A 42,530-nucleotide genomic window follows, 5' to 3' on the forward strand; every position below is an offset into this window, starting at 1 on the left:
GAGATGAGGACTTACTTTGAAAGGAAAGTCAGGGAGGGCAAGAGCAAAATGAGCGTCTTAAATGCCGTAAGAAATAAGCTACTGCATCAAGCAGTGGCCGTTGTCAAAAGAGGAACTCCCTATGAGGTGAGATTGAATATTATTTAGAGCGAAACCCTTGCTTTCATCATAGATTTCGTACTTAGCTAAACGACGTGCAAGGCCGTCGGCCGAAGCATGACGTTTAGGTGTTGTTGTGGGGCGTTTTTTTATTTCAGTATTTTCTTTATCTCTTCTGTCAACTCAATCCTGCCGTCTTGCAGAAGTTTCCCTGTTTTGTAAATCACATATTTTTCAGTTGTTCCAGGTATTATGTTGCTTAATGTATCACATTCTGCGGAAGTAATTGTGTCCGATACATAAACAGAAAAATCTTTTCTTATAGTCATGAACTCTTCACAAGTATAACCGCAATCCGACCCACAATAACCTATCGCAATTGTCTTGCTGTCAATCTTCTCACCATTTGGTTTGAAAGTTGTTAGAATTGGAAGGTAACAATCAGCGGCTCCAAGTGATATTATCGCTGTGTAATCACCGTTTGTCGGAATGCTTTTGTAGCTGAGTGAGTATTGGTCTTCGTAGGACTTGAATTCATTCCCGTCAAATTCTTTTAGACCTTTTCTTTCAATGTAACAACCTTTAATTATTATCGGGAGCTGCGTTTTTGGAAAGAGCTTAAGATATGATTCAAACTCCTCACTTGGTTTTGCTACCGTTGGTTGTTCTTGCACCTCATTTACCAATGAAGTAACAGTTTTCTCTTTCGAGCCTTCTGTTTGGCAACTGTACAATAGAACAGTAAAAATCAGGATTAGATACTTTTTCAATTTTATATATTTAAAATGCCCCACAACGGCCTCGTGTAAAAGGTCGGCTGGGAGACTTGTCCGCAGGACATGTCGGACGGCAGACCGGTGGCAGGAAGCAATGGAACGTCGGCCGCAGGGAAACCCAGCTGCCTTTTACACATTGTTACCCGCTGTTGTTCTTTTCTTCTGCTTTTCTTGCTGATGCTAGTTTTCCTGGTTTTTGCCTGATTTCGGAAAAACAGCCTCTAATCGCAAATCATTTTTAAGTCGGTGAATTCTGTCCGATTTTTTCTGCTTTCCGAAATCGGTAATCTCTGTTTTTGGCTTGTTCTCCGGAAATGAGCCCGAAAACGCAAGTCCGTCGATTTGCACGCGCTGCCGATAAATTCTTTCCGCGCATTTTGCGACCGTCGGTGCGCGTCGCCGAGGCTAATCTTTTTCTATTTCTGAAGTCGGCGAGGTTGCTCCTGCGCGATTCCAGAATTTTATTTTTTCAATTGCGGGTAACGGGCTAGGCTAAACGACGGGCGAGGCCGTCGGCCGTAGGCTGACGTTTAGGTGTTGTTGGGTGACGTTGTTTCTTTGTGCTTGCTGATTAATTTTTCTGTTTTTGGCCTGATTTACCGAAACGAGCCCAAAACGGCTGGCCGGGCGGAATAAATAGTTTTGCTGCCAATACGTTTTTGGCTTTATTTCTAAAAACGAGGCCAGAATCGCAAGTTGAAAGTCGGGTTACGCGCATTGCAGATAAATTCTGCTCAAACGCAAGGTCAATTCCTCTTTTACTTATCCTGCTACTTTCGCGCTTCTGCAACTTTTGCTGGTCAAAGTCGGGCGGCGTTACCTGACTTTTGCTAAGGTAATCTAATACTTTAGCCGATAATTATTTTGCAAGGTCTGCAGATATTTTTACGGTTTAGCCGATAATTTTCTGCGTTGCCAGCTGGTAAAAAGTTTCTACAATGACACCCAACTACAGTGTATACGTCAACATACGCTTATTTGCACTATGTGCGGAGGTGAGCACATGTCTTTCGCTCTTCCGGGTAGTACAGGGAAGGTATTCGTTCCACTACCCTGTTAATATATAGATATTTCACAAGTTATCAAGCAGACTGGTGATCTTGCCAAGGTGGGGTGATAACCTGCGTGATTTTTTTGCTGCTATGCGCGAGCGGTGCCCCAGCAAGGCTCGGATGTACCTAAAGGTTGCACACGGTTCCAGCAAAAGCGTGGCGAAAGAATCTCTTAGAGTAATATCGCCTTGGGCTAGAGTCAGGCTTCTCCCAGGCCATCCGGAAAACATTGCGGATACTCCCACTTGGGTACTGTTCGCCATTCTGTTCTGCAAACACAGCAGCTTCGCCTTGGCTACAGAAAGTCTCTCTTTTCAGGCCGTTTTCCTGAAATCAGCCCTAAAACGAAACCCCAACAAACGCGTGAACTAGTGCTTCCTAAAGAATAAAAGACTGTCTTGATTACCTCTCGTATAGTTGTTACCGGTGAAAACCCACTGCAACGGCATAGTATTAACCTACCAGTAATCGTTTAGGTTGTACTAGAGAGCTGCCTTAGAGCTTGTTTAAATTTCATCTTTGCGCTGCAAACCTCAAATTTAGACAAGCTCTTACAACAGGCTTCTAAAAACGCTAACCCAGTTTACTTTTGCCTTTCCCTCCTGCTTTTTTGCCCTGCGCCAGACCTTTACGCGTATGCCTGGCTTTTGGTCTGTTCAGTTAAAAGCACGTTCTTCGTGCAGAGACTTAACCCAGCCAACCACCGCTATGACGTTATCTGCCCATGAAGAAAAGGTGCTACAGGAACTGCGCGACTGGCAGCAGCAGATGCTGAAGGAACCTTCTCTGATGAACCACTTCACCAGGGGCATGCAGCAGAAGTTGAACAGTTACATCCCAGAGAAAGTCCACCAGGCCATTACCGCAGCCATCAAACAGATGATCAGGGCAGTGCTGTTCGGGGCGAAGTTCACCACGGGCAAATCGTTTCCGCAGGCTACGCTGGAGCTAAAAGAGACGATGGCGCGGGAACGGATTGAGTTCTACAAGAAAACGGCCGCCGCCGAAGGGGGCATTACGGGCGCGGGCGGCATATTGCTCGGCCTCGCCGATTTCCCGCTGCTGCTGAGCATTAAACTGAAGATGCTGTTTGACCTGGCGGCGCTGTACGGCCACGCGGCAGAAGATTACCGCGAGCGGATTTACCTGTTGCACATTTTCCAGTTGGCGTTCAGCAGCCCGCAACAGCGCCGCGAGGTTTACCTGCAGATGGTAGACTGGGAAACCCAGAAACTCCATCTGCCCCAGGACATAAACCAGTTTGACTGGCGCACCTTCCAGCAAGAATACCGCGACTACATTGACCTGGCTAAGCTGGCCCAGTTGATTCCCATCATTGGGGCACCGGTGGGTGCCGTGGTTAATTACCGTTTACTCCAAAAGTTGGGCACCACCGCCATGAACGCTTACCGCATGCGCTGGAAAGAGCAAACGTACCTGGACTTGCTTCCTCCGGCAAATGCTCCCGTCCTCTAAAGAGCCCCCTCTGCTCTTCCCTCTCCTTACACGTGAAGCTCCGTCCGTTTTAAGCCCGTTTCTTTAAAACAGCCTGAAAACGCCTTCTCGCCTGCCGTCCAAACCTCTACCAGAAGAGCCTGGGAGAAGTTGAGGTGGGTTGCTGCGCATTTCTTAGGCTTACGTGTCTAGTATGCAAACACTACATACTAGTATAATCCTATAAATAAGCCATTGTAACCTATAATTTCTAAAAACGTTGCAAAGAGCAGTACTTCCGGCACGCCTGTAAGCGCTGCACGCACTAGTACTTGTTCCTAATCCCTACCGCTATGAAAAAACATATTTCCTATAGTCTGGCCGTTGCGGCTCTAGTATTGTTCAACTCCTGCGCCACCAACCCGGTTACCGGTAAACGGGACATTAACTTTGTGTCTGAAGAACAGGAAGTAGCCATGGGCCTGCAGTCAGACCCTCAGATTGTGGCCCAGTACGGGTTGGTAGAAAACCCCACGCTGCAACGGTTCATTCAGGAGAAAGGCTCTCAGATGGCTGCTATTTCGCACCGCCCTAACTTAAAATACGAATTCAAGATTGTGGACTCGCCCATCCTGAATGCCTTTGCCGTACCCGGGGGTTACGTGTACTTTACCCGCGGCATTATGGCGCATTTTAACAGTGAGGCGCAGTTCGCGGGGGTGTTGGGGCACGAGATTGGGCACATTACGGCGCGGCACTCAGCGCAGCAGCAAAGCAAATCTACCTTAACCCAGGTACTTCTCATGGGCGGCATGATTGCCTCTCCTACCTTAGCCCAATACGCGAACGAGCTTTCTCAGGGAGCCGGGCTTTTGTTCCTGAAATTCGGGCGGGACGATGAGCGCCAGTCAGATGAGTTGGGCGTGGAGTACTCCACCAAGATTGGCTATGACGCCAGCCACATGGCCGATTTCTTCCAGACCCTGCAGCGGCAGGGCGAACAGGCCGGCCAGGGCGAGATCCCCGAGTGGCAGTCTACGCACCCTAACCCCGGCAACCGCTACACCACGGTGCACCAATTGGCCCAGCAATGGAAACAGCAAACCAACGCCACCAACCTGAAGGAAGGCCGGGACAGCTATCTTAGAATGATTGAGGGGCTCATCTATGGCGAAGACCCCAGACAAGGTTTTGTAGAGAACAGCACTTTCTACCATCCAGACCTGAAATTCCAATTTCCGGTTCCGGCTAACTGGAATCTCCAAAACTCGCCGCAGCAGGTACAAATGGCCCCCGCAGATGGCAAGGCATTGCTGTTTTTGCGTTTGGCCCAAGGCACTTCCCTGGAAGCCGCCGCCCAGCAGATGCTCCAGGCAAACCAGCTTCAGGCGGTAGAATCTAAGCAGGTAACCGTAAACGGCCTGCCCGCTTTGGCGGTGATCGCCCAACAGGCACCGCAGCAGCAGCAGCAACAGGTTCCGCAACAGCAGCAAGCTGCGCCCATTCAGGCATTGAGTTACTTTATCCAATACGGGGGTATGATCTACAACATTACCGGTATTGCTGTTGCCACAGACTTCAACACGTATTTCCCGGCGTTCAGCGTCACCGCCCAGAACTTCCGCCCACTCACCGACCAGGAGAAGATCAACCGGCAACCCGAGGTCATTCGCATTAAAACCGTAAAAACGCCGGGAACCCTGTCTCAGGTGCTCCAGTCCTATAAGGTACCCAGCAAACGTTTTGAGGAATTGGCTATCCTGAACGGCATGCTCCTTACTGACCGTATCGCCGCCAATACCTTAATCAAGGTACCAGAAAGGAAGTAAAACCAAATTGCCAACAATGGCACGAACGGCGGGGTAAATGGCACGAAAAGCACTCGCTCGCCTCTCGGCCGCGTGTGGGTTACCCGCAGCCACTGGTTCTGGTATAGGAAGCCCTGTTTCTGGCCTGTATTTGGAAAAACAAGCCCGAAACAGGAACTGAAAGTCTTTATGCTATTTGACCGTAATGCCCTCCCTAGCGGCCAGAGGCCGTGGGTTGCTCACACTAGCCGGAGGCGAGCTAGTGAAATCATTACTTTTCAAGTTTTTAAGGACTACCAAACAAAGAAGCCGCTTCTACACGGGAGCGGCTTCTTTCTCAATTCCTGAAGTTCTGGGTGATCATCAGACGTCGGTCGCTGCCTTGCAACACGCCTATGCCTACCCGGCCAAACCGGTCGCGCAGGATGTTGGCGCGGTGCCCCGGCGAATTCATCAATCCATTATGCGCAATGTCTAGGGTGGGGGCTAACGCCAGGTTCTCGCCCGCCAGTCTGAACGGTACTTTCGCTTTCCGGATGCGGTCAAAGGGGCTCCAGCCTTCGGGGGTGTAGTGGGAGAAATAACCGCGGCGGAACATGTCTTCTGCGTGCATGCGGGCCACGCGGCGCAGGGAAGTATCGGCGGCCAGGGGTTTCAGGTTTTCCTTCGCGCGTTCCTGGTTCACCAGTTCCAGCATCTCGGCCTCCAGGTCTGGCCTGGGTTGCATCTTGGTCACCTTGTAGGGTAACTCAATCATCTCCTCAGAGCCAGGCTGCACCGTAAGCTTGCGCATGGTTCGGTTCATGGCTTCGCCGAAGACGGGCGTAAGCGCCATCTCGGCTTTCTCGGTATAGTCAGACATGCGGGTTGCCAGGGCGCTTTCCTGCACTTCCTCCTGCACCCCTTGGGGCAGCGGAAAGGCAGTCAGCAGGAACACCACAATGGCGGCGGTCACCAGTCCGTTCAGCAGGCCGGGCAGCAGGCCCAGTGCCTGGTTGCCTTTGTTCTGGTAGATGGAGCGGGGCAATTTGGTAAGCACCCAGGCCCCTAAAGCCTGAATGCAGATGCTGGCCATCATGGCCACTATAAAGAAAGAGATGGGCAGCAGCCAGAGTTCGTTCCAATCCACCAACTTGCCCAGCCACTCCGCCACGTACGGGTACAGACTCAAACCGATGAGCAGGCTCCCCACCCATCTGATCAAATCTAACACGCCGTACACAAAGCCCCGGTACCAACCCGTCCAAAGGCTGGAGAGAAGAATAAACAGCAGCAGAAGGTCTACGTAATTCATGGTATCTGGGTAGGCAGGGTGAAATTTTCCTCTTAGAGCTTGTTTCTTTTACCGCCCCCTCTCCTATTCTGTTGCTGGAATCATGGAGTTTGTAACGTGAGTAAATACTGAATTTCGCCAACAGGGGCGCTTTGGCCGTATATCCTTCAAAAAACGCACCCCTATGAGCAAGCAAGATGTGATTCATGACGAAGATGACCTTCGGTTCTACATAGACCTAGACGGGGAGGAGGCGGAGCTTACGTATTCCCGCACCCACAAGGACGAACTGGATTTAGACTATACCTACGTGCCGGAAGACCACCGCGGCCAAGGCCTTGCCGATGAGTTGGTGAAATCTGCCATGGAATACGTGAAAGGCAACCAACTCAAATTCATCGCCTCCTGTCCGGTGGTGGAGGCCTACGTGAAGCGGCATCCTGAGTACAAACCCTACATGGCAGAAATATAAGCCCAGTTCAATTTCCCTCCATCAGGTCAGCTTCCGTTTCAAGGCTAATATCAGAAAAACAGCCTAGAAACGGAAGCTGTCTTTTTACGGTGCCAAAGCCTGCGCACAAATGAAAGCCGATCAGAAAAGTTATAGTACCTTCGTTTTTTACTGAGAGTACGCTTAAGCACATGAAAACCATCTCCATTATAGGAACCGGGCTTATTGGCGGTTCAGCAGCATTAGACATCAGAAAAGCAGGGTTCGCGCAGGAGCTGATTGGCGTGGAACAAAACCCCCAGAACGCGGCCCGGGCCTTGGAACTTGGCTTGGTAGACCGAATTCTGCCGCTAGCCGAAGCCGCCGCTGTTTCTGACCTCATGCTGGTCGCCATTCCGGTTTCGGCCATCCAGAAGCTGTTGCCTGCCTTGCTGGAGATGGTTCCGCCCCAGACGGTGGTGATTGACCTGGGCTCCACCAAAAGCCTGCTCTGCGAAGCCGTGCGGGCGCACCGCAACCGTTCCCAGTTTGTGGCCGCCCACCCCATTGCCGGTACCGAGTACTCGGGCCCCACGGCGGCGCTGGAAGGCTTGTACCAGGGCAAGATGAACATTATCTGCGAGAAAGAACTCTCTGCCGGGCACGCCCTTTCCACCGCCCTGGAACTGTTCTCCGTGTTAGGCCTGAAAACCAGTTACATGCCGCCCGAGGAGCACGACAAACACGTGGCCTACGTGTCGCACCTCTCGCACGTGAGTTCCTTTCTGCTGGGCTTAACGGTGCTGGACGTGGAGAAAGACGAACGCAACATCTTCACGCTGGCCGGTTCTGGTTTTGCGTCTACCGTGCGCCTGGCCAAAAGCTCGCCCGACATGTGGGCACCCATCTTTGAGCAGAACGCCCATTTTCTGAGCCATGCCCTGGCCGAGTACATCAAACACCTCCAACATTTCCACCAGTGCCTGCAAAACGGCCAAACCGACCAACTGTACCACATGATGCAACAGGCCAACCAGATCAGGCCGGTGCTGGACGGCATCGCGCAGGGGCCTCCGGCGAAGTAAGGCTGTTTTAGGCCTGTTTCCTGAAAATCGGCCCCAAAACCCACCCTGCACTTTAGCGGTAAACCCAGGAAGCCCGCTTGTCTGCCTGGTTTTGGCCTTACTTTCAAAAATCAGCCCTAAAACAGGATTGTACTTAGGTGCTTTGCTTAACCTGGGCGGCCCTGTTGCGTACGCTCTCTGGTAAACACATTTCACCCAGACTAAACCGAAGAGCGATGGCCGTTACTGATTTTCTGAACAAGATCAAAAAAGAGTGGGAAGTACTGAAGGGCGAGGAGTCCAAAGACAAATTCTTCTACAACGAGAACACGTACCCCGATGAAACCACCGCCCGCCGGGAGTTCACGCGCACCAAGCAGAAACTGTTTGACGTGAACAGCTGGTCTAACTTGACGGGTGTTAATTCTACTTTCCAGCTTTATGACAAACACGGGAACAAATCTGCCGCCTCTAAAATACAGGTGGGTGATTTTATGCAGATCATTTTACCCGCTACCCCTATTGAGAACTGGGTGACGGCCATTGAAGTGGTGGAGGAAGAAGATGCCGCCCAATTTGTAGTGCGCCCCTGCCCCAAACCCCAGGCTCAGAAAGATGCAGCCGATGGCGATGAGGTAAAGCACTTTTTCACAGACGATGCCACCAGTACGTTTAGGGTCTTGCGCGAGGGCACCACAATCATGGGCATGGAGATTGGCCGGGACGAGAAACCAAACAACACCGGAGAACAGGCTGGTGACCGCCCCATCCTGAACACCCTCATCTCTGAAGGTGGTTGGGCCGGGTTCCAGGCCTTGCAATGGAATAAAATCACGCGGTATTACGTGCATCTGGAGGAGGTACCCGAAGACAGGAAAGAAGAATAAGGCGGAAGTTGCCTGGGGTTTACCTCTCCTGAAGGAACCCTTAACTTCCTAGCCCAAACACCAACCCAAGGTGTAGGCCCCAGGAAGTGATTTTTCGGTTCCAGTTTACCAAGCCTCCCATGTTCAGCCCCATGTCTACCCCATTTTTGGCGTCTTTTCTCAACCTGATATCGTAAAGGGGCAAATAGGCCAGGTCTGCCCGGGCAGTAAAGCCCAGCAAAAAATAGGTTTTTTCTTCAAAAGCCAGCGACGAAGTGCCTTTCCAACCGCCCGAATGTGTTTGCCTGATGTTCACCGGCATGTCATACCGCACCAGTGACGGCCCCGCATGCCCCGACACAAAACCTTTTTTGCCCAGATAAACCATTTTCCCCATTGATAGGTTCATCTCCCTTAAATCATGGATGGGGCGGTTGTATTGGGAAAACTTGAGCCCGGCCAAGTTTTTATCTGTGAAGGTTCTGCCATAAAACCCGGCAGCAATATTCAGGTTGTTTTTGGTCTGGGCCATCACCACCACGTTGAAGACATTATCCTGATCTGAGGCCAGCGGCACCGTACTGCCAAGAAATATGTACGCCTTTCTATCGGTTGTAGAAGTAGAATCCTGGGCAGCCGCGAAGCTTCCTGTCAGGAGCAGAAGAGATAAAAGAAAACCAGTTTTCATCTTAACGTACAGTTAGGTAATTTTCTCTCCAGCCATCGCCCGCCATGTTGAACCTAAGGTAGGTATATTTTAACTACAAAATATATACATCTACTTCACTGACCCTCTTACCTACTAAAAGAGAAACGGGGCACGGACATCATCAAGATCTCCGTGCCCCGCCTGCTTAAAAACCAAAAATAATCTACACCGCCAGCGCCTCAGAATATACCTTCCCAAACCTGCCGGTCACTTCAATCTTGATCTGTTTGGCCTCCGCCGACGGCTTTCTTCTAAACATGTATTTATTGAATGATTGAGAGAATGAATGAATGGACAAAAGATGCCCGGTACAAGCACTTTTGCAGCATTCCCGTTTTAGGGGTGTTTTAGGGAATTCAGGCCAGAAACGGGAGTAGCGTTTTGGTTGAACGTTCGTCTAGTTTGCCTACAAGATCCTTCCAGGATGACAAAAAGAGGAAAGATGGTAGATAGAGAAAGGTTGACAAAAAGAGAAAGATGGCTTCTCTTACCAGATAATCTTGGCTAAAGGAAGCGGTTATTCCGTTGCCAGCTTCCTTACTTTTTCCAGCAGCAATTCCGGCTCGTTGGTGGTGATGAAATCGGCCTTGCGTTCCAGAAGCCAGTCCATCATGTCGGGAGAGTTAACCGTCCAGGCGTTGACGGTGAGGCCTAGCCGGTGTGCCTCTTCAATCCAGTGCGGGTTCTTCTGCAAGACACTTTGGTGGTAATCAAAACCGTACATCTTGTCTTTGGCCAACTCAGCGGGGGCTTTCTCGCCGTTGAGGTAGGCTACTTTGGCGTACGGCTCCAGTTCCTGCACTTTCTTCAGGATGTCATAGTCAAAGCTGATGTAGTCCACCCAGCCCTGGGCCTTGTGTTTCTGCACCAGTTCCACCACTTTCCGCGCCAACGCCTGTCCGCGCGCTTTGCTGAGGGACGAGGGTTTGATCTCCAGAATCAGCTTGGTTTTGTTCTGCTGGAGTCCGGCTTGCAGATAGGCCTCTAAGGTGGGCAAATTCTCGCCGTTGGGCAGCTTCAGTTTTATCAACTCTGCGGCGGGGGTTTTCTCAATATGAATACCATCCACGTCGTGGTCATGGTGCACAAACAGCACCGAGTCTGCGGACATGTGCACGTCAAACTCGCTTCCGGCGCAGCCCAACTTTATGGCGTGTTGCAAGGCACCAATGGAATTCTCGGTAGCCCCGGTGTTCTTGAAGGCGCCCCGGTGGGCGATGACCCGGTTGGTGATGAACTCGTCTTTCACTAGCCGGAAGGTGTCCTGTACCGTGCTTGGCCCCTGCCCTACGGCCAGTACCACATCCACCCAAGGTTCAGAAATGGCTTTCTTTGCTTTCAGGGTATGGTCTTTCCCCAGCGTAAACAGATGAGCAGACGCCCCTACCAGTTTCACCTTCGCTTTGCCTTTGGCGGCGGGTGAAACTACTACCTGGCCTGCTTCCGTTGCGCCGGGCTTGACGGTGTACTTGGTAAGGGTGATTTGCTGTTGGGCCATGGCGGGGGCGTGAAAGCCTATGAAGAAGCAGAAAAGCAGGGTAAAAGGGGTTACGATTCTCATGGTTGGCTTGGTTATAAACATGCTCGTAAGTATAAGGAAAAGTAGCTAAACCTACTGCGCTATAGTTGGATGAAGCGCAGTAAGCTAGTTACCGTGAACTCGGGAATTAGCTGGCTCACTATTAATTCCAGTAACTAATTATCCAGTTATGCTAACGGCACCTATTCATGGCAGATCCTCCCTATGAGGCTGATCCTACCCCAGAAGCCCAGCATGCTGAAGAACGGTATCTGATCGTCCCCCTTTGAAGGGGGTAGGGGGATGATTTCTCGTGCTGATCAGGCATTCCCGAGAATTATTCTTCCCTGCATCATGGCTAAGTTTGCTGGCTCTTTAACCCGCCTGTCATCCTAGGCCTTCAAAGGAGGACGGAATGCGTGTTGAAAAAACAGAGGGTGGCAAGTAGTACATGGTTTGTTTAAATTTATTTTTCCCACCAAACCTTGGTATTGATGTCATCGCCGCCCATCATTTCCACGGCTTTCTTGTAGTTCTCCGCGTTGTTGGTTTGCACCGTGGTAGGGTATCTGAAGCGCACCGGCACCACTTTGTTGTTCAGCATGGCATTGGTGGTGGGAAGTACCGGGTAACCCGTACGCCGGTACTCAAACCATTGCTGGTAATCCACGAAGAACAAGGCCAGGTACTTTTGCAGCATGATCTGCTCCAAGGTGCCCTGGTAAGCAGCGGCGGGGTTCGTGAAATAGTCGGCGGGCATGACGGCGCCCCATTGCTCAATGGCGGCCTTTACTCCTTTTTCATACGCGGCTTTGGCATCGCCGGGCGCTATGCCTTTCTGCGCGAGTTCCGCTTTGATAAACTCCACCTCGGCGTAGGGCATGAGCACCGTGACCATAGGAGCCGTCACCAGGGCTATGTTGAAGGTAGAAGGCGCATAGTCGAATTGGGTATCGGTTCCTTCGTACCCGCTGGGGATGCCCTTGTAGCCCACCTGGGTCCTGCCGTCTTTTGAGGTGGCCTGGGTGAAGAACCTGGCCCGGCGGGGGTCATTCAGGGCATTCAGGTGATCAATGAAGAAAGAAGAGGCGGCCCGGCCGGTTCTGAAATCCACTGCCCGCCCCCAGGGAGAAATCAAGGGCGGAATACCGGATATCTGCAAAATGGCCGCATCGGCGTTAGAAGTGAATACCGGGTATAAAGTAGGGTTAGTGATGATCTCCGCCATTTTGGCGGCGGCGTTCATCTCTTCCCTTTTAGATACCCTAAGCAACAACCTCAGGCGTAAAGAGTTGCAGAACTTGCGCCACTTGGCCACGTCTTTGCGGTACAGAATATCATCACCGTACACCATGGCTTTGGCCGGATCAAACTTGCCGTTGGCGGTCTCCAGATCAGCCAGGATTTTGGTGTAGATTGCTTTCTGCGTGTCAAAGGCGGGATACAGGATGCCCTCATCGCCGCGGGCGGCCTCCACCATGGACACGTCGCCAAAGCTGTCGGTGAGCAGCGAATACCCCCAGGCGTTTAACGTCAGCGCGATGGCCTCGTAGTTGGGGTCATTGGCTTTCACCGCCGCCGCGTGCATTTCCTTGATGTTGGTTAGCCAGCGGTAATAGGTAGTCCAGGTGGAGCTGCCGGAATTCTCGGTCACGTCATAGCGGTGTATGCCGCCGGAAGCACTGGGAAACGGCAGGGCTACCTGCATCAAAGCAAAGGTGAAGTCATCGCTGCGGCGAGCGTTGAAGCTGCTCATCTCATAGAGGATGGGGTTCAGCAACGTACCTGGGCTGATCAGCTCAATTCGGTTGGGGTCGGTGTTGACCTCTTCAAAATCATCGGTGCAAGAGGCAGAGAAGGTACCAAGCGCGACAAGTACTACAATGGTTTTCTTTATAGATAACATGATTTTTAGTTCTTTAGGCGGACTGCCAGCCGGCTTGTATGGCCTGAAGGCAGTTCTGACACGTTAATGGGAAAGGACTGATTCTGAGGTTTGCTTAGAATTTAAGGGTCACGTTCATGCCCATGGTTCTGGTTGAAGGCATTTGGCCCATTTCAATGCCCGGCATGATGTTGTTCCCGTTCAGGGCAGCTGTCTCGGGGTCAAACATGGGGAAATCGGTCAGCATGGCCAGGTCACGGCCGTAGAGGGCGATGCTGGCGCCGTTGAAGAACTTGGTTCTGGCCAAGAGCGCTTGGGGAAGGTTATACTCCAGCCGAACTTCCCGCAGTTTCAGGTAAGAGGCGTCAAAGGAGTTGGACTCCACGTTGGCGCGGCGGTAGTACCTGACATAGTAGTCAGCGGGGTTTACTTTCTTGGTATTCTGGGTGTAAGTACCGTCGCCGTTCAACACCACGCCATCGCCAATGATAAAGCCTTCTTCGCGGCCCATGAGGGTGTGCTCCAGTTTGCCCTGCTCAGCCATTTTGTGGTGGGTCTGGGAATAGATGATGCCTCCGTAAGAACCATCCAGCAGGAAGCTGAACCTGAAATTCTTATACGAAAACTCATTCAGGAAACCGCCTTTCCAGTCGGCGTACGCATTGCCAATGTACTGTACTTCCTGGGGGTAGGCAGGCAAACCGCTGTTGTCATACACAATCTCCCCTTCGGGGCTCCGCACAAAACCGAAGCCGTAGATGTCACCGGTGGTACCGCCCACCTTGGCAATGATGGAAGCCTGACCACCTACGCCCAATACCTGCTGATCCTCTATCCCATCGGCCAGTTTCAGCACCTTGTTGCTGTTTTTAGACCAGGTCACCGTTGATCTCCACTTGAAATCAGCTAGGTCAATGGGCTTGGCGTTCAAGACTAGCTCTACCCCTTGGTTTCTTACTTTACCGGCGTTCAACACGGCCCGGGTATAGCCGGTGGTAGGATCTACCGGTATCTCCAGGATCTGGTTTTTGGTGTAGTTTCTATAAACCGTGGCATCTATCCCAATTCTGCCGTTGTAGAGCATATACTCCATACCAGCCTCATAACTGGTGGTGATCTCTGGTTTGAAACCGATGTTGTGGAGCGTGGTGGGCACCGAGCCTGAGCCCGCAAAATCGCTTTGGCCGTAGTATTTTCTGGTTCGGTAAGGATCTGTGTCACTTCCCACCTGCGCGGCCGACAGTCTAAGCTTCGCAAAGGAAATGGCGGTAGGCAGCCTGAACAGATCGGTTAGGATAAAGCTGGTGCTGACAGACGGATAAAAGAAGGAGCTGTTCTGTCTTGGCAGCGTGCTGGACCAGTCATTACGGGCGGTAAGGTCTACAAAGATCTTGTCCTCAAAGGAGAAGGCCGCCAGCGCGTACAGGCTGTTCACTTTCCGGTTCCGGTGGCGCGTGGTCATCATGGCGTTGCCCACCCCGTTAGAAAGTTTGTATACCGCCGGAATCACCAAACCGTCCACCACACCGTCCGTACCGCGGTATCGCTGGTCTCTCAGGTTACCCCCCACGGAAGTCCTTACCTCTACCTTGCTCCCTAGTTGCTCTTTATAAGTCAGCAAAGCGTCTGTGTTGATCTCGTAATCAAAGATATTTTGCTCTTTGTAGTACCCGTACGGGAAGTTGGCGGTATTGAAAGGACGCCGCATGGCCCGGTCTTCGGCGGTTAAATCAATCCCCGATCGTACCAGCACGTCCCACTTGGGCGAGAACTCATAGGTGGCCGCCAGGTTACCCACCAAGGAATAGTTGTTGAGCGAGTTGGTCATCTCATGGGCAATCACATACGGGTTATCTATAAAAGAACTGAACGGATGCACCTGCTGGAGCTGCTCTTGCCCCGCTTTCCACCGGGGCTCGTACCAGGCCAGATCTACGTTGGGATTCTGGAAGATCATGAAATAAGCGATGGACTGGTTACTGTAGCCCGTGCCCGGCAGGTTATCGCTCTTCTTGTTGGTGAAATTGACTTTAGAGCTAAGCTTTAACCTTTTGGAAATGTTCTGGTTCATGCTCAGAGCGGCCGTTAGACGCTCAAAACCGGTGTTGGGCATGATCCACTCGTTTTTAGAGTGCGTGAGGGAGGCCCGCACCGACCCATTCTCGCCGCCGCCTTCCAGGGCGACGTTGTTGGTGAGGGTGTAGCCGGTTCTGAAGAAGCCCTTGATGTTATCTTGGTACGGTCTCCATGGCTGTCTTTCCGCCGACTGCCCTTCCCGCGTGGGGTCATACTGGTAATAATTCTGGCCGTTAAACCTGGGCCCGAAGGCACTGCTGGTTCCCCCGGTGTTGGCCCCGTCTTCAGACGCGCCATACGAATAATACGGCTCGCCTGCGGCGTTGAAGGATTTCCCGGTTCCCTGGCCGTATTCATACTGGTAAGCGGGCCATTTCAGAACATTGTTGAAGCTGAGGTTGGAATTCACGGTTACGCCAATTCCCTTGTCTCGGCGGGCACCCGATTTGGTGGTAATGATCAATGCCCCGTTGGCGGCCCGGCTCCCGTACAGGGCGGCGGCGCTTGGGCCTTTGAGTACGGTGATGCTTTCAATGTCATTCGGGTTGATGTCGGCGATCCCGTTCCCGAAATCCACCGGAATGTCAGCCCCAGAACCGGCCCCGTAGGCGTTGTCTGTCCCAGAACTGGTCATTTCACTGCTCATCGGCACGCCGTCCAGAACAATAAGGGCATTGTTACCGCCCGGGTTCAGGGAGTTATCGCCCCGCAGGCTGATCCTGGTGGAGTTCACCGGCCCCGAGCCCGGCGAAACCAGGTTCAAACCGGCCACTTTCCCAGACAAGGCCTGCGCGAAGTTGTTGGGCATGGCGTCTGTCAGCGCTTCGCTGGTGACAGTTTGGGTGGCATACCCCAGTGCCTTCTGCTCCCGCTTGATACCAAGGGCCGTCACCACCACCTCAGAAAGCTGCTGGCTGTCTTGCACCAAAGTCACGGAAACGTTTGCCTCGTTCTGGGCGAAGGTTCTTCTGAGCGAGGTGTAACCCACGAAGGAGAAGACCACTTCTGCCCCTTTGGGCACCTGTATGGTGAAGGTGCCGTCAGTATTGGTGGCACCCACGGCGGTTCCGTTGGTCGTAATCACCACCCCCGGCATGGTGCCCATCTCCGCGGAAGCCACGGTACCGGTGATTCTCACCCTTTCGGTTTGCTGGGCAAGCTGGGGGGCGGGGGTTCCGGTGGCCGACGGCACCTGGCCCAGATCGTTGAGTTCCTTATTGCTGGCAAGTACCTGCGCCTCGGCCATGGGGCCCAACGCTAAAAAGGAAATACCCAAAAGCATTTTTCTGGGGAACTGGGTTAACCTCTTCTTGGTAGGAGGCAGTAAACGTGTTTTCATGGTTTTGATTTCTGTAAAGGATGAAGTGCCGTAGAAGGGGGCGCGTGATAGGAATCTCCGCCGAGGTTGAAGGCGTGCAAGAGGTGTCTTTTCAGGTTTAATTGACCTTTTCGGCTGGAAGCCGGATACACTTGCGTCAGCATGTCTTGAACAAAGTTTTTGCTGTACAAAAGTACCTTGCCTGTTCCTGAGACGCGGCAAAGGAGGCGTTACCTTATTGTGAACCTTTCGTTACCGCAATGTTTTGGGGAAATGGGAAAGCCTGTTCTTTTGGCCTGTTTTCTGAAAATCAGGCTCTAAACAGAGGGGTTACAAGAAGACGCATGGGTACAGAAATACTCTCCCTTCTTTTGTCCTCCTGAAAGGATCTTGTGGGCGAATTAGAAAAGCGTCTGGGTAAACGTAATTGCCGTTCGCCACCAAGATGCTTTCAGGAGGACAGAGGGGGCTACCGGCAAGTAACCGTCCAACAGTCCGTTTGCAGGCTTGTTTTCTAAAAACAGCCTAAAAACGGGACAGCCGTAAAAAGCGAATGCCCCGCCTCCTTGCGGGGGCGGGGCATTCAACACACATTAAACGAACTATAAACAAACTAAAACTAACGCTCACACAAACAGGTTCAGGAAGTCTTGCCGGCCGTTGAGGTACTCATAGGCAAAACCTTCCTCCCGCATGCGTGCTTTGATGGTCTCCACGTCCTGTGGTTGCTTCACCTCCACGCCAATAAAAACCGGCCCCTTTTCCTTGTTGTTTTTCTTGATGTACTGGAAATGGATGATGTCGTCCTCGGGGTGCAGCACGCGGTTCACGAAGGTTCTTAAGGCCCCCGGCTTCTGGTTGAAGGTCACCATGAAATAGTGCTTCAGGCCCTGGTGCCGAAGGGCACGTTCCTTGATGTCCTCCATGCGGGTAATGTCATTGTTGCTGCCGCTGATGACGCAGACCACGTTCTTGCCTTTGATCTCCTCGGCAAAAGACTTCAAGGCCGAAATGCTCAGCGTGCCCGCGGGTTCCAAGACCACGCCCTCCTCGTTGTACATCCGCAGGATGTCCTCGCAGACCTGGCCTTCGGGCACCAGCACAATGTCATCCAGCAAGTCGCGGCAGATCTCAAAGGTCAACGCCCCCGGACATTTCACCGCCGCCCCGTCCACAAAAGAATCAATGGTTTGGAGGGTCTGCCGCCGGTTTTCCTTGATGGAATTGTACATAGACGGCGCGCCCAGCGGCTGTACACCAATGAGCTTCGTTTGGGGGCTCAATTGCTTAAACACGCTGGAAACGCCCGAGGCCAGCCCGCCGCCGCCAATGGGCATGAACAGGTAATCGATGGCAAAATCGGCCTCCTTGAAAACTTCCAGCCCCACGGTGGCCTGTCCCTCTATCACGGCCAAGTCATCAAACGGAGGAATGAAGGTGCTGCCGCGTTCGTCGCAGAAATCCTTGGCGGCCTTAAACGTATCGTCATACGTGGCACCGGTAAGCACTATCTCCACCCACTCCTTCCCGAACAGGCGCACTTTGCTTACTTTTTGGGCCGGGGTTTGGGCGGGCATGAAGATATACCCTTTGATGCCCAACAACTGACAGGCATAGGCTACACCTTGCGCGTGGTTTCCGGCGCTGGAGCAGACAATTTCCTTCCCGCTTTCCTCAGCGGTAAGCGTAGACAATTTATTATACGCGCCCCTGATCTTGTAAGAACGAACTACCTGCAGGTCTTCGCGCTTCAGGTAAACCTCCGCATCATACGTTTGGGAAAGCCATAGATTCTTCATCAAAGGCGTTTTGTAAATAACGCCTTTAAGGTTGTTGGCGGCTTTCTCCACGTTCCCTAACGAGACCACGGTTTCTAAGGAAGCTGTCTCTTTCTGCATGTTGGTTCGGTGAAAAGCTGTTTTCGGCCTGATTTTTAAAATTCAGGCCGAAAACAGGTATAAATGGATTTCCCAATTGAGGATGATTTGCTGGTTCGTACGGACAGGGCTTGACCTGTCCCCACGCATTGCTGGTCTGCGCTTTCTGCAGGTGCCATTTTTCCCCTCTGTAGGAAGCTTCGGCCACCGTATTGGACAGGTCAAGCCCTGTCCCTACTGTAGACTCCCCTCTTTATCTTTCCTCAAGGGGAGAATCATCTCCTAGAGAAGAATCATTTAAAATCAAACTTCCTGGGTAACTTCCGCTTTGCTGCGGAGCTGACGCACCACGGCACCGGTCTGCCATAATTCAGAATCCCGCACCTCTTTCAGCTCGGCTTCCAGTTCCTGGCGGTAGCCGGGGGTAGAACCGCGTTGGATGGTGCGCTCTGCTTCTTTGCCGGAGGCGACGCTGTCATACAGCTCATTCAATACCGGCAACGTGGCCTCTCTAAATCTGCCTTTCCAGTCCAGGGCACCGCGCTGGGCGGTTACGGAGCAGTTGCTGAACATCCAGTCCATGCCGTTCTCGCCTACCAAGGGCACCAGGCTTTGGGTCAGTTCTTCCACGGTCTCGTTGAAGGCCTCAGACGGGGAGTGCCCGCGCTGGCGCAACACTTGGTATTGGGCTTCAATGATTCCGGCCAGGGCGCCCATCAACACGCCGCGCTCTCCGGTAAGGTCAGAGTATACTTCTTTTTTGAAATCGGTCTCAAACAGGTAACCAGAACCTACCCCAATGCCCATGGCTATCGCTTTTTCGTAGGCTTCGCCCGTGGCATCCTGGAACACGGCGAAGGAAGAGTTCAGTCCGCCCCCGGCCTGGAACAGGCGGCGCAGGCTGGTACCGCTGCCTTTGGGGGCCACCAGAATCACGTCCACATCGGCCGGAGGCACAATGTTGGTTTGCTCTTTGAACGTGATGCCGAAACCGTGCGAGAAGTACAAGGTCTTACCCGGAGTCAGTTTCTCTTTGAGGGTGGGCCAAACGGCAATCTGGCCGGCATCTGATAACAAGTTGCAGAGGATGGTTCCGCGCTCAGCGGCTTCCTCAATGGAGAACAGGCTGATGCCTTCCTCAAAACCATCTCTTTTCGCGCGCTCCCAGGACGGGGAATCCTGGCGCTGGCCCACAATCACGTTGAAGCCATTGTCGCGCATGTTCAATGCCTGGCCCGGGCCTTGCACGCCGTAGCCGATCACGGCAATGGTTTCGTCTTTTAATTTGTCTAAGGCTTTTGCCAACGGATATTCTTCGCGGGTGACAACGGTTTCTTCTACCCCGCCGAAATTGATTTTTGCCATTTTACTGTTTGTTAATATGGGTTGTTAGTTGATTTACTTGGTTCATGGAGGTGAAACCTCACCCCCGGCCCCTCTCCCACAGAGAGGGGAGCTTTGTACTTTTGCGTTTTAGGCCTTATTTTTGAAAAACAGGCCTAAAACAGGTTTTACTTCTAACTCTCCTCGGTCTGTCCCCTGGCAGACCGAGGAAACAGTAAACAGGATTTCCACTTTCCTTCTGGCGCGAGTCTCCAGACCCGTGCCGGTGGATGCGTGGAGTCTCCAGACTCCCGTGTTTTGCCCGTGGTTCCCGGCGAGTCTGGAGACCCGCTTCATCCTTTGTCACGAGACTTTAGCCTCGCGCCAGCTTTCTTTATGCGCCTCCGTTTTTAGCCTGTTCCGTAGAAAACAGCTCCAAAACGCATCCTCCAACACTCCCCTCTCCGTGGGAGAGGGGCCGGGGGTGAGGTTTACATGCTAAACACCTTCTCGCGGCTGTTCAGGAACTCGTTTTCCACTACCTCCTGCCCTGGCTCGGTGCGCTCGAATTCGCGCAGTTTGCGGTTGAAGCCGTCGCTGCTTTTGATGATGGCAATGCGGGCGCTGCGCACGAACTCAATCAACCCGAAGGGCTGCAGAACTTTGATCAGGTTGTCGGTTTCCTCGCGGTGGCCGGTGGTTTCAAAGACGGTGTAGTCTTTCCGGATCACCACCACCCGCGCGCCGTTTTCGCGGAGCAGGCGTTCTACTTTGGCTTTCTCGGCGATCACGTCGGTGGGCACTTTGTAGAGCGCCATTTCCTGCCAGATCACATCTTCGTTGGTGTTGTAATACACCTTCAATACCTCTACCTGCTTCTCAATCTGCCGGGCAATTTTGCTCACCACTTCCTCGGTCTCGTTGATCACGATGTTGAAGCGGTGGATGCCTTCAATCTCAGAGGGCGAGGTGTTGAGGCTGTCAATGTTGATTTTGCGGCGGGTGAAAATCATGGCGATGCGGTTGAGTAACCCTACGTGGTTCTCGGTGTACACCGTGATGTTGTATTCTTCCTTTTCTATGGGCGCTTGTTCAGGCATGGTCTTCTTGGTTAGGCACCGTTATTTTAATCTGATTTCGCTCACGCTGCAGCCTTGCGGCACCATGGGGAACACGTTGTTCTCTTTGGTCACCATCACTTCCAGCAGGAAGGAACCGGGGTGCGCCAGCATTTCTTGCAGGGCACCGGTCAGGTCTTCACGCTGGTTGATGCTCTTGCCGGGGATGCCGTAGCCTTTGGCCACCTGCACGTAATCGGGGCTGGTGATATCCACGAAAGAGTAGCGCCGCTCATGGAAGAGCTCCTGCCACTGCCGCACCATGCCCAGGAATTGGTTGTTCAGGATCAGGATTTTCACGTCAACGCCGCTCTGCATGATGGTGCCCAGTTCCTGGATGGTCATCTGCACGCCGCCGTCGCCAATCACGGCTACCACGGTGCGGTTTGGTGCGCCAAATTTGGCCCCAATGGCGGCCGGAAGCGCGAAGCCCATGGTGCCCAAGCCGCCGCTGGTGATGTTGCTGCGGGTGTGGTTCAGTTTGGCGTAGCGGCAGGCCACCATCTGGTGCTGGCCCACGTCTGTCACAATGATGGCCTCGCCCTTGGTGAGTTCGTTCAATTGCTGAATCACCTCCCCCATGGTCATTTCCTCTGAGGTGGGGAACAGCTCTTCTCTGATCACCGCATCTATTTCCTTCTGCTCAAACTCCCGGAACTTAGCCAGCCACTCAGAATGCTGTTTGGCTTCCACCAGTTGCGTGAGCAGCGGCAGGGTCTCTTTGCAATCGCCCCACACGGGCACGGTGGTTTTCACGTTTTTGTCTATCTCGGCGGGGTCAATGTCCAGGTGGATGATCTGGGCTTGCTTGGCGTATTTGTCCAATCTGCCCGTCACGCGGTCGTCAAAGCGCATGCCTATGGCGATGAGCACATCGCACTCATTGGTCATCACGTTGGGGCCGTAGTTGCCGTGCATGCCCAACATGCCCACGTTCTGCGGATGGTCGCTGGGCAAGGCCCCCGCTCCCATGATAGTCCAGGCGGCCGGAATGCCGGTTTTCTCCAGAAATGCTTTAAACTCCTGCTCTGCCGAACCCAGCATCACGCCCTGCCCCCACAGCACGAACGGCTTTTTAGCGCTGTTGATCAAAGCGGCAGCCTGTTCAATGTATTCTCTGCGCACAATCGGCTTGGGCCGATAGCTGCGGATGTGGTCACATCTTTTATACCCCTGGAAGCTGAATTTCTGCAGCTGCGCGTTTTTGGTGATGTCAATCAACACCGGGCCGGGCCGACCAGTGCGGGCAATATGGAACGCCTTGGCGATCACTTCCGGAATCTCGGTGGCATCGGTGATCTGGTAATTCCATTTGGTCACGGGCGTGGTGATGCCAATCACATCGGCTTCCTGGAAGGCATCGGTACCCAACAAATGCGCGAATACCTGGCCGGTGATGCAGACCAGCGGCGTGCTGTCTATCTGGGCATCGGCGAGGCCGGTTACCAGATTGGTGGCCCCTGGCCCGCTGGTGGCGAACACCACGCCTACTTTGCCGGAGGAACGGGCGTACCCTTGTCCGGCGTGGATACCGCCTTGTTCGTGGCGCACCAGCACGTGTTTGAGATCGCCTTCAAAGTCATACAGCGCGTCATAGATGGGCATGATGGCCCCGCCGGGATACCCGAAGATGGTGTCCACGCCTTCCACCGTGAGGGCGTGCAATAAGGCCTGACCTCCGCTGATCACGGTGGCCGTTTCAGGCAAGGCTGGGGCTGGTTTCTCTTGCGTTAACATAGGCTTCTTCCTGTAAATCGGTGATACAACCGTGGCTCGCATCGCTCACCGTCCTTAGATATTTCAGCAACACTCCCTGCGAAGCATTGGGGGTGGGTCTTCTCCAGTTCTCCCGACGAGCGCTTAACTCTTCCTCGTCTACCTGCACGTCCATGGTGTTATTGGCGGCATCCAGCACAATCCAATCGCCGTCTTCCACCAGCGCGATGGTGCCGCCCTCATAGGCCTCGGGGCACACGTGCCCGATGACAAAGCCGTGGGTACCGCCGGAGAAGCGGCCGTCCGTAATCAACGCCACTTTATCGCCCAGTCCGGCCCCAATGATGGCCGAGGTGGGTTTCAGCATCTCGGGCATGCCCGGCCCACCTTTTGGGCCCACGTACCGGATCACCACCACGTGGCCGGGTTGTATCTTGCCCAAGGTGATGCCTTCGTTCAGTTCCTCCTCTGAGTTGAACACCACGGCCGGGCCCTCGAACCGAACGCCTTCTTTGCCGGTGATCTTCGCCACGGCCCCTTTGGTGGCCAGGTTGCCGTACAGCACCTGAATGTGGCCGTCGGGCTTCATGGGGTTGGAAAGCGGGCGCAGCAAGTCTTGCTCCTCGCCCAGCGGTTTCACGTTCTCCAGGTTCTCGGCGATGGTTTTGCCGGTCACGGTAAGCAAATCACCGTTCAGCAGCCCTTCGTTCAGCAGGGTTTTCATCACGGCCGGTACCCCACCTATGGCGGAAAGGTCTTCCATGAGGTACTTGCCGCTGGGCTTGAGGTCTGCTCTAAAGGAAACCCGGTCACTCACCGCCTGGAAATCTTCCAGGGTCAGTTTCACGCCCGCCGCATGCGCGATGGCGATCAAATGGATGACGGCGTTGGTGGAGCCGCCCAGCACCGTGATGAGCACCATGGCGTTCTCAAAGGCCTGGCGGGTTAAGATGTCACGGGGTTTGAGGTCTTTCTCCAACAGGTTCCTCAGGTACTCGCCGGTATTTAGGCACTCTTCTCTTTTGGCGTCGCTCACGGCCACGGAGGAGGAGGAATACGGCAGGGACATGCCCAGCGCCTCGGCCGCCGAGGCCATGGTGTTGGCGGTGTACATGCCGCCGCAGGCCCCTGGCCCCGGACAGGCGTTGCGGATGATGCCGCGGTAATCCTCGTCTGAGATGTTGCCGTTCAGTTTCTGGCCGTAGGCCTCAAAGCAGGACACGATGTTTAATTTTTGGCCCTTGAAGTTCCCGCCTTTGATGGTGCCGCCGTACACCATCATGCCGGGGCGGTTCAAACGTGCCATCGCCATCAGGGCCCCCGGCATGTTCTTGTCGCAGCCCACCACGCAGGCCAGGGCGTCATAGTAATGGGCACCGGCCATGGCCTCAATGGAATCAGCGATCAGTTCCCGTGACACTAATGAATAGCGCATGCCGGCGTTGCCGTTGGTGATGCCGTCACTCACGCCAATGGTGTTGAACCTAAGTCCTACCAAATCCTGCGCCTGCACGCCTTCCTTCACCACGTCGGCGAGGTCGTTGAGGTGCATGTTGCAGGTGTTGCCGTCAAAGCCGGTGGAGCAGATGCCCACAAACGGTTTCCGAAGATCCGCCTCCGGGATACCGGAGCCGATCAGCATGGCCTGGGAGGCCGGCAGGCTGTCGTCTTTGGTGTAGATGCCGCTGTATTTGTTTAAAGCCATGAGTTTATATGTTACCTCACCCCCGGCCCCTCTCCCACAGAGAGGGGAGTTTTGGATGATGCGTTTTTAGTCTGTTTTCTGAAAAGGAGGGCAGAAACCACTTTCCATTTCTGGGTGAAACCTGTGAGGTTTTTCGTTTTGAGCCTGCTTTCTGAAAAACAGGCCGGAAACAGTATTCCTTTTTCTTTTTTCTACTGGCGCGAGTCTCCAGACTTGTGCCGATGGATGCGTGGCGTCTCCAGACTTCCTCCTTGTTTCTGCCCGTGGTTCCCGGCGAGTCTGGAGTCTCGCGCCAGGTTGGAGGTTCCTAAACCTGTGAGGTTTTCAAAACCTCACAGGTTTAGCGTTTTAAGCCTCATTTCCAGAAAACAGCCTGCATACGCTATATCCCAAACTCCCCTCTCCGTGGGAGAGGGGCCGGGGGTGAGGTCTTAAATAATGGTGCTCAGCCCAATTTCAATGTTCTTCAAATGCCGGAAACTTTCGCCGCCTTCCTGCACGTAGTTGGCAATGAAAGCGCCCACTTGCTCGGTGGTAAAAGGATGATCGGCTCTAAGTTCAGGGGTCAGCACGTTCTTCTCCAGGGTGTAGTCAACCGCTTCTTTCACCAAGTCTGCCTCTTCCTGCATCCCGAAATGCTCCAGCATCATGGCCACCGATAGAATGGTGGCGATGGGGTTGGCAATGCCTTTTCCTTTCGCCTGCGGGAAAGAACCATGGATGGGTTCAAACAAAGCCGCCGTCTCCCCTACCGAAGCCGAGGGCAACAAGCCCAGCGACCCCGCAATCACCGAGGCTTCGTCAGAGATGATGTCCCCGAACATGTTCTCGGTGAGGATCACGTCAAACTGCCGGGGGTTGAGGATCAGCTGCATGGCGGCGTTGTCCACGAACAGGTAATCAACGGCGACCGATGGGTATTCTGGGGCAATCTGCTGTACCACCTCGCGCCACAGCCGGGAGGTTTCCAGCACGTTGGCCTTGTCAACCAGCGTAAGCTTGTCTCGGCGGGTAGTGGCCGACTGGAATGCCAGGTGCGCGATGCGTACGATTTCTTCTTTGGTGTAGGTGCAGTGGTCATAGGCTCCGTCTGCGGTGCGGCCTTTCTCCCCGAAGTAAATGCCGCCCGTCAGTTCGCGGTAGATGAGCATGTCGGCGCCTTTGATACGATCCGCTTTCAGGGGCGAATGCTCCAACAGCACGTCATAAGCCGTCACCGGACGGATATTGGCGAACAAACCCAACGACTTTCTCAGGCGCAGCAAACCTTGCTCGGGGCGCACTTTGGCGGCGGGGTTGTGGTCGTACTTGGGGTCTCCTATGGCACCTAACAAAATAGCATCGGCCTCAAAGCAGGCCTGTAGGGTAGACTCCGGCAGCGGGTCGCCAGTGGCGTCAATGGCGCAGGCCCCCATCAGTTGCACGTCCAGTTCAAACTGGTGCCCGAACCGCTCAGAAACAGCCTCCAATACCTTCAGGGCCTCGGCACACACTTCCGGCCCAATTCCGTCGCCGGGTAATACGGCTATTCTTTTGGTTAATACGCCCATGGTCTGCTTTTTTCGTATTGCTCTATCGCTTCTTTCTGGTTCACTAAAAAATCAATGTCATCATAGCCATTGATCATACACTCTTTTTTGTAGGCGTCAATGGCAAACGGAATGCGCTCTTCCCACACCGGCACTTCTAATTCCTGATTCACCAAGTTCACTACCAACGTAGTCTGCGGGTCTGCCTCTAGCTGGGCGAATAATCTGGCCAGCACTTCATCTGACACCTGCAATGGTAACAAGCCATTGTTCAGCGCATTGCCTTTGAAGATATCGGCGAAGAAGCTGGAGATGACTACTTTGAACCCGGCATCATGGATGGCCCAGGCCGCGTGTTCTCTACTTGACCCGCACCCGAAGTTCTTGCCCGCCACCAGAATCTGCCCGCTGTAACGCCCGTTGTTCAGCACGAAATCGGCTTTAGGCTGACCTGCGTTGTCAAAGCGCCAATCGCGGAAAAGGTTCTCTCCGAAGCCTTCGCGCGAAGTAGCCTTTAAAAAGCGGGCCGGGATGATCTGGTCGGTATCTATGTTCTCAATCGGGAGCGGAACCGCCGTGGATTGAAGTATCTCAAACTTTTCCATTCATTTTAAATGTTTTACTTCTGCGTCCTCCTTTGAAGGGGGTTGGGGGATGTTTTCTCGTGCTGATTAGGCATTCCCGAGAATCATTTTTCATCTGCTTTGCAACTGCTGTTACTTCTTCAAACGTCCTCGTCATCCCCCTACCCCCTTCAAAGGGGGACGGAATGCGTGCTTCTCTATTCTAGTTCAGGTAGTGGGTGATGTCCACAATCTTTCCTTCCACGGCGGTGATGGCGGCCACCAGCGGACTGGCCAACAAGGTGCGGGAACCGGGCCCCTGGCGGCCTTCAAAATTGCGGTTAGAGGTAGAAACGCAGTACGCACCGGCCGGAATCTTGTCTTCGTTCATGGCCAGGCAGGCGCTACAGCCCGGCTCGCGTAGTTCAAAACCTGCGGCAGCCAGCACCTTGTCAATGCCTTCTTCCATGGCTTGCTTTTCCACCAGTTTGGAACCCGGCACAATGATGGCCTCTACGTGCGGGGCTTTCTGTTTGCCCTGCACGTACTTGGCTACTTGCCGCAAATCTTCAATGCGGGAGTTGGTACAAGACCCGATGAACACGTAATCAATCTGCTTGCCCAGCAAAGACTCACCGGGGGCAAAACCCATGTACTTCAAAGATTTGCTGTAGCTGGCCTGCTCACTCACCGGAACATCTGTGGGGATAACCGCGTCAATGGCCATGCCCATGCCGGGGTTCGTCCCGAACGTAATCATCGGCGCAATATCCTGTGCATCAAAAGTGTATTCTTTCTCAAAAGAAGCGCCTTCCTCGGTGAACAGAGTAGACCAATAAGCAACGGCCTGCTCCCAACGCTCGCCTTGCGGCGCGAACGGACGGCCTTTCAGGTAGTCAAAAGTGGTTTGGTCTGGGGCGATCATGCCGCCGCGGGCTCCCATTTCAATGCTCATGTTGCAGACCGTCATGCGCCCTTCCATGCTCAGGGCCCTGAACGCGCTGCCGGCGTATTCCACAAAGTAACCCGTGGCACCACCGGTACCCAGTTTTGAAATCACGTAGAGGATGATGTCTTTGGCGGTGACACCTGGTTTTACCGCTCCTTCTACCGTAATGCGCATACTTTTCGGTTTGCTCAACAGCAAAGTCTGCGAGGCCATTACCTGTGCCACCTGGCTCGTACCAATCCCGAAGGCGATGGCTCCGAAGGCACCGTGGGTAGACGTATGGCTGTCGCCGCACACGATGGTCATGCCGGGCTGGGTCAAGCCTAACTCTGGGCCGATGACGTGCACAATGCCTTGGTGCTGGTGGCCTAAGCCGTACAGTTCAATGTTGTGTTTGGCGCAGTTCTGGGTGAGTTTGTCTACCTGGAAACGGGAAAGCGGCTCCTCAATGGGAAGGTGCTGGTTTTTGGTGGGCACGTTATGGTCGGCGGTAGCCACCATCTGCTTTTTGCGGAACAAGGGCAAGCCACGGGCTTCAATCTCATCAAAGGCCTGCGGACTGGTTACTTCGTGTATTAAGTGTTTATCAATGTAAAACACGTCTAATCCCGCTCCCGGAATGGACTTCACTACGTGGGCGTCCCAAATCTTATCTAATAATGTCTTTGCCATTGTTGTGTTGTGTTCTCACCTTTGTCATCTTGGAAAGATCTTGTGGGCGAGCTAGAAAAGCGCTTCTTGTTCGCTACTGCCGTTCGCCCACAAGTTCTTTTCAGGAGGACAGGAAGGGGGTTTAATTGGCCGAAACCAGGTTATCCTGCTCCACCATCAAATGAAGGTCTTCGTCTACTACTTCTTTCTTTCTGTCGGCTACCTCTAGGAAGGCGGCATATGCTTTGTCTAAGGAAGATTTTTCCAGGGCATAACCCAACTTTTGCATGCGGTACGCCAGGGCGGCGCGGCCGGAGCGGGCGGTTAAGACAATGGAAGAATCCTCGGCACCAACTTCTTTGGGGTCAATGATCTCGTAGGTTTCGCGGTGCTTGATAACGCCGTCCTGGTGGATACCGCTGGAGTGCGCAAAAGCGTTGGCGCCCACAATGGCTTTGTTGGGCTGCACGTGCATGCGCATCATGTGCGAAACCAGGTGCGAGGTCTCGGTAAGCAGGCGGGTGTTCACGCTGGTGTCCAGGTTCAGGTACGGGTGCTGACGGAGAATCATGACGACTTCCTCCAGGGCCGTGTTACCGGCACGCTCCCCTACCCCATTGATGGTACACTCAATCTGGCGCGCCCCGTTCACCACGCCCGCAATAGAGTTGGCGGTAGCCAAGCCCAGGTCATTGTGGCAGTGGGTGGAAAGCGTCACGTTTTGCACGCCGCGCACGTTTTCATACAGATATTTGATTTTTGCGCCGTATTCCTCGGGCAGGCAATAGCCGGTGGTGTCTGGGATGTTGAGCACGGTGGCCCCGGCCTTGATGGCGGCTTCGCACACGCGGGCCAGGAACTCGTTATCGGTACGACCCGCATCCTCGGCATAGAATTCCACGTCTTCCACAAAGCTTTTGGCGTATTTCACGGCCCAGACGGCACGCTCAATCACATCGGCCTGGGTGGTGCGCAGCTTGAATTTCACGTGCGAATCTGACGTACCTATACCGGTATGGATGCGGGGATAACGGGCACCTTTCAAGGCCTCGGCGGCCACCTTGATGTCGTTTTCCACGGCGCGGGAGAGTCCGCAGACGGTGGCTTCCTTGGTTTGCGCGGCAATGGCCTGGATGGCGGCAAAGTCGCCGGGGCTGGAAACCGCGAAGCCTGCCTCAATCACGTTTACCCCCAGAAGCTCCAGTTGCCGTGCAATGACCAACTTCTCTTCCATGTTCAACTTGCACCCGGGTACTTGTTCCCCGTCGCGCAGCGTTGTATCAAATATTTGTATCTTCTGGGCTGACATCGTTTATTTGGCTACTTGTTCTGATGCAAAGAAGCGCGTACTACTACGGAAACAAAAAATTATTTTTGCCTCTTCTACTATTTCCAAGGCCTCTATTTAATTATACATCATTCTGAAAATCAATATTTTAACATCCTTTCTCCTACAATGCCTAACCAGAATATTGACCCTATTTTTCAGTTGATAAAATCGTTGACGCCTTCAGAAAAGCGGCACTTCAGGCTGTTTACCAACCGAAGCGGCTCTAGTGAGGACTTGAAGTTTCTGCAGTTGTTTGATGCGCTAGACCAGTTGGAGACGTTGAATGAAACCCAGATTCTGAAGCAGGTGCCCAGCCTGAAGAAGGCGCAGTTGGCTAACCTGAAGAACAACCTGTACAAACACCTGCTTTCCAGCCTTCGGGCGTACCACGCCCCCCAAAACCTGGACATTCAACTGCATGAGCAGCTAGACTACGCGCGGGTCTTATATAACAAGGGCTTCTACCAACAGAGCCTGAAAATGCTGGACAAGGTGAAGGTGACGGCGCTGGAATATGAGTTGCCGCACATCGCACTTACGGCGCTGGACTTTGAGAAACTGATTGAAAGCCAATATATTACGCGCAGTCTGCAGGGCCGCGCCGAGGACTTAAGCCAGGAAGCCACCGCGCTCTCTTCGCACCTTTCCCAGATGCACCAACTCTCCAACGTGGCCTTGCGCCTCTACGGGCTGTACCTGAAAGTGGGCCTGGCCCGAAGCCAGGAGGACTATCATTCGATTTCGGCCTTCTTTCAGGAAAACCTGCCCAAAATAGACATGCGGCGGGCTGGGTTTTATGAGAAACTGTATGACCACCAGGCGCACGTGTGGTATTACCTCATGATTCAGGATTTCAAGGCGTGTTACCGCTACGCGCAGAAGTGGGTGGATTTGTTTGACGAGTACCCGCACATGAAGGAGCGGCGGCCGGTGCTCTACATCAAAGGCATGCACAACCTGCTCAACTCGCTCTACAACCTCCTGTACTATTCTAAATTCACCCAGGTACTGCAGCAATTGGAGGCATACGCGGCAGATACCTCGCGGCGAACCAACCCCAACGTAGAAACGCTGCTGTTCCTTTACATTACCACCAATAAAATCAACGCCTACTTTCTGGAAGGCAAGTTCACCGAAGGCCTGCAGGTGATTCCGGGCGTGTTGAAGAACCTGGAAGGGTTTCAGGCGCAGTTAGACCCGCACCGCATGCTGGTGTTCTACTACAAAATTGCCAGCCTGTACTTTGGCTCCGGCGATTTCAAGAAAGCCATTGAGTACCTGAACAAGGTCATCCACCACCGCAACACCAGCCTGCGCGAGGATCTGCAGTGCTTCGCGCGTATCCTGAACCTGATTGCCCACTACGAGGCCGGTTACGATGACGACACCCTGGATTACCAGATCAGGACGGTGTACCATTTCCTGGGCAAGATGGACAACCAGCAGCAAATGCAGGTAGAGATTTTCAAGTTCCTGCGTACCGTGGGCAACATTGCGCCTTACCAGGTGAAGGAGGCCTTTATCACCCTCAAAGAAAAACTCATCGCCATTTCCCAGAACCCCTTTGAGCGACGGCCTTTCCTGTACTTGGATATCATCTCCTGGCTGGAAAGCAAGATTGAGAATGTGCCCGTGCAGGAGATCATGCGCCGGAAGAATGGCAGGTTGAAGTAGGGAGGTGTTTTGGGGCTGTTTTTGGGAAAGTAGGCTTAAAGCGGAAATGGTTTTTTTTTTCTTGATGATTGGAAAAACTAAGTATTATATTGGGCTGTGTAGTTCCAGGTATCTGTCAATATTGGCAACAAACAGGAAGTTTCATGTTTGGGATAGTCCTGATAACCCGAATAACACCATTTAACTACTAGTTAGCAGAAAGCAAACCGACAAACCATAAAATTTAAGTATGACCAAATACTTAAATTTACTTAGAATTGTTCACAAACTCAATGCGCACAACAAATGTGTTTACTCAATGCTGGAAATAGAAGATGTTCTTTGAAGGAGTACGTTACAAAGGGGTTTAAAATCTGAAAACATGAATGATTCAACAAATATCTGTTTGTCTTGTGGACTCTGTTGTGAGGGTACCGTGATTGGTTTTGTACAGGTTGGCCGTGAAGAGTTGCCTTTATTGAGAGATGTAATAGATATTGAGAATACAAATGGGGAGGGTTTCTTTCTTCAACCCTGCAAAAAATATTGTAATGGCTGCACTATTTATTCTAAAAGGCCGAAACAATGCGCCAAATTTGAATGCGGACTTTTAAAATCCCTCGAACAAAAGGAAGTTGATTTTGATTCGGCTATTGAAATAATCAATGTGGTTAAACAAAAAAAGATTGACATTGAAAGAAAGTTAGCGCTACTACAAATTGAACTACAATCCCAATCATTTTACTTTCAAATGATTGAATTAAAAAAGTTATTGCAGAAAAACGAGTCTGAATTATCAATAACTCAAAACCATCTTGATTTAATATCAGACCTTAAGCAATTAGACAGTTTGCTGTCAAATAACTTTGGTGACTAATATTTTAAATAAAAACCTGTTTAGAGTTTTCACTAATCGCCCTTTAAAGCAATTCCTCTGGTGCAAGTGTCTGATTATGCCACCATTCTTGGCTTGTTTTTATGAAAACAGGCCAAAAACAAGGGGTTTATTTATACACTGCCGCCAGCATCCGCTTGTAACCCGTTTCTAGGTTACTTTTATGAAAACAGGCATAAAACTCTAAACAGTTTCTAAATGATTGTTAACAAACTAAGTTTCATAATATCACCTTTATTGATGACAGTTGAAAAACACGATATTAACAGCTATTAACACTGTATAAAAACAATAGCCAAGACAACTGTAATTCAAAGCTTGCAGCCCACTTCAACTAGATTGTAACTAGACTGGAATAAAGCCTGCCACCTACTATTCCTATAATTAACGTTAGATTTTCCAAAACAAATCTGGACAACATAGACATCGGCACCATACCTGTGGCTAGGAAATTCCTAGCCACAGGTATGGTGCCTAAAAACCTAATCCAAATTCCCCCTTAACGCCCCTATTGCTTCTTTGCCTTTTAAGGCTGCTTTTCCTTTTTCACTGCCATTTCATTGTCGTCTAACACTTGGCCAAAATCTGGCATGTTGTTTTGGTTTCTGTCCAGAACGTTAAAAAAACCTTTATCCCAGGTGCCCAATAACTGCCTGTACAGGATTCTACAGGATTCTCACCGAAAGAGAGTTTGGTATATTGAGCCATAAACGGGTGGCAGCGGAATCATGACAACGTTCCGCACCATGCTACCCCTAGAAAACAAACTCTTATGATGACAAAAAAATGCAGCCTCGCGCTGCTGCTCCTGCTTTCCCTCACACTGAATCTCAGGGCCCTTGCAAAGGAAGTATTCCCAGATGGAACCCCGATACCGGACTGGTTCCGGCAAAACAAACCCACCGATATCACCAAACTGGGCAAGCTGTACCATATTGCAGACTATAATGTCCAAAACGATAGTACTGTCCTCCAGACAACCCTTCTACAGGCGGTGATTGACAAAGCCCATGAGAACGGCGGCGGCGTGGTCATCATCCCCAAAGGGACGTTCCTGAGTGGTGCGCTGTTTTTCAAGAAGGGCACGCACTTGCATCTGGAAGAAGGCGGCAGGCTGAAAGGCAGTGATGATATCAGCAATTTCCCCCTGGTCATGACCCGTATGGAGGGGCAAACCCTGAAATATTTTGCTGCGCTGGTGAATGCCGATGGCCTTGACGGATTTACCATCTCGGGCAAAGGAACCATTGACGGCAACGGGCTGCGCTACTGGAAATCATTCTGGCTACGGCGGCAATTCAATCCCAGCACCACCAACATGGATGAAATGCGACCCAGGCTGGTCTACATCTCCCACAGCAAGAATGTCCAGCTTTCAGGGGTAAGATTGGTGAACTCCCCTTTCTGGACAACTCACCTTTATAAATGCGAAAACGTAAAGCTTCTGGATCTGTACATCTACTCTCCCAAAGAACCAGTGAAAGCCCCAAGTTCTGATGCCGTGGACATAGACGCCTGTAAAAACGTCCTCATCAAAAACTGCTACATGTCGGTCAATGACGATGCCGTAGCGCTGAAAGGCGGGAAAGGGCCGCGCGCCGACAAAGATCCCAATAACGGGGGCAACCAAAACATCATCATCGAAGACTGTACCTACGGATTCTGCCACGGGGCCTTAACCTTCGGCAGCGAGTCTATCCATAACCGCAACATCATTTTGCGCCGGATCAAGATAAACCACGCCCAACGTTTGCTTTGGTTCAAGATGCGCCCTGACACCCCTCAGATTTACGAGCATGTGCTGGTAGAAGACATTGAAGGCCATGACATAGGCAACTTCATCTTCATACAGCCCTGGACTCAGTTCTTCGACCTCAAAGGCGAACAGGTAGCGGGGACATCCAACATCCGCAACATCACCATGCGCAACATAAAACTGGATTGCGATAACTTTTTCAACGTGGGGGCATCCAAGGAGATCAATCCTGCAAAAGGCTTCGGTTATAAATTGTCTGACTTCAGGTTTGAAAACATTCATGTAACCGCGAAGAACCACCTGGAGATCAACACCTCCATCATAGATAATTTCAAAGGGAAGAACGTAACCGTTAACAAGAAGAAACTTTTCTAAAACGATACTATCTCTTTAAATCAGCCGGCTGAAAGAAACATGCGTTCTTTTCAGCCGGTTTTTTGATCTTCCTTTTTTGCCCTGGCCTCTCCCTAAGATTATTCCATGAAGTGCACAAGGTCAGCCGAAACGCTAAGCCCAATTCAAAGATTGGTGCAGGATCTGGAGAAGTTCCTTGTAGCTGGAAGTTACAAGGAATCTACCTCCGCCCTATTGCTACCACCTTCTGCGCTGAGTAAACCCTTATTTCTTAGCTAAGTTTATGAGAAAACTACTTTTTTACCTGCTCTTTTTTTGCTCCACCGCCTCGGTTTACGGTCAGCGGGTCATGGAAAACCTAGACCGTGGGGTGGTAGCCGTTCGGCATACCCCTGATTCTGTTTTCATTAGCTGGCGTGTGCTGGCGACCGAGCCCGAAAACCTGCCTTTCAACCTCTACCGCACCACAGGTTCGGGGAAGCCGGTAAAGCTGAATGCGCAACCCCTAACCGGCGGCACCAATTTTATTGACACCAAAGCGGACGTGGCGCAAAAGACAGCCTACACCGTGAAAGCCCTTGTGAATGGCAAAGAAACCGCCGGAAGCAAACCTTTTGTTATCCCCGCCAACGCACCGGTAAGCCAGTACCTATCCATTCCGCTGAAGACGCCGGCCGGTTACAGACCGCACGACACATCGGTTGGCGACCTGGATGGTGACGGCGAATACGAGCTGGTGCTCCACCAGGTGGGCAAAGGATTGGACAACTCCTTCAATGGGTTTACTGACAAACCCATTCTACAAGCCTACAAGCTCAACGGCACCTTGCTTTGGACTATTGACCTGGGCCGCAACATCCGCGAAGGCGAACACTATACCCAATTTATAGTGATGGATCTGGACGGCGACGGGAAGGCTGAAGTGGCCATGAAAACCGCCGATGGCACCATAGATGGCCAAGGAAAAGTAATTGGCGACTCCACAAAAGACTACCGCAGCAAAAAGCCCGCTACCCTGGGCAAAGTACTGGACGGGCCAGAGTTCTTTACCGTGTTTGATGGACAGACCGGAGCTGCGCTTGCCACTACGGACTACATCCCCTCCCGCTATCCTACTGATGGCTGGGGCGGCCCCGGCGGAAACGGGGGCAATGACAACAGCGGAAACCGGGTAGACCGCTTCCTGGCCTGTGCGGCCTACCTGGACGGTAAATTGCCGAGCGTGGTCATGTGCCGCGGGTATTATGGACGCACCGTGCTCGCCGCCTGGGATTATAGAAACGGAAAACTAACCTCCCGCTGGGTATTTGACACCAAAGACGGTAAAAACCCTTTCTCCGGTCAAGGAAACCACAACCTGACGGTAGCTGACGTGGATGAGGATGGGAAAGACGAAATTGTCTATGGCTCCATGGTAGTAGACGACAACGGAAAAGGACTATTTTCTACGGGTTTCCGCCATGGCGATGCCCTCCACGTGAGTGACCTTGACCTGGATCGGCCCGGACTGGAAGTGTTTGGCCCCCATGAAATTGAAGATCATGCAAAAGGCGACTCAGGCTATGTGAAAGATGCCGGCCCCGGCGTGACCGTTTATAGTGCCCGTACCGGAGAAGTGTCCTTTAAAGGCGCCATTGACACCGATGTGGGGGCAGGAGTGGCAGAAAATATAGACCCAGATAATGCTGGCGCCGAAATGTGGTGGTCAGGCTCCGGGGGATTGCATTCCATGAAAGGAGCTAAAATTGGCCCTACCCCTACCGCCTCGTGGCTGATTTGGTGGGACGGTGATTTCACCCGTGAACTGATGGGCGGCGGCAGAATCAGTAAATACAAAGGCGGCACCATTTTCAGCGCCAGTGGGGCAAGAGGCAACGGAAGGGGAAATCCAAATCTGACAGCTGACCTCTTCGGCGACTGGCGGGAAGAGTTCATCCTCAGTGCAGGTACCAACGAACTCCGCATTTACACAACCGTCCTTGCTACAAAGCACCGTCTCTATACCCTCATGCACGACCCTCAGTACCGGCTCAGTATCGCCTGGCAGAATGTTGCCTACAATCAGCCACCACATCTGGGTTTTTACCTTGGTGAGGATATGAAGAAAGCCCCCAAACCAAAGATTGTCCTGCCAAAGGGAGCTAACACTACTTACAAATAACAGAAGAGGCGCAGTTGTTGATTGCGCCTCTTTATAGTAGCGCACCTTGCATTCTTTCTTATGGGGAGGTGCAAGCCCTTTATGTTATCATAGAATTCCCATCTGCGGTATCTGTGCACTTTAGAAAAGCCAATCTCTCAATGGCGTTAACCGAGTTAATCCTAGGTGGGTGAAGCCAGTAAGGTAATTGTTTTACCACATCAGGTCATTCCCCACCGCAAACCACATCATGCGCCGGAAACACGCACGGCCTAAGCAGGAAAACGTTTTATGGCTGTTTTTGGAAATAGGAGCTGTAACCGGAATTAGAGGCTCTAGCTGTTGGTAAGGAATTTAGTTATAATTGATGTCTATATAGTATATTCGGCAGCCCAGTTACGGTTATCTGTCAAAAACGGGGGTAAACCGTATGTTTGGAAGTAGTTATAGTGCAGATAAGCGTATGTTTACGTATATACGGTAGTTAGAGCTAATTTTAAAAAATAAACATCAGCTAAAGCAAACATATGAATAATCAAGTTTACAAGTCTTTTCTTAATGAATTAGATAATAAAAATGTATTTAAAAAAGGAGCTACTGTTTTTGGTTACTCCAATGGTAAATACGATGTCTTTTCAAAATTATCGGCTTCCTTGTTTTATTACTTTAAAATTGAAGGTAATGAAATAGTAATCAAGGATAGAAAGTATAAAATAAATTCTAATCAAGATATTGTAGATATAATAAAAAACGAAGCTACAATAAGTCTTGGATTATTACAGAAGGTGATAAATACTAGCACTTTAGAATCTTATAATGAATTGTATGTTATAGAAAACAAACAATCGCCAAATTTTTGGACGGACGACTTCTATAGTGACTTTGAAGATGCTGATAATTGCTTTTATGAAGGACATGAATCAAATGATTATAATACAGCTATATCATTATATATTAAAGGCTTTTTATTAGGTATTAATTATAAGCAAGGATTAGATTTAACTTTTGACTCAATTGCAAAACTTGCAAAAGACAATGGGAATTATGCTTTAGCGCTTAACTTATTTGAGAAATGCGTTAAATGGAAGCTAGCGAGAAATGAAATGTTTCTTTACTATTATATTGCAGAATGCAATTATGCTTTAAATGATTTTGCAAATGCTATTGAAAACATAAATCATAATTTGAAATTACACAAAAGCCCTGATGCTCTTTACCTAAGGGCAAAATCTTATCTTGCACTTAATGAAAAGGCTAAGGCAAAGATTGATTTAACTGATATTGTTTCCAATACTCAAAAGGACTATGGACTTAATACTGGAGACAGAATGTCCAATAGCGAAAATTGGAATACATATCAAAAATATGGGGAGGTTCAAATAATTCACAATTCAAAAAAACTTCTTGCAAATATTTAAATACATTACTTTGGGCGCAGAAAAAAAACTAAGCTCTAACATTGTATAAAAATCATGCTACGGCCGACGGCCTAGCACGTTTTTTATACTAGCCGTTAGACAAAATTAAATATATGATTTTTAAAGACATACTTGAGATGAAGAAGAACTTACTTCATCCAGAATTTGAAAGGCTTTTAAATCTAGCTCTGCAAAATCAATCCTTTCCAACAGACCTTTTACTAATAGTTATTAATGGATTTTTCAAACCATTAGAAAATCCAAACATGCCTAAGACTATACCATATGTAATAGGCCCTGGAGATATAGGCCATTCAGAGTCTACTCATTATAGCTTTATCCATGCATATAGGGACAATAGCATTGTACAACTAACGCATTCTGAATATCTTAATGAAGTAAAATGGCGACCTGACAGAAGAGAAATAATAGATGAATATATTCAAATAGAAGAATTCTCAATACAAATTGAAATGCTTATTTATCTCAAGTTTTGGGAAGCAGATTTAATTATTAAAAATTTGTATCAGTTTGTTACTATTTTAAATGGCAATCCATATGAGTGGCACTTCAAAATTTCTGAATCTAATAGAGACAAAGAAGGTCATGGAACCAGGCAAGAAATAATTAGAAAAGACATAAGAGATAAAGTTAAAGATATATCACCAATCTTATACCAAACAATAAAGGATTCATATAAAACTCAAATTAGAAACTCAATTGCACATTCAAATTATTCTTTCCAAAATAGAAATATTCATCCAAATAATTTTATTGAAAATGATGTTGCTTCACAGCTGAAATACTTATCTTTTGATGATTGGATAGATATGTTTCATAATACTTTGCTTTTACACAATGAGTATATTTGGTTAAAAAATAGTATAAACAATCACTATGCAAATTTAGCTAAGGCAGGTCAAGATTTAACTTTAAGAATTACTGAGCCTTCTAAACATCAATTTGAACTACCGATTAAATACCGAGAAGAATGGGATGATTGGAGATGGAATATAAAATAACTTTGTCTAACATTGTGTAAACACCATACTTCGGCCGACGGCCTCGTACGCTGTCTACACGAGACCGTTGGTAGTAATTAAAAATAAAAAAAATATGAGAATATCTTCCTTGATAGTTTTGTCACTAACCTTTCTTTCATTTAATCTGAAAAATGAATGTAAGGATTTTAAAAAAGGAACTTTTGAATTAAATAGTGAGGATGGTAGTAGCCATACAATTACAAGAAAAGGTAATAAACAGATAGAAAACATTAGTAGGACTGGAACAATAAGCGAATTTGATATTGAATGGCTGGACGACTGCTCCTATATCTTATTTAACAGAAAAGTGACTAAGGGAACTGATTTGTATCCCGAATCAAACAGCGATACGTTATATAATGAAGTGATAGAAATAAACGGTGACTTCTTTAAGGTAAAAAGCAGAATGAAAGGCTATGACTTTGAAGCAGAATCAATTCTAAAGAAGATAAAATAACTACTACCAACATTGTGTAAACGGCATCTCGGCCGACGGCCTTCGCCGCCGCTTACACTAACCGTTGGCAAACATTTAAAACATATAATCTTTTAAAACTTTAAATAGATAAAAATGGATACTGTAAAAGAAACAATAGATAGAATTAAAAATGAAAAGCACTTTTACGATGAAAGAGAAATAACGATAAAAAAGTATATTCTTGATAGTAGCTTAAAATTAACTGAAAGTGGCGACATTCATGAAAGGTATAACTCAAGTCAGTTCTTCATTTATACTTTTTATTATTTCTGTAAAACCCATGTAACAATGGGCGGAAATGTCTATTTAAAGCCAAATTTTGAACTACTGGTACATGACTTTAATAATGAAGAGGCTTTTCTTGAATATAATGGTTGGCGGGTGATTGACTTACAGACATTTGGCACATGCGATTACAATTATCCCCAGAAGCAAATGATTAGATACCGCTTGCAAGATTATTCTGGCAATAATAGCGACTTGCTAATTGTTCCAAATATGCTAGGAGGGTATGAAGAAATATTCAAGAGCAAGATAGAAATAGTATTGAAAAGCTTAATGGAAGCTTCTAGTCATGAGAACTTGAAAGAACTTTCAACTAAATAGAAAGAAGTTCTTTGTTGCTATCTTAAAGCCTAGTTCACTTTTTCTATATCTTTTATAAATAGCTTAAGCATATCAGACAAAGAGAAAGAAAAACGCTTGCCAACACTGTATAAACGCCAGCATCGGCCGACGGCCTCCGCCGCCGTTTATACTAGTCCGTTGTGTGTCATTTAAAATAAAATATGAAATTCAATTATTCATTAGCAGTTATAATCATAACCACTCTACTTGCAAGCTGTCGAGCCAAATATGGAGGTTGGGAAGGGAACAAATACTCTAAATCATCCAAAACAGCTTTTATTGAAAGTTTTAAAACTCTCGCTTTCTGCAATTGTGTAGAGTACGGTAATAACAAGCAATTGAACTTACAGAGTAAAGATGCAAGCTGCAGATATCCAGATTATTTATATGGAGAAGGGAAAATAATAGACAGCATAGCCAAGTCTGCAAGTAATAAAATCCGACTTGATTCAATCGATAGAGATGGACGTGTAGCAGAAGGAATGGATGGGAAAAGAATAATGGACATATGTTTAGAACTCTACAATAGTAAAGAATTGGATGCCACAGCTAAATTGCGTTTCAAAAAAGATGAACAGACTATGAAGAAATATTTTGGTAAATAAGAAAAACGTCACACAACATTGTATAAAAATCATGCTACGGCCGACGGCCTAGCACGTTTTTTATACCAGTCCGTTAGCCAAAATTTAAAACATGAAGAACCGCTCTTTTCGCCTTGCAGTAAAAATTATCGGCAAGTGTAGCAGAAGCGAAAAATTAAAAATCTGGCAAAAGTTTGAGTTAGCTTTTCGAAAGTCGGGAATGCCGCCCGACTTCAATCAGCAAAAGAGGAATTGACGCTGCGTTTGCGCAAAAGAATTTATCAGCAACGCGTGCAAACGGACGGATTGGCGTTTTCGGCCTGTTTTTCCGAAATGAAGCCAAAAACAAAAGGACGGAAAAATGAATGGATTGCGCTCGGCAAGCTGTTTTCGGCCTCGTTTTTGGAAATCAGGCCAAAAACAGAAAGACGTTGCAGAACTCGAAAAGAAAAACTTTGGCTAACAAGAGCTAAACGTCATCTCGGCCGACGGCCTTCGCCGTCGTTTAGCCAAGCCGTTACAAGCAATTAAAAAAAATATGATAACACAAGAACAAGAAAATCAAATTGACTTCTCGACTAATCAACAGTTCAGGATTCTAAAAGATGTAAAAAAGCTGTATCATGATAACAAGTGGACAGAAGAATTTGACGCTTTAGTCAATGAAGTTAAAAGCAAGATTATCTGGGATTTAGAAAATCTATTCTTTCTAGAAAAATATTCATTTAATCCACTTAAGAGAGAATTCAAAGATGATAGTGAAGCAGGTAGACAACAGCTATCCATTAAAGTAAAAAGCCGTTTCACAGACTTTAAAAACGCAGAGCAAAATGGTTGAAGAAGAAGAATTTCTTGAATTTGAAATCCCTGATTATGATGAAATAACTACAGACGGGAAAAGAATGCTATTAGAAAAACAAATAAAACAAAATGGCATATGGAAAATTCACAAGAATGACCCAGATGATATTTTCCCTAGTGACCCTCATGCAGATAGGCGGGATGAACCAGAAAAATTAAATCTTTATACAGGTGACGTTTATTCCAAAGTAACTAAAAAATTCCTCTATACTCTACCTAAAAAAGTAATGAAATATATCTATAACCAATTAATGCTTTGTAAGGAGGACACAATAAAAAATAAACTTAAAGCAAGGAAAGAAGAAATTGTGTACTTAAAATAACAGCTTGTAACATTGTATAAACATCATGCCACGGCCGACGGCCTTGCACGTTGTTTATACGAGACCGTTGGCGGTAATGAAAAAACATAAAATTAAGTTTATAGACAACTTTTAACCAATTCAACATGACTTCTTTAGAATTAGTAAATCTTTGCAAAAAAGCAGTTGACAACATAGAGAATGAAGATTTAGATACTGCCCAAGTCCAATATATCGAAATCTTACATGCAATAAAGTCAGATGTAAGTATTCTAAATTCAATTGATGATTTCAAATTATTGGGAGGCACATTCATTCTAATGTTAGTAGAGCAAATGTCAGATAACTTAGAAGATAATATACTGATTACCAGTTTAGGGTACTTGTTTACTTCTAAAGCTATTAATCAACATCCTACAGATACTTATAGAGTAAGCCAAAGATTATTATTAATGAATATTGGATTTGACTACTTTAAGTATTCTGTAGCTCATGCAATAGATATTACTAAGGGAGGGCTACGAAATTTAAATGAAGATACGAGACTAACATATGCGACTCTTGATGTCCATAGAATGGAATTTTCAGATTTAGAAAATCATCCAGAGACATACAGTTCGGACGAAATGCACGACGAAAGAAGGACTTATATTTATGAAATAGCTAAAGAAGGCTTATTTAATAATGAAACTTCTGGTTATGAATTACTAGAGTCAGGAATAAAAAATCATAAGATAGTTTATGAATATTTAGATAAAAAAATACTAAAACAAGGTGAAATAGTAAATCCCGACCTTTCATCAATCAAGAGTATAACTACAGAACTTAGCGAATTTATTGAACTAGCTAAAATGTCTAGAGAAGAAATGACTGTAAAGTTAGACTGGCTTCCAGAACAAAAACTTAACAGTTATAGAAAATTCGTTAATCAGTTTCAAAGTGGACAAGGAGATGATAGCAAGACTTTGAGGCATGATTTAAATCAACAGCAAATTAATAATATCTCAAATTCAATCAGAATAATAGATATAACAAGAAAATATTAGTTGTTCAATCCTTGCAAAATCACTCCCGCCAACATTGTATAAACATCATGCTACGGCCGACGGCATAGCACGTTGTTTATACGAGACCGTTGGTGTGCATTTAAAGAAAAATGAAATGACCAAAAGGAAATCTATGATGAAAGCAAGGGTTTCGCTCTAAATTTTATCCAATCTGATCTCATAGGGGGTGCCTCTCTTTATAACCGCCACGATCTGGTGGAGTAGCTTATTTCTTACGGCATTTAAGACGCTCATTTTGCTCTTGCCCTCCCTGACTTTCCTTTCAAAGTAAGTCCTCATCTC

General features: G+C 49.5%; 34 protein-coding genes. 18 read left to right on the forward strand and 16 right to left on the reverse strand.

Going from position 1 to position 42,530, the window contains the following annotated elements:
* Window positions 1–248 precede the first annotated feature (248 nt).
* Window positions 249–869 (reverse strand): hypothetical protein, encoded by a 621-nt coding sequence (locus HHO50_RS20190; protein WP_181308931.1) that lies wholly within the window; start codon window positions 867–869, stop codon window positions 249–251.
* 577 nt (window positions 870–1,446) lie between these two features.
* Window positions 1,447–1,665 carry a hypothetical protein gene (locus HHO50_RS20195; RefSeq protein WP_181308933.1) on the reverse strand — a complete coding sequence of 73 codons (219 nt, stop codon included), beginning with the start codon at window positions 1,663–1,665 and terminating at the stop codon, window positions 1,447–1,449.
* Between the two features lie 970 nt (window positions 1,666–2,635).
* Between HHO50_RS20195 and HHO50_RS20200 the strand changes: the two genes are divergently transcribed.
* Both HHO50_RS20200 and HHO50_RS20205 read left to right on the forward strand, forming a co-directional pair.
* Window positions 2,636–3,403 carry an EcsC family protein gene (locus tag HHO50_RS20200; protein ID WP_181308935.1) on the forward strand — a complete coding sequence of 256 codons (768 nt, stop codon included), beginning with the start codon at window positions 2,636–2,638 and terminating at the stop codon, window positions 3,401–3,403.
* 311 nt (window positions 3,404–3,714) lie between these two features.
* Window positions 3,715–5,190, forward strand: coding sequence for a M48 family metalloprotease (locus tag HHO50_RS20205; protein ID WP_181308937.1), 1,476 nt, complete (start codon window positions 3,715–3,717; stop codon window positions 5,188–5,190).
* A gap of 316 nt (window positions 5,191–5,506) precedes the next feature.
* Here the strand turns inward: HHO50_RS20205 and HHO50_RS20210 are convergent, their stop codons facing one another.
* Window positions 5,507–6,463: a CvpA family protein gene (locus HHO50_RS20210; RefSeq protein ID WP_181308939.1), complete on the reverse strand. Its 957-nt coding sequence runs from the start codon at window positions 6,461–6,463 to the stop codon at window positions 5,507–5,509.
* A gap of 163 nt (window positions 6,464–6,626) precedes the next feature.
* Here HHO50_RS20210 and HHO50_RS20215 point away from each other — a divergent pair, with 163 nt between their 5' ends.
* The 3 genes from HHO50_RS20215 (at window position 6,627) to HHO50_RS20225 (ending at window position 8,823) form a co-directional block, all read left to right on the forward strand.
* Window positions 6,627–6,914: a GNAT family N-acetyltransferase gene (locus tag HHO50_RS20215; protein ID WP_181308941.1), complete on the forward strand. Its 288-nt coding sequence runs from the start codon at window positions 6,627–6,629 to the stop codon at window positions 6,912–6,914.
* 170 nt (window positions 6,915–7,084) lie between these two features.
* Window positions 7,085–7,957, forward strand: a complete 873-nt coding sequence (locus HHO50_RS20220; RefSeq protein ID WP_181308943.1) for a prephenate dehydrogenase — start codon at window positions 7,085–7,087, stop codon at window positions 7,955–7,957.
* Between the two features lie 215 nt (window positions 7,958–8,172).
* Window positions 8,173–8,823: a hypothetical protein gene (locus tag HHO50_RS20225; RefSeq protein WP_181308945.1), complete on the forward strand. Its 651-nt coding sequence runs from the start codon at window positions 8,173–8,175 to the stop codon at window positions 8,821–8,823.
* 40 nt (window positions 8,824–8,863) lie between these two features.
* On the opposite strand, the gene HHO50_RS20230 is transcribed toward HHO50_RS20225, so the two are convergent.
* The 13 genes from HHO50_RS20230 to HHO50_RS20290 all read right to left on the reverse strand — a co-directional run bounded on the left by HHO50_RS20230 (window position 8,864) and on the right by HHO50_RS20290 (window position 29,049).
* Window positions 8,864–9,490: a hypothetical protein gene (locus HHO50_RS20230; protein ID WP_181308947.1), complete on the reverse strand. Its 627-nt coding sequence runs from the start codon at window positions 9,488–9,490 to the stop codon at window positions 8,864–8,866.
* A 538-nt stretch (window positions 9,491–10,028) separates the two neighbouring features.
* Window positions 10,029–11,072 carry a glycerophosphodiester phosphodiesterase family protein gene (locus HHO50_RS20235; protein ID WP_255478840.1) on the reverse strand — a complete coding sequence of 348 codons (1,044 nt, stop codon included), beginning with the start codon at window positions 11,070–11,072 and terminating at the stop codon, window positions 10,029–10,031.
* Between the two features lie 424 nt (window positions 11,073–11,496).
* The gene (locus HHO50_RS20240; RefSeq protein ID WP_181308949.1) at window positions 11,497–12,936 is read right to left on the reverse strand and encodes a SusD/RagB family nutrient-binding outer membrane lipoprotein; all 1,440 of its coding nucleotides are present in this window, start codon (window positions 12,934–12,936) and stop codon (window positions 11,497–11,499) included.
* A gap of 94 nt (window positions 12,937–13,030) precedes the next feature.
* The gene (locus tag HHO50_RS20245; RefSeq protein WP_219921613.1) at window positions 13,031–16,330 is read right to left on the reverse strand and encodes a SusC/RagA family TonB-linked outer membrane protein; all 3,300 of its coding nucleotides are present in this window, start codon (window positions 16,328–16,330) and stop codon (window positions 13,031–13,033) included.
* Window positions 16,331–16,935: 605 nt separating this feature from the next.
* Window positions 16,936–18,207: a threonine ammonia-lyase IlvA gene (ilvA, locus tag HHO50_RS20250; RefSeq protein ID WP_181308951.1), complete on the reverse strand. Its 1,272-nt coding sequence runs from the start codon at window positions 18,205–18,207 to the stop codon at window positions 16,936–16,938.
* Between the two features lie 282 nt (window positions 18,208–18,489).
* Complete coding sequence (ilvC, locus tag HHO50_RS20255) at window positions 18,490–19,551, reverse strand: ketol-acid reductoisomerase (RefSeq protein ID WP_181308953.1); 1,062 nt, start codon at window positions 19,549–19,551, stop codon at window positions 18,490–18,492.
* Window positions 19,552–20,000: 449 nt separating this feature from the next.
* On the reverse strand, window positions 20,001–20,609 hold the full coding sequence (gene ilvN / locus HHO50_RS20260; protein ID WP_181308955.1) for an acetolactate synthase small subunit: 609 nt from the start codon (window positions 20,607–20,609) through the stop codon (window positions 20,001–20,003).
* A 21-nt stretch (window positions 20,610–20,630) separates the two neighbouring features.
* Window positions 20,631–22,364 carry a biosynthetic-type acetolactate synthase large subunit gene (gene ilvB, locus HHO50_RS20265; protein WP_181308957.1) on the reverse strand — a complete coding sequence of 578 codons (1,734 nt, stop codon included), beginning with the start codon at window positions 22,362–22,364 and terminating at the stop codon, window positions 20,631–20,633.
* Window positions 22,327–24,048, reverse strand: coding sequence for a dihydroxy-acid dehydratase (gene ilvD / locus HHO50_RS20270; protein ID WP_181308958.1), 1,722 nt, complete (start codon window positions 24,046–24,048; stop codon window positions 22,327–22,329). The genes ilvB and ilvD overlap by 38 nt, the downstream gene beginning before the upstream one ends.
* 431 nt (window positions 24,049–24,479) lie before the next feature.
* Window positions 24,480–25,598: a 3-isopropylmalate dehydrogenase gene (gene leuB, locus HHO50_RS20275; protein ID WP_181308960.1), complete on the reverse strand. Its 1,119-nt coding sequence runs from the start codon at window positions 25,596–25,598 to the stop codon at window positions 24,480–24,482.
* Window positions 25,586–26,182, reverse strand: a complete 597-nt coding sequence (gene leuD, locus HHO50_RS20280; protein WP_181308962.1) for a 3-isopropylmalate dehydratase small subunit — start codon at window positions 26,180–26,182, stop codon at window positions 25,586–25,588. Before leuD ends, leuB begins: the two co-directional genes overlap by 13 nt.
* Before the next feature lie 181 nt (window positions 26,183–26,363).
* On the reverse strand, window positions 26,364–27,761 hold the full coding sequence (leuC, locus tag HHO50_RS20285; protein WP_181308964.1) for a 3-isopropylmalate dehydratase large subunit: 1,398 nt from the start codon (window positions 27,759–27,761) through the stop codon (window positions 26,364–26,366).
* A gap of 121 nt (window positions 27,762–27,882) precedes the next feature.
* Entirely contained in the window at window positions 27,883–29,049 is a 1,167-nt protein-coding gene (locus HHO50_RS20290) for a 2-isopropylmalate synthase (RefSeq protein ID WP_181308966.1), read from the reverse strand.
* Window positions 29,050–29,196: 147 nt separating this feature from the next.
* Between HHO50_RS20290 and HHO50_RS20295 the strand changes: the two genes are divergently transcribed.
* From HHO50_RS20295 to HHO50_RS20355, 13 genes are all read left to right on the forward strand, one after another.
* Window positions 29,197–30,744 carry a hypothetical protein gene (locus HHO50_RS20295; RefSeq protein WP_181308967.1) on the forward strand — a complete coding sequence of 516 codons (1,548 nt, stop codon included), beginning with the start codon at window positions 29,197–29,199 and terminating at the stop codon, window positions 30,742–30,744.
* A gap of 361 nt (window positions 30,745–31,105) precedes the next feature.
* A complete protein-coding gene (locus HHO50_RS20300; RefSeq protein ID WP_181308969.1) occupies window positions 31,106–31,600 on the forward strand; it encodes a YkgJ family cysteine cluster protein in 495 nt (164 codons plus the stop codon).
* 790 nt (window positions 31,601–32,390) lie between these two features.
* Window positions 32,391–33,749, forward strand: coding sequence for a glycoside hydrolase family 28 protein (locus HHO50_RS20305; protein ID WP_181308971.1), 1,359 nt, complete (start codon window positions 32,391–32,393; stop codon window positions 33,747–33,749).
* A gap of 262 nt (window positions 33,750–34,011) precedes the next feature.
* Complete coding sequence (locus tag HHO50_RS20310; RefSeq protein ID WP_181308973.1) at window positions 34,012–35,889, forward strand: rhamnogalacturonan lyase; 1,878 nt, start codon at window positions 34,012–34,014, stop codon at window positions 35,887–35,889.
* A gap of 506 nt (window positions 35,890–36,395) precedes the next feature.
* On the forward strand, window positions 36,396–37,286 hold the full coding sequence (locus tag HHO50_RS20315) for a tol-pal system YbgF family protein (RefSeq protein ID WP_181308975.1): 891 nt from the start codon (window positions 36,396–36,398) through the stop codon (window positions 37,284–37,286).
* Between the two features lie 113 nt (window positions 37,287–37,399).
* On the forward strand, window positions 37,400–38,308 hold the full coding sequence (locus HHO50_RS20320; RefSeq protein WP_181308977.1) for a hypothetical protein: 909 nt from the start codon (window positions 37,400–37,402) through the stop codon (window positions 38,306–38,308).
* Between the two features lie 94 nt (window positions 38,309–38,402).
* Complete coding sequence (locus HHO50_RS20325; protein ID WP_181308979.1) at window positions 38,403–38,786, forward strand: hypothetical protein; 384 nt, start codon at window positions 38,403–38,405, stop codon at window positions 38,784–38,786.
* A gap of 114 nt (window positions 38,787–38,900) precedes the next feature.
* Window positions 38,901–39,413 (forward strand): hypothetical protein, encoded by a 513-nt coding sequence (locus tag HHO50_RS20330; protein WP_181308980.1) that lies wholly within the window; start codon window positions 38,901–38,903, stop codon window positions 39,411–39,413.
* 182 nt (window positions 39,414–39,595) lie between these two features.
* Window positions 39,596–40,039: a hypothetical protein gene (locus HHO50_RS20335; RefSeq protein ID WP_181308982.1), complete on the forward strand. Its 444-nt coding sequence runs from the start codon at window positions 39,596–39,598 to the stop codon at window positions 40,037–40,039.
* Window positions 40,040–40,270: 231 nt separating this feature from the next.
* A complete protein-coding gene (locus tag HHO50_RS20340) occupies window positions 40,271–40,549 on the forward strand; it encodes a hypothetical protein (RefSeq protein WP_181308984.1) in 279 nt (92 codons plus the stop codon).
* A 7-nt stretch (window positions 40,550–40,556) separates the two neighbouring features.
* Window positions 40,557–40,856, forward strand: a complete 300-nt coding sequence (locus HHO50_RS20345; protein ID WP_181308986.1) for a hypothetical protein — start codon at window positions 40,557–40,559, stop codon at window positions 40,854–40,856.
* Entirely contained in the window at window positions 40,849–41,202 is a 354-nt protein-coding gene (locus HHO50_RS20350; protein ID WP_181308987.1) for a hypothetical protein, read from the forward strand. The genes HHO50_RS20345 and HHO50_RS20350 overlap by 8 nt, the downstream gene beginning before the upstream one ends.
* A 125-nt stretch (window positions 41,203–41,327) precedes the next feature.
* Window positions 41,328–42,227: a hypothetical protein gene (locus HHO50_RS20355; protein ID WP_181308988.1), complete on the forward strand. Its 900-nt coding sequence runs from the start codon at window positions 41,328–41,330 to the stop codon at window positions 42,225–42,227.
* Window positions 42,228–42,530: the final 303 nt, after the last annotated feature.

The sequence above is a fragment of the Rufibacter sp. XAAS-G3-1 genome (genome assembly GCF_013623775.1).
Classification (GTDB): Bacteria; Bacteroidota; Bacteroidia; order Cytophagales; family Hymenobacteraceae; genus Nibribacter.

Bases quoted from the DNA above. Each gene is read 5' to 3' on its own strand.
- HHO50_RS20200 (WP_181308935.1), top strand. From the start codon at position 2,636: ATGACGTTATCTGCCCATGAAGAAAAGGTGCTACAGGAACTGCGCGAC.
- HHO50_RS20205 (WP_181308937.1), top strand. From the start codon at position 3,715: ATGAAAAAACATATTTCCTATAGTCTGGCCGTTGCGGCTCTAGTATTG.
- HHO50_RS20210 (WP_181308939.1), bottom strand. From the start codon at position 6,463: ATGAATTACGTAGACCTTCTGCTGCTGTTTATTCTTCTCTCCAGCCTT.
- HHO50_RS20215 (WP_181308941.1), top strand. From the start codon at position 6,627: ATGAGCAAGCAAGATGTGATTCATGACGAAGATGACCTTCGGTTCTAC.
- HHO50_RS20220 (WP_181308943.1), top strand. From the start codon at position 7,085: ATGAAAACCATCTCCATTATAGGAACCGGGCTTATTGGCGGTTCAGCA.
- HHO50_RS20225 (WP_181308945.1), top strand. From the start codon at position 8,173: ATGGCCGTTACTGATTTTCTGAACAAGATCAAAAAAGAGTGGGAAGTA.
- HHO50_RS20230 (WP_181308947.1), bottom strand. From the start codon at position 9,490: ATGAAAACTGGTTTTCTTTTATCTCTTCTGCTCCTGACAGGAAGCTTC.
- HHO50_RS20235 (WP_255478840.1), bottom strand. From the start codon at position 11,072: ATGAGAATCGTAACCCCTTTTACCCTGCTTTTCTGCTTCTTCATAGGC.
- HHO50_RS20240 (WP_181308949.1), bottom strand. From the start codon at position 12,936: ATGTTATCTATAAAGAAAACCATTGTAGTACTTGTCGCGCTTGGTACC.
- HHO50_RS20245 (WP_219921613.1), bottom strand. From the start codon at position 16,330: ATGAAAACACGTTTACTGCCTCCTACCAAGAAGAGGTTAACCCAGTTC.
- ilvA (WP_181308951.1), bottom strand. From the start codon at position 18,207: ATGCAGAAAGAGACAGCTTCCTTAGAAACCGTGGTCTCGTTAGGGAAC.
- ilvC (WP_181308953.1), bottom strand. From the start codon at position 19,551: ATGGCAAAAATCAATTTCGGCGGGGTAGAAGAAACCGTTGTCACCCGC.
- ilvN (WP_181308955.1), bottom strand. From the start codon at position 20,609: ATGCCTGAACAAGCGCCCATAGAAAAGGAAGAATACAACATCACGGTG.
- ilvB (WP_181308957.1), bottom strand. From the start codon at position 22,364: ATGTTAACGCAAGAGAAACCAGCCCCAGCCTTGCCTGAAACGGCCACC.
- ilvD (WP_181308958.1), bottom strand. From the start codon at position 24,048: ATGGCTTTAAACAAATACAGCGGCATCTACACCAAAGACGACAGCCTG.
- leuB (WP_181308960.1), bottom strand. From the start codon at position 25,598: ATGGGCGTATTAACCAAAAGAATAGCCGTATTACCCGGCGACGGAATT.
- leuD (WP_181308962.1), bottom strand. From the start codon at position 26,182: ATGGAAAAGTTTGAGATACTTCAATCCACGGCGGTTCCGCTCCCGATT.
- leuC (WP_181308964.1), bottom strand. From the start codon at position 27,761: ATGGCAAAGACATTATTAGATAAGATTTGGGACGCCCACGTAGTGAAG.
- HHO50_RS20290 (WP_181308966.1), bottom strand. From the start codon at position 29,049: ATGTCAGCCCAGAAGATACAAATATTTGATACAACGCTGCGCGACGGG.
- HHO50_RS20295 (WP_181308967.1), top strand. From the start codon at position 29,197: ATGCCTAACCAGAATATTGACCCTATTTTTCAGTTGATAAAATCGTTG.
- HHO50_RS20300 (WP_181308969.1), top strand. From the start codon at position 31,106: ATGAATGATTCAACAAATATCTGTTTGTCTTGTGGACTCTGTTGTGAG.
- HHO50_RS20305 (WP_181308971.1), top strand. From the start codon at position 32,391: ATGATGACAAAAAAATGCAGCCTCGCGCTGCTGCTCCTGCTTTCCCTC.
- HHO50_RS20310 (WP_181308973.1), top strand. From the start codon at position 34,012: ATGAGAAAACTACTTTTTTACCTGCTCTTTTTTTGCTCCACCGCCTCG.
- HHO50_RS20315 (WP_181308975.1), top strand. From the start codon at position 36,396: ATGAATAATCAAGTTTACAAGTCTTTTCTTAATGAATTAGATAATAAA.
- HHO50_RS20320 (WP_181308977.1), top strand. From the start codon at position 37,400: ATGATTTTTAAAGACATACTTGAGATGAAGAAGAACTTACTTCATCCA.
- HHO50_RS20325 (WP_181308979.1), top strand. From the start codon at position 38,403: ATGAGAATATCTTCCTTGATAGTTTTGTCACTAACCTTTCTTTCATTT.
- HHO50_RS20330 (WP_181308980.1), top strand. From the start codon at position 38,901: ATGGATACTGTAAAAGAAACAATAGATAGAATTAAAAATGAAAAGCAC.
- HHO50_RS20335 (WP_181308982.1), top strand. From the start codon at position 39,596: ATGAAATTCAATTATTCATTAGCAGTTATAATCATAACCACTCTACTT.
- HHO50_RS20345 (WP_181308986.1), top strand. From the start codon at position 40,557: ATGATAACACAAGAACAAGAAAATCAAATTGACTTCTCGACTAATCAA.
- HHO50_RS20350 (WP_181308987.1), top strand. From the start codon at position 40,849: ATGGTTGAAGAAGAAGAATTTCTTGAATTTGAAATCCCTGATTATGAT.
- HHO50_RS20355 (WP_181308988.1), top strand. From the start codon at position 41,328: ATGACTTCTTTAGAATTAGTAAATCTTTGCAAAAAAGCAGTTGACAAC.